The organism is Pseudomonas trivialis (assembly GCF_001439805.1).
GTDB lineage: Bacteria > Pseudomonadota > Gammaproteobacteria > Pseudomonadales > Pseudomonadaceae > Aquipseudomonas > Aquipseudomonas trivialis.
Window position 1 is genome coordinate 1 of the sequence record NZ_JYLK01000004.1, and the last position, 57,671, is coordinate 57,671.

The 57,671-nt window shown below is 63.3% G+C and carries 48 protein-coding genes and 4 pseudogenes (1 of these 52 running past the window's edge); 22 read left to right on the forward strand and 30 right to left on the reverse strand.

What is annotated here, in order from left to right:
• The 5 genes and pseudogenes from TU79_RS07260 to TU79_RS07280 form a co-directional block, all read right to left on the reverse strand.
• A pseudogene (locus TU79_RS07260) lies at positions 1-244 on the reverse strand (arabinose ABC transporter substrate-binding protein); the annotation flags it as partial.
• A 44-nt stretch (positions 245-288) separates the two neighbouring features.
• Positions 289-1,152 (reverse strand): SMP-30/gluconolactonase/LRE family protein, encoded by an 864-nt coding sequence (locus tag TU79_RS07265; protein WP_057007367.1) that lies wholly within the window; start codon positions 1,150-1,152, stop codon positions 289-291.
• Between the two features lie 22 nt (positions 1,153-1,174).
• Positions 1,175-2,755 (reverse strand): aldehyde dehydrogenase (NADP(+)), encoded by a 1,581-nt coding sequence (locus TU79_RS07270; protein ID WP_057007368.1) that lies wholly within the window; start codon positions 2,753-2,755, stop codon positions 1,175-1,177.
• A 13-nt stretch (positions 2,756-2,768) separates the two neighbouring features.
• Positions 2,769-3,761: an AraD1 family protein gene (gene araD1 / locus TU79_RS07275; RefSeq protein WP_057007369.1), complete on the reverse strand. Its 993-nt coding sequence runs from the start codon at positions 3,759-3,761 to the stop codon at positions 2,769-2,771.
• A 15-nt stretch (positions 3,762-3,776) separates the two neighbouring features.
• Positions 3,777-5,099 (reverse strand): MFS transporter, encoded by a 1,323-nt coding sequence (locus TU79_RS07280; protein WP_057007370.1) that lies wholly within the window; start codon positions 5,097-5,099, stop codon positions 3,777-3,779.
• Between the two features lie 192 nt (positions 5,100-5,291).
• On the opposite strand from TU79_RS07280, the gene TU79_RS07285 reads away from it, so the two are divergent.
• The gene (locus tag TU79_RS07285) at positions 5,292-7,028 is read left to right on the forward strand and encodes an IlvD/Edd family dehydratase (RefSeq protein ID WP_057007371.1); all 1,737 of its coding nucleotides are present in this window, start codon (positions 5,292-5,294) and stop codon (positions 7,026-7,028) included.
• 48 nt (positions 7,029-7,076) lie between these two features.
• Positions 7,077-7,799 carry a FadR/GntR family transcriptional regulator gene (locus TU79_RS07290; protein WP_003232002.1) on the forward strand — a complete coding sequence of 241 codons (723 nt, stop codon included), beginning with the start codon at positions 7,077-7,079 and terminating at the stop codon, positions 7,797-7,799.
• Between the two features lie 93 nt (positions 7,800-7,892).
• Here TU79_RS07290 and TU79_RS07295 read toward each other — a convergent pair whose 3' ends face one another.
• Both TU79_RS07295 and TU79_RS07300 read right to left on the reverse strand, forming a co-directional pair.
• On the reverse strand, positions 7,893-10,025 hold the full coding sequence (locus TU79_RS07295) for a TonB-dependent siderophore receptor (protein ID WP_057007372.1): 2,133 nt from the start codon (positions 10,023-10,025) through the stop codon (positions 7,893-7,895).
• Positions 10,026-10,229: 204 nt separating this feature from the next.
• Positions 10,230-11,321, reverse strand: a complete 1,092-nt coding sequence (locus TU79_RS07300) for an NADH:flavin oxidoreductase/NADH oxidase (protein ID WP_057007373.1) — start codon at positions 11,319-11,321, stop codon at positions 10,230-10,232.
• A gap of 93 nt (positions 11,322-11,414) precedes the next feature.
• Between TU79_RS07300 and TU79_RS07305 the strand changes: the two genes are divergently transcribed.
• Complete coding sequence (locus TU79_RS07305; RefSeq protein WP_015372315.1) at positions 11,415-11,714, forward strand: ArsR/SmtB family transcription factor; 300 nt, start codon at positions 11,415-11,417, stop codon at positions 11,712-11,714.
• 1 nt (position 11,715) lies between these two features.
• On the opposite strand, the gene TU79_RS07310 is transcribed toward TU79_RS07305, so the two are convergent.
• Positions 11,716-12,774, reverse strand: a complete 1,059-nt coding sequence (locus TU79_RS07310) for a GGDEF domain-containing protein (protein WP_057007374.1) — start codon at positions 12,772-12,774, stop codon at positions 11,716-11,718.
• A 26-nt stretch (positions 12,775-12,800) separates the two neighbouring features.
• Positions 12,801-13,637 carry a hypothetical protein gene (locus TU79_RS07315; RefSeq protein ID WP_057007375.1) on the reverse strand — a complete coding sequence of 279 codons (837 nt, stop codon included), beginning with the start codon at positions 13,635-13,637 and terminating at the stop codon, positions 12,801-12,803.
• 263 nt (positions 13,638-13,900) lie between these two features.
• Between TU79_RS07315 and TU79_RS07320 the strand changes: the two genes are divergently transcribed.
• From TU79_RS07320 to TU79_RS26850, 3 genes and pseudogenes are all read left to right on the forward strand, one after another.
• A complete protein-coding gene (locus TU79_RS07320) occupies positions 13,901-14,791 on the forward strand; it encodes a bestrophin family protein (RefSeq protein WP_057007376.1) in 891 nt (296 codons plus the stop codon).
• A gap of 132 nt (positions 14,792-14,923) precedes the next feature.
• A pseudogene (locus TU79_RS26845) lies at positions 14,924-16,006 on the forward strand (cache domain-containing protein); the annotation flags it as partial.
• A 345-nt stretch (positions 16,007-16,351) separates the two neighbouring features.
• Positions 16,352-16,867, forward strand: a pseudogene (locus TU79_RS26850) (methyl-accepting chemotaxis protein); the annotation flags it as partial.
• A 23-nt stretch (positions 16,868-16,890) separates the two neighbouring features.
• On the opposite strand, the gene TU79_RS07330 reads toward TU79_RS26850, so the two are convergent.
• Positions 16,891-18,123: an MFS transporter gene (locus TU79_RS07330; RefSeq protein ID WP_057007378.1), complete on the reverse strand. Its 1,233-nt coding sequence runs from the start codon at positions 18,121-18,123 to the stop codon at positions 16,891-16,893.
• Entirely contained in the window at positions 18,120-18,794 is a 675-nt protein-coding gene (locus TU79_RS07335) for an RraA family protein (RefSeq protein ID WP_057007379.1), read from the reverse strand. The genes TU79_RS07330 and TU79_RS07335 overlap by 4 nt, the downstream gene beginning before the upstream one ends.
• A 315-nt stretch (positions 18,795-19,109) precedes the next feature.
• On the opposite strand from TU79_RS07335, the gene TU79_RS07340 reads away from it, so the two are divergent.
• From TU79_RS07340 to TU79_RS07370, 8 genes and pseudogenes are all read left to right on the forward strand, one after another.
• Positions 19,110-20,087 (forward strand): hydroxyacid dehydrogenase, encoded by a 978-nt coding sequence (locus tag TU79_RS07340; protein WP_057007380.1) that lies wholly within the window; start codon positions 19,110-19,112, stop codon positions 20,085-20,087.
• Positions 20,088-20,169: 82 nt separating this feature from the next.
• Positions 20,170-21,495, forward strand: a complete 1,326-nt coding sequence (locus TU79_RS07345; RefSeq protein WP_057007381.1) for an MFS transporter — start codon at positions 20,170-20,172, stop codon at positions 21,493-21,495.
• A gap of 99 nt (positions 21,496-21,594) precedes the next feature.
• Positions 21,595-22,344, forward strand: a complete 750-nt coding sequence (locus TU79_RS07350; protein WP_057007382.1) for an IclR family transcriptional regulator — start codon at positions 21,595-21,597, stop codon at positions 22,342-22,344.
• Positions 22,345-22,647: 303 nt separating this feature from the next.
• Positions 22,648-25,056: pseudogene (locus tag TU79_RS07355) on the forward strand (glucose/quinate/shikimate family membrane-bound PQQ-dependent dehydrogenase).
• A gap of 109 nt (positions 25,057-25,165) precedes the next feature.
• The gene (locus TU79_RS07360; RefSeq protein ID WP_057007383.1) at positions 25,166-26,242 is read left to right on the forward strand and encodes an aldo/keto reductase; all 1,077 of its coding nucleotides are present in this window, start codon (positions 25,166-25,168) and stop codon (positions 26,240-26,242) included.
• A 138-nt stretch (positions 26,243-26,380) separates the two neighbouring features.
• On the forward strand, positions 26,381-26,512 hold the full coding sequence (locus tag TU79_RS26720) for a hypothetical protein (RefSeq protein ID WP_269457973.1): 132 nt from the start codon (positions 26,381-26,383) through the stop codon (positions 26,510-26,512).
• A 309-nt stretch (positions 26,513-26,821) separates the two neighbouring features.
• The gene (locus TU79_RS07365) at positions 26,822-27,211 is read left to right on the forward strand and encodes a helix-turn-helix domain-containing protein (protein ID WP_057007384.1); all 390 of its coding nucleotides are present in this window, start codon (positions 26,822-26,824) and stop codon (positions 27,209-27,211) included.
• 58 nt (positions 27,212-27,269) lie between these two features.
• Entirely contained in the window at positions 27,270-30,023 is a 2,754-nt protein-coding gene (locus tag TU79_RS07370; protein ID WP_057007385.1) for an ATP-binding protein, read from the forward strand.
• Here the strand turns inward: TU79_RS07370 and TU79_RS07375 are convergent.
• Together TU79_RS07375 and TU79_RS07380 are read right to left on the reverse strand one after the other, a co-directional pair.
• Complete coding sequence (locus TU79_RS07375; protein WP_057007635.1) at positions 29,970-31,415, reverse strand: ATP-binding protein; 1,446 nt, start codon at positions 31,413-31,415, stop codon at positions 29,970-29,972. The genes TU79_RS07370 and TU79_RS07375 overlap by 54 nt on opposite strands.
• 148 nt (positions 31,416-31,563) lie before the next feature.
• Positions 31,564-32,514, reverse strand: coding sequence for a GlxA family transcriptional regulator (locus TU79_RS07380; protein ID WP_057007636.1), 951 nt, complete (start codon positions 32,512-32,514; stop codon positions 31,564-31,566).
• A gap of 178 nt (positions 32,515-32,692) precedes the next feature.
• Between TU79_RS07380 and TU79_RS07385 the strand changes: the two genes are divergently transcribed.
• Positions 32,693-33,415 (forward strand): pirin family protein, encoded by a 723-nt coding sequence (locus TU79_RS07385; RefSeq protein WP_057007386.1) that lies wholly within the window; start codon positions 32,693-32,695, stop codon positions 33,413-33,415.
• 45 nt (positions 33,416-33,460) lie between these two features.
• Here the strand turns inward: TU79_RS07385 and TU79_RS07390 are convergent, their stop codons facing one another.
• Positions 33,461-34,636, reverse strand: a complete 1,176-nt coding sequence (locus tag TU79_RS07390; RefSeq protein ID WP_057007387.1) for a sugar transporter — start codon at positions 34,634-34,636, stop codon at positions 33,461-33,463.
• Between the two features lie 135 nt (positions 34,637-34,771).
• Complete coding sequence (locus TU79_RS07395) at positions 34,772-35,770, reverse strand: bile acid:sodium symporter family protein (protein WP_057007388.1); 999 nt, start codon at positions 35,768-35,770, stop codon at positions 34,772-34,774.
• Between the two features lie 85 nt (positions 35,771-35,855).
• On the opposite strand from TU79_RS07395, the gene TU79_RS07400 reads away from it, so the two are divergent.
• Positions 35,856-36,644, forward strand: coding sequence for an AraC family transcriptional regulator (locus tag TU79_RS07400; protein ID WP_057007389.1), 789 nt, complete (start codon positions 35,856-35,858; stop codon positions 36,642-36,644).
• Positions 36,645-37,392: 748 nt separating this feature from the next.
• Here the strand turns inward: TU79_RS07400 and TU79_RS07405 are convergent.
• On the reverse strand, positions 37,393-38,394 hold the full coding sequence (locus TU79_RS07405; RefSeq protein ID WP_057007390.1) for an ABC transporter substrate-binding protein: 1,002 nt from the start codon (positions 38,392-38,394) through the stop codon (positions 37,393-37,395).
• A 166-nt stretch (positions 38,395-38,560) separates the two neighbouring features.
• Between TU79_RS07405 and TU79_RS07410 the strand changes: the two genes are divergently transcribed.
• Positions 38,561-38,989, forward strand: a complete 429-nt coding sequence (locus TU79_RS07410) for a hypothetical protein (protein WP_057007391.1) — start codon at positions 38,561-38,563, stop codon at positions 38,987-38,989.
• 50 nt (positions 38,990-39,039) lie between these two features.
• Here TU79_RS07410 and TU79_RS07415 read toward each other — a convergent pair whose 3' ends face one another.
• The 9 genes from TU79_RS07415 to TU79_RS07455 all read right to left on the reverse strand — a co-directional run bounded on the left by TU79_RS07415 (position 39,040) and on the right by TU79_RS07455 (position 48,869).
• A complete protein-coding gene (locus tag TU79_RS07415) occupies positions 39,040-40,287 on the reverse strand; it encodes a zinc-dependent alcohol dehydrogenase (protein ID WP_057007392.1) in 1,248 nt (415 codons plus the stop codon).
• 44 nt (positions 40,288-40,331) lie between these two features.
• Positions 40,332-41,276 (reverse strand): methyltransferase, encoded by a 945-nt coding sequence (locus tag TU79_RS07420; RefSeq protein WP_057007393.1) that lies wholly within the window; start codon positions 41,274-41,276, stop codon positions 40,332-40,334.
• A 12-nt stretch (positions 41,277-41,288) separates the two neighbouring features.
• Positions 41,289-42,668, reverse strand: a complete 1,380-nt coding sequence (locus TU79_RS07425) for an iron-containing redox enzyme family protein (RefSeq protein WP_057007394.1) — start codon at positions 42,666-42,668, stop codon at positions 41,289-41,291.
• Positions 42,669-42,945: 277 nt separating this feature from the next.
• Positions 42,946-44,688, reverse strand: a complete 1,743-nt coding sequence (locus TU79_RS07430; protein WP_057007395.1) for an ABC transporter substrate-binding protein — start codon at positions 44,686-44,688, stop codon at positions 42,946-42,948.
• A 32-nt stretch (positions 44,689-44,720) separates the two neighbouring features.
• Entirely contained in the window at positions 44,721-44,993 is a 273-nt protein-coding gene (locus TU79_RS07435; protein ID WP_003232363.1) for a DUF2160 domain-containing protein, read from the reverse strand.
• A 10-nt stretch (positions 44,994-45,003) separates the two neighbouring features.
• A complete protein-coding gene (locus TU79_RS07440; protein ID WP_003174634.1) occupies positions 45,004-45,804 on the reverse strand; it encodes a carbohydrate ABC transporter permease in 801 nt (266 codons plus the stop codon).
• A gap of 10 nt (positions 45,805-45,814) precedes the next feature.
• Positions 45,815-46,681: a carbohydrate ABC transporter permease gene (locus TU79_RS07445; protein ID WP_017735078.1), complete on the reverse strand. Its 867-nt coding sequence runs from the start codon at positions 46,679-46,681 to the stop codon at positions 45,815-45,817.
• A complete protein-coding gene (locus TU79_RS07450; protein WP_057007396.1) occupies positions 46,678-47,775 on the reverse strand; it encodes an ABC transporter ATP-binding protein in 1,098 nt (365 codons plus the stop codon). The genes TU79_RS07445 and TU79_RS07450 overlap by 4 nt, the downstream gene beginning before the upstream one ends.
• Complete coding sequence (locus TU79_RS07455) at positions 47,775-48,869, reverse strand: ABC transporter ATP-binding protein (protein WP_057007397.1); 1,095 nt, start codon at positions 48,867-48,869, stop codon at positions 47,775-47,777. The genes TU79_RS07450 and TU79_RS07455 overlap by 1 nt, the downstream gene beginning before the upstream one ends.
• 289 nt (positions 48,870-49,158) lie before the next feature.
• Here TU79_RS07455 and TU79_RS07460 point away from each other — a divergent pair, with 289 nt between their 5' ends.
• Positions 49,159-50,973: a sigma-54-dependent Fis family transcriptional regulator gene (locus TU79_RS07460; RefSeq protein WP_057007398.1), complete on the forward strand. Its 1,815-nt coding sequence runs from the start codon at positions 49,159-49,161 to the stop codon at positions 50,971-50,973.
• Between the two features lie 4 nt (positions 50,974-50,977).
• Here the strand turns inward: TU79_RS07460 and TU79_RS07465 are convergent, their stop codons facing one another.
• The 3 genes from TU79_RS07465 to TU79_RS07475 form a co-directional block, all read right to left on the reverse strand.
• The gene (locus tag TU79_RS07465; protein WP_057007399.1) at positions 50,978-51,910 is read right to left on the reverse strand and encodes a FecR family protein; all 933 of its coding nucleotides are present in this window, start codon (positions 51,908-51,910) and stop codon (positions 50,978-50,980) included.
• Complete coding sequence (locus TU79_RS07470; RefSeq protein WP_057007400.1) at positions 51,907-52,449, reverse strand: sigma-70 family RNA polymerase sigma factor; 543 nt, start codon at positions 52,447-52,449, stop codon at positions 51,907-51,909. Before TU79_RS07470 ends, TU79_RS07465 begins: the two co-directional genes overlap by 4 nt.
• A 134-nt stretch (positions 52,450-52,583) precedes the next feature.
• Positions 52,584-54,185, reverse strand: a complete 1,602-nt coding sequence (locus TU79_RS07475; protein ID WP_057007401.1) for a L,D-transpeptidase family protein — start codon at positions 54,183-54,185, stop codon at positions 52,584-52,586.
• Positions 54,186-54,227: 42 nt separating this feature from the next.
• Here TU79_RS07475 and TU79_RS07480 point away from each other — a divergent pair, with 42 nt between their 5' ends.
• Together TU79_RS07480 and TU79_RS07485 are read left to right on the forward strand one after the other, a co-directional pair.
• Entirely contained in the window at positions 54,228-54,941 is a 714-nt protein-coding gene (locus TU79_RS07480) for a murein L,D-transpeptidase catalytic domain family protein (RefSeq protein ID WP_057007402.1), read from the forward strand.
• Between the two features lie 30 nt (positions 54,942-54,971).
• The gene (locus TU79_RS07485) at positions 54,972-55,718 is read left to right on the forward strand and encodes a creatininase family protein (RefSeq protein WP_057007403.1); all 747 of its coding nucleotides are present in this window, start codon (positions 54,972-54,974) and stop codon (positions 55,716-55,718) included.
• Between the two features lie 73 nt (positions 55,719-55,791).
• On the opposite strand, the gene TU79_RS07490 is transcribed toward TU79_RS07485, so the two are convergent.
• Positions 55,792-56,124 (reverse strand): hypothetical protein, encoded by a 333-nt coding sequence (locus TU79_RS07490; RefSeq protein ID WP_057007404.1) that lies wholly within the window; start codon positions 56,122-56,124, stop codon positions 55,792-55,794.
• A 223-nt stretch (positions 56,125-56,347) separates the two neighbouring features.
• On the opposite strand from TU79_RS07490, the gene TU79_RS07495 reads away from it, so the two are divergent.
• Complete coding sequence (locus tag TU79_RS07495; protein WP_057007405.1) at positions 56,348-56,620, forward strand: hypothetical protein; 273 nt, start codon at positions 56,348-56,350, stop codon at positions 56,618-56,620.
• Here the strand turns inward: TU79_RS07495 and yfcF are convergent.
• Entirely contained in the window at positions 56,583-57,227 is a 645-nt protein-coding gene (gene yfcF / locus TU79_RS07500; protein WP_057007406.1) for a glutathione transferase, read from the reverse strand. The genes TU79_RS07495 and yfcF overlap by 38 nt on opposite strands.
• A 160-nt stretch (positions 57,228-57,387) precedes the next feature.
• Here yfcF and TU79_RS07505 point away from each other — a divergent pair, with 160 nt between their 5' ends.
• A protein-coding gene (locus tag TU79_RS07505) for an acetyltransferase domain-containing protein (protein WP_057007407.1) crosses the window boundary here: on the forward strand, positions 57,388-57,671 show its beginning. Its footprint extends 871 nt past the window's final position; 284 of the gene's 1,155 nt are visible here — the first part of the coding sequence; it begins with the start codon at positions 57,388-57,390; its stop codon lies beyond the right edge, outside the window.

Below are 57,671 nucleotides of genomic sequence, written 5' to 3' on the forward strand. Positions count from 1 at the left end.
GGCTGTCGATGGCCGAAAGGGTTTTCTCGCCATCGGGCACGGCGATCTTGATCACGGTGAAACCGTGTTCCTTGCCGGCTTTTTCGGCGAAGGCCCATTCGGTCTGGAACCAGGGTTCTTCGGCCTGCTTGACCAGGAAGCCGATTTTGACTTCTTCAGCGGCCAGCAGCAGGCCGCTCAGGCTCATGGCCGACACCGCGACAGCGGCGCAGCACAGAGAACGCAAACCACGACGACGATTCATAGGGTGACTCCTTGTTGTTGTTTTTGAATGTTCGTTTTTAAGGTTTATCCGGCAAAGCGGTGACAGGGTTTGCCTGCCACGTCGACCTCCATGGCCAGCACCGCCCCATCCAGAGGATGACCCAAGGGGCTGGCGGCACTGGTGATGTACAGCGTGGTGAGGTCCGGCCCGCCGAACACGCAACTGGTGGGGCGGCTGACGGGCAGCTCGACGATACGGTCGACCTCCCCGGCAGGCGTCAGGCGCAGCAGGCAACTGCCGTCCCAACGGGCGTTCCAGATATAGCCCTCGGCGTCCATGGCCGAGCCGTCCGGCCCGCCGCGCGCGTGCGGGCCGAACCACCGCTGCGCCGGTTCAAGCTGACCGTCCGCCTGAATCCCGTGCAGATACAGCGTGGCGTCCATGCTGTCGCCAAAATGCACCTGGCGACCGTCATCGCTCCACAGCAAGGTGTTGGGAATACCCAGCCCGCTCAGCAGCGGCGTGACCGTTGCATCGGCATCGATGCGAAACAGCCCGCCGGAACGCCGGGTGATGGGCAGGTCTTCACCCTGCTCACCGATGTTGTTCTGCATGGTGCCCAGCCACAGCCGGCCCTGAGCGTCGCAGCGCGCTTCATTGCCACGGTTGCCCGCCTGGGGGTCGGCCACGCACAGCAGGGTCAGCGCTTCGGTGACCAGGTTCAGGCGATACACGCCACTGCTCAAGGTCACCAGCGCATCGCCGCTTTCGCACGGGATAAACGCCGAGACGTGTTCGGGCAATTGCCACACCTGCAGTTGCCCGCCCATCAGGCGCAGCGCCTGTTTGCCGGCGATATTCACCCAGTACAGCGCCTGGGTGGGCACGTCCCAGAACGGTCCCTCGCCCAATTGCGCACGGTGCGGGGTAACGGCGATAAACGACATGACGCCTCCTGATCCGGGTTGTTTACAGCGCCTCGCGCGACGGCGTGCCGTCCACCAGCCGCTGGATACGCAGCGGGTTGGCATTCTTCAGCGCGTCGGGCAGCAGGCTGTCAGGGTAGTTCTGGAAACACACCGGGCGCAGGAAGCGGTCAATGGCCAGGGTGCCGACCGAGGTGCCACGGGCATCGGACGTCGCCGGATACGGGCCGCCGTGCACCATCGAATCGCACACCTCCACGCCGGTCGGGTAGCCGTTGAGCAGGATGCGCCCGACTTTCTGTTCCAGCAGGGGCGTGAGCTCGGCGAACTGTTGCAGGTCGGCCGGCTCGCCGATCACCGTCGCGGTGAGTTGACCGTGCAGGCCGTGCAGGGCGGCGCTGAGTTGTGCCTGGTCGGCCACTTCGACGAACACTGTGGTGGGACCGAACACTTCTTCCTGCAGGACTTCATCGCCGTCGATCAGCAACTGCGCATCGGCCTTGAACAACTGCGGTTGGGCTTGATTGCCGGCCTGCGCAGTGCCTGCCAGATGCTGGATACCCGGGTGTGCCAGGAGTTTTTCCAGGCCCTTGCCGTAGCTGCCAAGGGTCCCGGCATTGAGCATGGTTTGCGCCGGTTGTTCACCGATCAACTGCGCCACCTGCTGAGTGAATGCAGTAAAGGCCGGCGACGCAATACCGATCACCAGGCCCGGGTTGGTGCAGAACTGGCCGCACCCCTGCACCACCGAGGCGGTCAGGTCGCGGGCGACGGTTTCGGCGCGGGCTGCGAGGGCCTGGGGCAGCACGATCACCGGGTTGATGCTCGACATCTCGGCAAACACCGGGATCGGTTGCGGGCGCGCCGCCGCCATGTCGCACAGTGCACGGCCACCCTTGAGCGAGCCGGTAAAGCCCACGGCCTGGATTGCCGGGTGCTTGACCAGGGCTTCGCCGACGCCGCCGCCGAAGATCATGTTGAACACACCGGCCGGCATCTCGGTGGCCTCGGCCGCACGGATGATCGCGTTGGCCACCTGCTCGGCCGTGGCCATGTGGCCGCTGTGGGCCTTGAACACCACCGGGCAACCGGCAGCCAGCGCCGCGGCAGTGTCGCCGCCGGCGGTGGAGAATGCCAGTGGGAAGTTGCTTGCCCCAAACACCGCGACCGGGCCGAGGCCGATGCGGTATTGGCGCAGGTCCGGGCGCGGCATGGGCTGGCGGTCCGGCAGTGCCTTGTCGATACGCGCACCGTAGAAATCACCTCGGCGCAACACGGTGGCGAACAGGCGCATCTGGCCGCTGGTACGCCCGCGCTCGCCCTTGATACGCGCGGCCGGCAGTGCGGTTTCGCGGCATACCAGTTCAATGAAGTTATCGCTCAACCCGTCCAGCTCATCGGCGATGGCATCGAGAAACTGCGCACGGCGCGCGGCGCTCAAGGCACGGTAAGCCGGGTAAGCCTGGGCGGCGGCCAGGGCGGCGGCGTCGACCTCTTCGGGGGTGGCCTGGTAGAAATCCTGGGGCAAGGCCTCGCCGGTGGTCGCGTCGACGCTGTGCAGCTTGACGCTGCCGTTGGCGCTGCGCTGGCCGCCGATGTAGTTGTGGCCGAGAAACTGGTTCATGGTGAGGTCTCCTTTAAAGGGTGATGACGTTGCCGGGTTCGAATGCCGCGGCACTGCTGCCGACACGGTTGACCAGCGGCGCGCCGAATTCGGCCTGGCTGATCTCGAACACATCGCCGGCCTGGGTACGTATACCGTCGGCGAATGACAGCGTGGCGGTGCCGAAGAAATGAATGTGCACGTCGCCGGGCTTGAGGAACTGACGGTACTTGAAGTGGTGGTATTCGAGATTTTCCAGGCTGTGGCACATATTGGCCTCACCGCTGAGGAATTCGTTCCGCCAGATTTCTTCGCCGTTGCGCAGGATGCGGCTGGTGCCGGCCAGGTGCTGGGGCAGCTCGCCCACGCGCAGCTCCGGGCCGTAGCTGCAACTGCGCAGTTTGGAATGGGCCAGGTAGAGGTAGTTTTTGCGCTCCATAATGTGATCGGAGAACTCGTTGCCCACCGCAAACCCCAGGCGATACGGCTTGCTGTCGGGGCCGATGACGTAAAGGCCGCCGATCTCCGGTTCTTCACCGGCGTCTTCGGCGAACGGCGGCACCGGGAAGGCCTCGCCCGGGCGCACCACGGTGCTGCCGTCGCCCTTGTAGAACCACTCTGGCTGCACGCCCGCCTGGCCGGCTGCGGGTTTGCCGCCCTCCACGCCCCATTTGAAGATGCGCATGGTGTCGGTCATCGCGCCTTCATCGCCCGCCTGCTGGTGCATCTTGTCGCGCGCCGAGGCACTGCCCAGGTGGGTCAGGCCGGTGCCACTGATCAGCATATGCGCCGGGTCCGGGTGGTCCAGCGGCGGCAGGATCTTCAGGTCGGCGAGCAGCGCCGGGTAATCATGACGGTCGCCCAGGCCCAGGCGCTCGACCTGCTGCGCCAGGCCCACGCCGGCATCGATGGCCGCCAGGGCCAGGTCGCGCACGCTGTGGGCGCCCTGCACTTCACGCAACGTGTCGCCATCGACAACACCGACGCGACGCTCACCGTTGGGCAATTCGAACTGGACTAAACGCATATCTGTTCTCCTGAGTTAAGTACGTGTGGCGCCACGGGCGCTGGCGGCAAACTGGTCGGCAGGCAGCACATGCCGGCGTTCGAGCAGACGATAGACCACCAGGGTCAGCACCAGCCCGAACAGCATCACCGCAGACAAAAAATACAGGCCCGACGCCAGATTACCGGTGTATTCCTTCAGTGCGCCGATCACGAACGGGCCGATATAGCCACCGAGGTTGCCCACCGAGTTGATCAGCGCAATGCCCGCCGCCGCACTGGCGCCGGCAAAGAAACGCCCCGGCAAGGTCCAGAAGACTGCCGTGCAGGAAAACATCGCGAACGCCGCCAGGCACAGCGCGGCCATCTGCAGCACCGGCGCATTCAGCCACGCGCTGAAGAACAGGCCGATGGCACCCAGCACATAAAGCACGGCGAGGTGGCCGTAGCGATCATTCAAACGGTCGGAACTGCGCGGTATGAGTAACAGGCCGATGATGCCGAACAGGTAGGGCACGGCGGAGATGAAGCCGGTGGTGAGGTCGCTGCCGCCGAACTGCTTGATCAGGGTCGGCAGCCACAGGCCCAGGCCGTAGATGCTCAGGGTCACCGGCAGATAGAACAGCGCCAGCAGCAACACGCGCGTGTCCTTGAGGGCGTGCAGCGGGTTGCCGTGCCGGGTCTGGCCGTAGGCTTGCAGGTCTTTGTGCAACTCGCCGCTGAGCCAGGCTTTTTCGTCCTCGCTCATCCACTTGACCTGGTGCGGGCCATCCGGCAGGTAGCGCAGCACCGGCCAGGTGAGCAGGATCGCCGGGGTGCCGATCACGATGAACAGCCATTGCCAACCGTGCAGGCCGAGAATGCCGTCCATGCCGAGCAGGCCGCCGGATACGGGGCCGGTGATCATCATCGCAATGGGCTGGGACAGGATGAACAGCCCGAGGATCTTGCCGCGATGGCGCACCGGGAACCACTGGGTAATGTAATAAAGCACACCAGGAAAAAACCCCGCCTCCGCCGCGCCGAGCAGAAAGCGCATCACATAGAAGCTGTGCGGACCTTGCACGAAGGCCATGCCGATGGTGATGACGCCCCAGGTGATCATGATGCGCGCGAACCAGCGCCGCGCGCCGAAGCGGTCGAGCATCAGGTTGCTGGGAATCTCGAACAGGAAGTAGCCAATGAAGAACAGCCCGGCGCCCAGGCCATAGGCCGCATCGCCAATGCCCACGTCGGCGCCCATGTGCAGCTTGGCAAAGCCCACGGCGGAACGGTCCACGTAGGCAATCAGGTACAGCAGGATCAGGAAGGGAATCAGTTTCAGCGTGATGCGCCGAACAAGCCGCAGTTCCTGGCTCATGGGGGTCGATCTCCGATTGTTGTTCTTATAGAAGCTCGGGGACGCCTCTGACGAAAAACCGCCAGGGTCATACCTCAGTTGAAGCTGACTATATAGTAGGACTATTTACAAAACAACACTTCCAAAGCTGCGAATTTGCGCTTATGTTTAGCCGCAGATAGAACATATAGTCATACAATAAGAGAATCGATCATGTCTGATAAAAAGCCCGGCCTACGCTCCGCCCAGTGGTTTGGTACCGCCGACAAGAACGGCTTCATGTACCGCAGCTGGATGAAGAATCAGGGCATTGCCGACCATCAGTTCCATGGCAAGCCGATCATCGGTATCTGCAATACCTGGTCGGAGCTGACCCCGTGCAACGCGCACTTCCGCCAGATTGCCGAGCATGTCAAACGCGGCGTGATCGAAGCCGGTGGCTTCCCGGTGGAGTTTCCGGTGTTCTCCAATGGCGAATCCAACCTGCGCCCCACCGCCATGCTCACGCGCAACCTGGCGAGCATGGACGTGGAGGAAGCCATTCGCGGCAACCCGATTGACGGCGTGGTGCTGCTGACCGGTTGCGACAAGACCACCCCGGCGCTGTTGATGGGCGCCGCCAGTTGTGACGTGCCAGCCATCGTGGTCACCGGCGGGCCGATGCTCAACGGCAAGCACAAGGGCCAGGACATCGGCTCGGGCACCGTGGTGTGGCAGCTCAGTGAACAGGTCAAGGCCGGTACCATTACCCTCGATGATTTCCTCGCGGCCGAAGCCGGCATGTCGCGCTCGGCGGGCACCTGCAACACCATGGGCACCGCCTCGACCATGGCCTGCATGGCCGAGGCGCTGGGCACTTCGCTGCCGCACAACGCGGCGATTCCGGCGGTGGATGCGCGACGTTATGTGCTGGCGCACATGTCCGGCATGCGCGCGGTGGAGATGGTGCGCGAAGACTTGCGGCTGTCGAAGATCCTCACCAAAGAGGCGTTTGAAAACGCGATCCGCGTGAACGCGGCCATCGGCGGTTCGACCAACGCGGTGATTCACTTGAAGGCCATTGCCGGGCGCATCGGTGTGGAGCTCGACCTGGACGACTGGACGCGCATCGGCCGGGGCATGCCGACGATTGTCGACCTGCAGCCGTCAGGCCGTTTCCTGATGGAAGAGTTCTACTACGCCGGCGGCCTGCCGGCAGTGCTGCGCCGTCTGGGTGAAGCCAATCTGATCCCGCACCCGAACGCTCTCACCGTCAACGGCAAGTCCCTGGGCGAAAACACCAAGGACTCGCCGATCTACGGCCAGGACGAAGTGATCCGTACCCTCGACAACCCGATCCGCGCCGACGGCGGCATTTGCGTGCTGCGCGGCAACCTGGCGCCGCTGGGTGCGGTGCTCAAGCCCTCGGCGGCGAGTGCCGAGTTGATGCAGCATCGCGGCCGCGCGGTGGTGTTCGAGAACTTCGACATGTACAAGGCGCGCATCAACGACCCGGAACTGGACGTGGATGCCAACTCGATCCTGGTGATGAAGAACTGCGGGCCCAAGGGTTATCCGGGCATGGCCGAAGTGGGCAACATGGGCTTGCCGGCCAAGTTGCTGGCCCAGGGCGTGACGGACATGGTGCGTATTTCCGATGCGCGCATGAGCGGCACCGCGTACGGCACCGTGGTGTTGCACGTGGCGCCTGAAGCTGCAGCGGGCGGGCCGCTGGCCACGGTGCAGGAAGGTGACTGGATCGAACTGGACTGCGCCAATGGTCGCCTGCACCTGGACATCTCCGACGCCGAGCTGGCGGCGCGCATGGCCGACCTCAAGCCTGCGCAGAACCTGATCGTCGGCGGCTATCGCCAGCTGTACATCGACCATGTGCTGCAGGCGGACCAGGGCTGCGACTTCGACTTTCTGGTGGGTTGCCGTGGCGCGGAAGTCCCCCGGCATTCCCATTAATCGGGATGCTATGATGCGCCGAATCTAAGCCAGAGCCTGCCTGTCGTTATGGATCACCAGCCGCCCAAGCCGCGCAAAAGCATGCATGCCCAGATCGTTCAGGACTTGGGCATGCACATCGTTTCCGGTCGCTTCAAGCCCGAAGAGCGGCTGCCCATGGAAGCCACGCTGTGCGAGGAATACAAGGTCAGCCGTTCGGTGTTGCGCGAGGCTACGCGGGTGCTGAGCGCCAAGGGTCTGGTGTATTCCAAACCAAGAGTGGGCGCGGTGGTGAGGCCACGGCTGAAGTGGCATCTGCTCGACCCGGACGTGTTGTCCTGGTTGATGCAGTCCACGCCCCACAGTGAGTTTTTCAACACACTGGCCGGCGTGCGACGCATCCTTGAACCGGAGATCGCCGCCATGGCCGCGACCACCGCCACCGACGAAGACATCGCCGGCATCGAGCAGGCCTACCAGGGCATGGAGACCGCGAAAACCCACGACGAACTGTTGCAGGCCGACCTGGATTTTCACCGCGCCATCGCCGACGCCACGCGCAACGATCTGCTCGCCTACATGTGCAACATGCTGTCGTTGCCATTGCGCGAATCGATCAACATCACCAACCGTCGCCCGGATATCCAGGGCCTGAGCCTGCCCCGGCACAAGGCGATCCTCACCGCGATCCAGAACCGGGACGCCCTCGGCGCGCGGCACGCCTCGCTGGTGCAATTGGATGACACCCGTGTGGCGCTGGATACGGTGATGAACGTGTTGACGCCGCTCTAAAGCGGCTTCCCCGAATCTTGTTGTGGCGAGCGGGCTTGCCACAGAAAGCCTACTTGCCACAGCAAGCCCGTTCGTCATAGGGATAGCTCAGGGTCAGAGGGTGTAGGAGATCCCCACCTGCACGGTGCGTGGTTCACCCGGATACGCATAGAAGTTCAGGAACGAGCCCTCTTCGTACTCACGGTTGAACAGGTTCTTCACGTCCAGATTCAGCCTGACCTTTTCATTGACCTTGTAGTAACCGAGCAGGTCGACCACGGTGTAGGACCCCATGGTGAACGTCGAGTTGCTGGTCTGCCCGGCGCGTTCGGCGACGTACTTGCCACCTGCGCCGAGCCCCAGCCCCTTGAGCGTGCCGTCCTGGAACTCATACACGTTGAGCAGGCTGAAGCTGTTGCGCGGGATGTTGGCCAGACGCGTGCCGGTGCTTACCGTGGTGTCCTTGGTAACGGCGGCATCCACGTAGGCATAGCCGCCAATCACCCGCCACTCCGGCGTCAGGTTGCCGGCCACGTTCAGGTCAAACCCGCGGCTGCGCACCTGGCCGGTCGCAACGTTGAACGCCGAGTTGACCGGGTCGGTGCCCTGCACGTTTTTCTTCTCGATCTGGTAGATCGCCGCGTCGACGCTCAACTGTTCCAGCGCCTCCCACTTGAGCCCCATCTCATAGGACTTGCCCTGCTCCGGATCGAACCCGCCACCCAGGCGGCTGGCCCCGGTGTTGGGTTTGAACGAACGCGCGGCATCGGCGTAAAGCGCTACGGTGTCGGTCAGGTCGTACATGATGCCGACCCGTGGGGTGACGGCATTGTCGGCCGCGTCCCAGGGTTTCACGCCCGGCACATAGGACGTGTACTGATGCTCGAAGCGCTCGAAGCGCGCGCCGGCCAGCACGCGCAGGCGTTCGGTCAACGCCACCTGGTCCTGGACGAACGCGGCGTAGGTCTTGAGGTTTTCCTTGTCGTGGGTGGGGGTGCGGGTCAGCGCCGGACGCGGCTGGCCATAGACCGGGTTGAAGATGTCGATGGGGAACGTGCCCATCGCCACGCTGGAACGCTGGATGATCGACTGGTAGTCGTAGTCTTCGTACTCGACACCGGTCAGCAGCGTGTGCTCGAAACCGCCGGTGGAGAAGTGCCCGGTCAGGTTGAGCTGGTAGTCCTGGTCGGTCCATTCCAGCTTGCGGTAGTTGAAGTTGCGCTGCAGGGTGCGGCCGTCGGCGCCCAGGCTCTTGGCATCGTTCGCCTCGACGCCGTCGCCCTTCATGGTGCCGTCCAGCCACTGGACACCGCCGCCGAGGGTCCAGTTGTCGTTGAGCATGTGCTCGAAACGCAGCTGGGCCATGTTGTTGTCGTTGTGCAGGTCACCGGCGTATTTTTCGCCCCAGAAGGTGTCGCGCGACGGCGTGCTGCGCTGGTTGGCGAAGCGCGTCAGGCCGCGATCCAGCGGGTGATTGTTGCGGATGAAGTCGCCTTCGAAGATCACCTTGGTGGCGTCGTTGGCCTGCCAGGTCAGCACCGGCGCCACACCGTAGCGTTCGGTGGATACGTGGTCGCGGAAAGTGTCGCCGCCCTCGCCCACTACGTTCAGGCGATAGGCCAGGCGACCTTCTTCATCCAGCGGGCCGGACGCATCGAGGGTGCCGCGCTTCATGCCCTGGTCATCAAGCTGGCTGCCCAGGGTGACGGTGCGCTCGGCCAGGGGTTGCTTGGAGACCACGTTGAAGGTACCGCCGGGATCGCCGCGGCCGTAGAGCATGGTCGCCGGCCCGCGCAGCACTTCCAGGCGTTCGATGGTGTTGGCGTCCGGCATGGCCGGGTAGCCACGGTTGATCGGGAAACCGTTGCGGTAGAACTCGGCGGTGCTAAAGCCGCGCACGGTGAAGCTGGTGAGGCCCTGGCCGCCAAAGTTGTTCGCCCGCCCCACACCGCCGGCATAGTCGAGGGCTTCCTGCAGGCGCGTGGCGCCGATGTCGTCGACCACATCCCTGGGCACCACGCTGATGGACTGCGGGGTTTCATGAATCGAGGTGTCGGTACGCGTCGCACTGGCCGAGCGGGTGGCGCGGTAGCCCCTGACCGGCCCCTGCGCGGTTTCGTAGTCGGCCGCGCCCGTCACGTTGGTGGCTTGCAGCTCGATACTGGACTTGTCGGCGGGAGCCTCCTCTGCCCAGCTGAATGGGGAAAACGCCTGAAGCACACAGAGGGAAATCAGGGTACGACGCATGGATAACGAACCTAGTAAAAGAGCCAGATGGGGCGGCATCCCTGCCAATTTCGAGGCGCATGGTATATCAATGCATTCTCGTTTGACATGCATTCTCATTTGTTGTTTTTCGAGTGTCCACTTTGTATCAACGGTTCTACCAAAGAAAATCCGCGCAAAAAAAAGCCACTCGATCGAGTGGCTCATGCAGCGGTACAGCGTGTCTCAGCGATAGCGTTCCAGCCAATGCGCGTAAGGCGCGGGCAAGGTCCACGAGGCGTTTTCCACACCCAGTTCCTTGGCGGCAAAGTACGCCCAGTGCGGGTCGGCCAGGTGCGCGCGGCCGACCGAGACGAGGTCCAGCTGACCATTTTGCAAGGCAGCTTCAGCCAGGTCCGGCGTACCGAAGCCCCAGGCCGAAGTCACCGGAATGCCGGCTTCGCGGCGTACGCGCTCGGCTACCGGCCCAAGGAAAGCCGGGCCCCACGGGATGTGGGTGTCAGGAATGGTGAAACCCACGCTGACGCTGAGCAAATCCAGGCCACCGGCCTTGAAGCGGCGGGCCAGCTCGATGGATTCGGTGAGGGTCTGCTCGTCGCGGCCGTCGTATTCGATCACGCCGAAACGCGCGGTCAGCGGCAGGTTTTCCGGCCAGACTTCACGCACGGCGGCCAGGGTTTCCAGAAGGAAACGGCTGCGATTGTCGAAGCTGCCGCCGTAGGCGTCGGTGCGCTGGTTGGAATGCTCGGAGAAGAAACTCTGGCCCAGGTAGCCGTGGGCGAAGTGCAACTCGATCCACTCAAAGCCGGCGTCACGGGCGCGGCGCGCGGCGTCGACAAAGTCCTGCCTGACCCGGGCAATATCGTCCAGGGTCATGGCGCGCGGCACGTTGGGCAGGTTGGCCCCGAAGGCAATCGCCGAGGGCGCGATGGTTTCCCAGCTGCGTGCATCGGAGGGCGGCATATGGTCATCGCCTTCCCATGGACGGTTGGCGCTGGCTTTGCGGCCGGCGTGAGCGATCTGGATGCCCGGCACGGCACCGGCGGCCTTGATCGCCTTGACCATCGGCACGAAGGCCTGGGCGTGGGCATCGCTCCAGATACCGGCGCAGCCCGGCGTGATGCGACCTTCCGGCGAGACTGCCGTGGCTTCGACCACCAGCAATCCGGCGCCGCCACGGGCCATGCTGGCCAGGTGCACGTGGTGCCAATCGTTAACCATGCCGTCATCGGCGCTGTATTGGCACATTGGAGGGATCGCAATGCGATTGCGCAGTGTCACATCCTTGAGCGTGAACGGTTCGAACAGTGCAGTCATCGGGAAACTCCAGACGTGAAGTGGGTAATTCGATAGTTCGATGGTAATCGAACTATGGTATTCAGCGCTACCCCCCTGTTATGATCCGCCGCCATGCGAGCCTTCAAACACCCTGCCGTGCAAGACCTCACACTCGAGCGCCTGTTGTATGCCCTGAGTGATCCCGTGCGCCTGGACATCGTGCGCTGCCTGGCCGGCGTGCCGGAAGCCTCGTGCGGCGAACTGGACGGCGGGCGACCCAAGTCGAGCATGTCCCATCATTTTCGCGTGCTGCGTGACGCCGGGCTGGTACACACCCGCAGCGTCGGCACCACTCACATGAACTCGTTGCGCCGCGATGAGCTGGAAACGCGCTTTCCCGGGCTGCTGGCGAGCATTCTGGCCCAGGGCTGAGTCAGGCCTGGGTAATGACGCGATTGTCCGCGTCGCTGCATTGCGCCTGCACCCGCGCGCCGTCCAGGTAGACACAGTCCTTGCCGTTACGCTTGGCCATGTACAGGTTGCGGTCGGCGCTCTTGAGCACCGTCGACATGTCCGCCCCCGCCGCGAAGCCAGTCATGCCCGCGCTGCAGGTGTAATGATGGGGCGGTGCAACGCTGCCGCGAATGTTGTGCAGCAGGCGCAACGCAAACGCGCTGGCCACTGAAGGGTCATCCCCCACCAGCAACACGCCGAATTCCTCACCGCCGATGCGGCCGAAACTATGGCTGCCGGGGGTGGCCTTGAGGCAATCGGCCATGGCGCACAAAATCCGGTCGCCGACATCGTGGCCGAACTGGTCGTTCTTGAGCTTGAAACTGTCAATGTCCAGCATCAGGAAATAGCCGCTCTCCCCTGCGGCTATCAACCTGGCGAAACTTTCCATGAGCGCGCGCCGGTTGAGAATGGAGGTGAGGTAGTCCGTCTGCGCCAGCACGCGAAACTCGCTTTCCACCAGCAGCACGGAACGCAGGTTCTTCAGGTAGGAAAAGCTCAGGATGAAACCAATCGACACTGACGCCGCGCAAAAAATGAGCAGATAAACCTGCGCGCCCTCGTAAAACGATTCGGAAAGGATCGGCCACATCACCGCCCACACCAGCGCCGCGCAGACCAAAAAGTCCTGTACCGAGATAAACAGCAGCGCACTGCTGACCACCAGGGTCACCGCCAGCGGCAAGGCAAATACGCGCAGCTCCAGGTTGGCGCCGATCACATGAAAGAAGCCGACGCACAACAACACCATGTACACCACGCCGAGCACACGCCAGACGACGAAATTGTTGACCGCGCGGTGGCATCCGCACACCACCAGCAGCCCCAGCGTGACCAGCCCTTCCGCCACGCCGGACGCCTTCAACGGCCCGGCCAGCAATACGCCCAGCCAAGCAATGATGCCGATCACTTCGGCCTGAGTCACCGCCGGCGACAGCAGACGCTGCATGCGCGGCCTGAGTTTCACGTTATTCGGCATCCCTTCACTCCCTGTGCGCTGGCGCTCTACGTGCGTTCGACATGACTTAGTTTAAGACTGTGCAAGCAGGTGGCAAATGAATACGCCATAAACCGTCGAACCCGATATATAAAAGGCGGCAGTACTTCCAGTTGGGTTTTCGAATGAACCTTGAAATACCCGCGGTCAGCGCCTTCCTGAACCAGGCGAATAACATGGGTCTTGGAGACCGACAGTTGCTCGGCGATAGACAAATACGAAGACACGCGAAAACTTGCGCCCGAACTATCCAGTGCACAGGCATCGTTATAAATCGCCAGCATCAACATATGCCCGCCATCGCGTTTGAGCAGCCAGTAACAGTCGGGCAGCAACAGATCAATCGACAGATCATTGTCGAGCAGGGTCGCATAGCCTTTGAAATAACGGGACAGGTAAGCGTGATCATCCAGGTGTTCCATTCCCGCGAAAACAGCCTGCCCGGCACACATCACCTGCGTCGGCTCCACCACCGACCGGAGCAGCGACCTGACCTCCTGACAGGCCTGGGACGAAGGGCCGAATACGCGCAGACGGCTGTCATCCGGATGCCCCGCCACCTTCATGAACCCCAATGCGCGAAACAGCAGGAATATCGACTCCAGACTGTTTCGGGAACAGAAGCCGCGCGCCACGCAAAACTCTTTAACCTCGGACAGTAACGGCACCGGTTTGGAAAAATAAGTACTGAATAACGTAAACGACACCATCAAACGGTTGAACTTCAAAGCCGTCTTATAAAAAAATGCTCTTTTTGAATAGGTCTCCAGCAACATCTTGTAATGAATACGCACACAAGCGTCAAACTCCCCATGCTGCTCAAACGCTTGCACCGACGCTTCCATCGCCAACTTCAACGAACTGCCACACATGAGAAAAAGCCCTGATCAAACAACCTTGAATGCACTGATCTCAATTGCAGTACCGATAATGGCGTTTTGCCTTGAGCGCAATCTATAGTGATTAAACAAGCGGACCGCGTCGTTACCAAAATTGTTCCGCAACAGCGAAGTGGCTTAACCGTTTCAGTCCCCGCGCCGAACCTTCCCGGCAAGCTGGCGTCCGAGCTAGAGCATAGTCGCTCACCGCCCCGCTGCGAGGTCCTCATTTGAAAGCCGCCATCCTCAAAAAATACCGCCTGATCATCAAGACCATGGGCTACGTCGGCTGGTCCCTGTTCTGGCTGTTGTTGTGGGATATCGCCGTGACGGTGGACTTCATGCTGTTCCTCAACGCCAAGGTCAACCTGCCGCTGATGCCGCTTACCCTGCTGGGCTCGGCGCTGATCGTGCTGATCAGCTTTCGCAACAGCAGCGCCTATAACCGCTGGTGGGAAGCCCGCACGCTGTGGGGGGCGATGGTCAACAATTCGCGCAGTTTCGCGCGCCAGGTATTGACCCTGCTGGACGACCCCGGCAGCGACGTCAACCCGATCAAGTCCACCTTGCTGCGCCGGCATGTGGCCTACGTCAACTGCCTGGCCGCTCACCTGAGGGGCGAGCCGTGCCCGGACGAGGTCCGGGCGTTTATTCCCGCCGAGGAATTCGCGCGCAATGGCGCCACCAACAACTTTGCCAATGACATTCTCACCGGCTCTGCGGCAATCCTGTCGCGCGAATACAAGGCCGGGCACCTGGACAGCATTCGCCTGGCGCGGATCGAATCGACCCTGGTCGACCTTTCCAACGCTCAGGGTGGCATGGAGCGCATCGCCAATACGCCACTGCCTTACCCCTACGTGTACTTTCCACGGCTGTTCATCTCGCTGTTCTGCCTGATCGTACCGGTGGGCCTGGTGGAATCCCTGGGCTGGTTCACGCCGCTGGCCTCCACCGTGGTGGGCTTCATGCTGCTGGCCATCGAGCGCATCGGCACCGACCTGCAGAGCCCGTTCCGCTCCAGCGAACACCAGATCCAGATGGAAGCCATCTGCGAAACCATCGAGAAAAACCTGCAATCGATGCGCCGTGACACCCTGGCCGACACCACCATCGGCTGATAACCCCTCCCCTCAAGTGAATGCGCCCTCGGTCGATAAACCGGGGGTACGCATGGCAATCTCCCCTCAAAACAACCCGTGCGGCATTAGCGTTTCTCCTTGCCAAAACTATAAATATCCGCGGGTGAAGTCATGAATATCAAGCAGAAGCTGACCTGGGCGTTCGCGGCTATCGCGTGCGTGCCGGTGATCCTCGTCGCGGTGTTGGTCGTGCTCAATGTGCGCGAGGGGGCCAAGGCCAATTTCCTCGACAGCAGCGGCCGCGAGATCCGTCAGATCGACAATGGCATGAAGCAGTTTTTCGACGGCATCAGTCAGAACGTCGACTACCTGGCCAAGGACCCACGCATGGTCGCGGCCAGGGATCTCAAGAGCTACGTGGGCGCCGACGCGGCGAAAATCCCGCTGACCCCGACCAATCAGGAACTGCTGGCGATTTTCGACCAGTTCGCCAAAAGCCATGCCAGCACCGCCTACCTGTCCCTGGGCTTGAGCGACGGCGGCTACGCCAGTTGGCCGGATGACCCCAAGATCAGCAACTACGACCCGCGCCTGCGCCCCTGGTACCAGGCCGCCGTCGCCGCGCCGGGCACCACCGTGCGCACGGGCGCCTATTACTGGGCGCCAGACGATGTGACGCTGATCGGCACCGTGCACACCGTCGCCGATGCCGCCGGCAAAGTGCTCGGCGTGGTCGGCCTGGACGTGTCGCTCAAGCAGCTCACCGAACTGGTGCGTAACATCAAGCTGGGTGACAGCGGCTACCTGATGCTGGTGGAGGCCAATGGCAACGTGTTGGTCGACCCCAGCGATGCCAAGCACAATTTCAAGCCCCTGGCCGAGCTGGGCCCCAACTATGCGCAGCTGTCCAGGCGCGGCGACGGCGTGACCCAGCTCGACATCGACGGCGTGCCCTACATGGCCAACGTGGTCAGTTCCAAAGACCTGGGCTGGCGCTTTATCGGCCTGATCAAACGTGACGAAGTGATGGCCGACGCCACCCGTCTCACTTGGTTGATTGCCGCCATTGCTGCCGCCCTCGCGATAGTCTTCGCCATTGTCGGCGCCAGTTTCGCCCGGGTGATCGTGCGTCCGATTCGCGGCGTGGCCGACGGCCTGCAGGAAATCGCCGAGGGTGAAGGCGACCTCACGCGCCAGCTCAAGGTGCAGGGCAAGGACGAAACCGCCAGCCTCGCCGGCTGGTTCAACCAGTTCCTGGGCATGATCGCGCAGTTGGTGCAGCGCATCGGCAATGCATCCGCCGACCTGCAAACCGCCGCCGCCGACACCAGCGATGTGGCCAACAACCTGAACCAGGCCGCCGGTCGCCAGCGTGAAGCGGTGGAATTGGTGAGCACGGCGTTCAACGAAATGGTGGCCACCGCCAACGAAGTGGCACGTTCCTGCAGCGCGGCCGCGTCGAGCGCCGACCAAGGCTACCGCGACGTGCACACCGGCGAGCAGCATATCGGCGAAGCCACCGGCAGCGTGCTCAAGCTCAGCGAAGACCTGCAGAAGTCGACCCAGACCATGCAACTGCTGGAGCAGGACAGCCAGAACATCAACACCATCCTCGACACCATCCGCTCGATTGCCGAGCAGACCAACCTGCTGGCGCTCAACGCCGCCATCGAAGCCGCGCGCGCCGGAGACCAGGGCCGTGGCTTTGCGGTGGTCGCCGATGAAGTCCGCGCACTGGCGCGCCGCACGGCCGACTCCACCGGCGAAATCGACAGCCTGCTCGGCAACCTCGCCCGCCGCACCCAGGAAGTGACCCAGCAGATGCAGGGCAGCCTGCAGGTGTCACACACCAGCGTGGAGCGCATCCAGCAGGCCCGCGACAGCTTCGACAAGATTCGTGGCTCGGTGGACTCAATCCGCGACCAGAACACCCAGATCGCCACCGCCGCCGAGGAACAGCACCAGGTGGCCGAGGAGATCAACCGGCATATCGCGCAGATTCATGCCGATGCGCAGTTGGTCGAAGGCTTTGCGCATTCGGCGCAAACCGGTTCGGGGCGCTTGACGGATATTTCCGCGCAGCTCAAGGGACTGGTGGGCCGCTTCAAGGTCTAGTCGACCAGGGCGGCGGCACGCGTTTAACGCCGCCCTTTCTCAGCCCTTCTGTGCAGCAGCCCGCTGCACACCTGGTAAGTCCCGAGCAACACCCCCGCCACCAGCAAGGTCCATTGCACGTTCAGGGCGGCAGCGAGCAAGCCGGCCAGCAGGCCGCCAATCGCTTCAAAGCCGAAACGCATGGCGATATAAAACGCAATGACCCTGCCCCGCAGCGCTTCCGGCGCGGCGCCTTGCAGGGTCATATTACTGCTGACATTGCTCACCGTGATGCCGAACCCCAGCCCGGCGAGTGCCATCAGGGTGAACCCCAGCGGCGGGTTGGCCGCCATCGCGCACAGCGACACCGCACACACCACCGTGCCCAGCACAATGATGCGGCTCAGTCGCGAGGCACCGCCGGCAAAGGCCAGGAAAATCGTCGCCACAAAAGCACCGGCACCGGCCGCGCCCCAGAGCCAGCCCAGGGTCTGGGCATCGCCGCTGAACGCGTGCCTGGCCAGAATCGGCAGCAGCACCGAGTAGCAGGACGCCAGCAGGTTGACCATCACCACGCTGATCAGCAGTCGCCGGATCGCCAGGGTGCACCACAGGTAACGCAAACCTTCACGGAAGATCTCCCCGGTGGAGCCCTGGGCCCTGATCTGCGCGCGACTCTGCACCTTGCCCAGGCCGATCAGCAACATGCCGAAGGCGATGGACGTCAGCAGAAAACAACCCGCCTCGCCGCTCCAGTTGATCAGCATTCCGGCCAGCGGCGGGCCGATAAAACGCGCGGCATTGATGAGCATCGCATTGAGCACGAGGGCATTGGGCAGGTCGTCCGGATCATCGACGAAGCTGGCGATCAAGGCTTGTCGCAATGGCGTTTCCAGGGCGTTGAGCAAGCCCAGCAGCAGCGCCATCGCAATGATCACCTCGCGCCCCATCCAGTGCTGCCAGGTGAGCAGCGCCAGGGCCACCGATTGCACGGCGAGCACCGCCTGCACCGCCATCAGCAGCCGGCGTTTGTCGTGGCGGTCGGACCAGGCACCCGCCAGCGGCCCGACCAGCAACTGGGGCAACAGCGTCAGAAACGCAATGGTCCCCAGCAGCACGGCCGAGCCCGTCAGATGATAGGCGAGCCAGGCAAGCGCGACCTGTTGCACCCACTTGCCCAGGGTGGAAAGGCCCTGGCCGACAAAGTAGATCTGGAAATTGCGATGGCGCAGCGCGCGTATCGGCGCGGGCCAGCGGGACGGGGAAGCAGGATTCAACTAAACGCGCAGCCCTTTTGTATGAGCGATTTCATGACCCAGGTGCGGTCGTTTTCGCCCAGTGCGATCTGTTCAAGCTGCTTCTGTTCAGCGGCATGCTTGGCGTGGGCGCGATCATACACCTCGCCGACCTGATCGAAAGGCACGCAGAGCAAACCGTCTTCGTCGCCGATCATCAGGTCGCCCGGTTCGATCACCATGCCACCCAGGGCAATCGGCACATTCACTTCGCCCGGTCCATCCTTGTACGGGCCGCGATGGGTGATACCGGCGGCGAACACCGGGAAATCGCCGGCACCAATGCTTGCCGCATCGCGAATGGCGCCATTGATCACAATGCCAGCCACGCCGCGCTTGATTGCGTACGCCACCATCATTTCGCCGATCAACGCGTTGCTCAGGTCGCCGCCGGCGTCCACCACGATCACATCGCCCGGCTGCGCGATATCCAGCGCGTGATGCAGCATCAGGTTGTCCCCCGGACGTGCCTTGACCGTCAGCGCCGGCCCCACCAGCACGCCCTTGTTGTGCATCGGCTGCAGGCTGGCGCCGCCGGCGGTCATGCGGTTCATCGAATCGCTGACGTTCGCCACGGGCACCGTGCGGTAGCGCTCCACCCACTCGACGGCAACTTTGCGTGGTTGCTGGAGCACTCTGAATCCGATGGACATGGGGTCTTCCTCGTGTTTGTGATTTTTATTGATGAAAACTGAGATAAACGAAACGACATTTCGAAATTATCACCAAGGATCCTAGGTAGCAATACTCGATTCAAGGCCACCCGCACCTTGCCAATTTTATAATCATGAATATTCACGAGAAATATCTTCGTCCTTAAAGACTTAGCGGCACGTCAGCGGGTAACAACGCAACACCGAGCAAATTTATTTATTGCAACGACGTTTCATTATGATAGCTTTCAAGCCAACGTTGAGCGCCGCCACGAGCGCCAACTGCACTCAGATAACAAAACCAAGGTGCGCAACATGACCCGAACCCTTCTGCTGACCGGCCCGCAACTGACCGTCGAGGCCATGGCTCACGCCGCCGCCCACGGGGTGCGCGTCATCCCCACCACGCCCTACCTGCCGGCCGATGAACTGACCGCCATCATTGCCCGCGAACAGCCGGACGCCATCATCGTGCGTCAGGGCAACCTGACCCGCGAGATGATCAACGCCTCTCGCGCACTGAAGATCATCGCCAAGCACGGTGTGGGCTACGACACCATCGACATCGCCGCCGCCGCCGAGCGCAATATCCCCGTGACCATTGCCCTGGGCGCCAACGCCCAATCGGTGGCCGAACACGCGCTGGCGCTGATGTTCAGCGTCGCGCGCCAGACCGCCCTGCTCGATGCCCGCCTGCGCGACGGGCACTGGGACAAGGCAACCTCCGTAGGCATCGAGCTCTCCGGCAAGACCCTGGGCCTGGTGGGACTGGGCGCCATCGGGCGCATTCTGATGGCGCTGGTGACCCCGCTGCGCATGACCGTCAAAGTGTATGACCCCTACCTTGCACACCTGCCCGACCTGCCCAACGTCGAGCGCGCCGAAGACTTCGACGCCCTGCTCGCCGACTGCGATGTCATCAGCCTGCATTGCCCGCTCAACGAGCAGAACCGCAACCTGTTTGGCGCAGCGCAGTTCGCGCAGATGCGCCCCGGCAGTCTGTTGATCAATACCGCGCGCGGCGAGCTGATCGATACCGGCGCGCTGGTCCACGCCTTGAGCACCGGCCAGATTGCCGGCGCCGGTCTCGACACCTTCAACCCCGAACCGCCACCGGCCGATTCCGCCTTGTGGGGCCTGCCGACGCTGGTCGCCACGCCCCATGTGGGCGCCAATACCCACGAAGCCCGCGACCGTGTGGGCATGCTGGCGCTGCAACAGATTCTCGACGTCTGGAATGGCGACCCGCTTGAGCCGCGTGCGGTGGTCAACCGCCACCTGTTCGCCGATTGATTTGCACGCACACCGCCCGTACTTCACTTGATGAAGAGCGGGCTCATACGCTTCTCCGACAAAAACAAAATGGGAGAGAGTCATGCCTGTCAGCTCTACTGAAATCAGCGCCCTCGAGCGCTCGACCATGCGCAAGGTGGCGTGGCGGCTGTTGCCGTTCCTGATCCTCTGCTACCTGCTCGCGATCATCGATCGGGGCAATATCGGCATGGCGTCCCTGCAGATGAACCAGGACCTGGGCCTTACCCCGGCGATCTTCGGTTTCGCCAGCAGCCTGTTCTTCGTCTCGTACTTTCTGGTGGAGGTGCCCAGCAACCTGGCGTTGCAACGCTTTGGCGCACGGGTGTGGATCGCCCGGATCATGGTCACCTGGGGGCTGATTTCCGCGGGTACCGCGTTCGTGCAGGGCGCCAATTCCCTGTACGTCATGCGCTTTCTGCTGGGTGCCGCCGAAGCGGGTTTCTTCCCCGGCGTGTTGCTGTACCTCACCTACTGGCTGCCGGCGGCCTACCGCGGGCGCATGGTTGCAATCTTCATGGTGGCCATTCCCGGCGCCAACTTCATTGGTTCGCCGCTTTCCGGCCTGCTGCTGAGCCTGGATGGCTGGTTCGGCATGCGCGGCTGGCACTGGCTGTTCATCATTGAGGGCATCCCTGCGGTGCTGCTCGGGATAGCCTGCCTGTTCGTGCTGACCGACCGCCCCGAGCAGGCCAAATGGTTGAGCCACGAACAGCGCCGCTGGCTGACCGGGCGCCTCGACGAAGAGCGCAGCCGCAAGACGGCAATCGGGCATATCTCGCTGTGGAAACTGCTGCGTCACAAACACATCTGGGTGCTGGCGCTGATCTACTCGGGCGCATCGGCCGCCGGCAGCACCATGAGCGTGTGGGCCCCGCAACTGCTCAGGACCTTTGGTCTGGACAACCTGCAGATCGGCCTGGTCAATGCCATTCCCTATGGGCTGGCGTCGATCCTGATGATTGTGTGGGGGCGCAGTTCCGACAAGACCGGTGAGCGCCGCTGGCACACCGCGACCACCTTGCTGCTGATCACCGCCGGGCTGTTGCTGGCACTGGTCACCTCGTCGCTGGTGGCCACGGTGGTGATGTTGTCGATGGTGCTGATCGGCGCCTACTCGATGAAGGGGCCGTTCTGGGCGCTGGTGTCCACCTGGCTGTCGTCCTCCACCGCCGCTGCCGGCCTGGCCGCCGTGGGCGCGATGGCCAACCTGATCGGCGGCGGCATCATGGTCAACGTGTACGGCACCCTCCATCACGCCACGGGCAGTTACGCCCTGGCGCTGCTGCCACTGGCGGCGCTGTGTGCTGCTGGTGCGGTGATGGTGTTGCTGATGGGGCGCAAGCAGATGCAGGCGCTCGAACTCGGCAAACAGGCGAACGCCCATTAGCCGCAGTTAAAACGCTGCAAGGTCAAGCACCTGAGCATTGCCCCTCGCGGGCAATGCCAGTATTTTGCAGCGTACCCGCCCATCCTCAAGGAGCACCCCATGGTAAAAACCCGCCCACGCCCGGCCGTTAACGGGGTTGCCTCGGCTGATCGGGTGCTCACCGTGCTGACTGCCTTCAGGATGGGCGACACCGCCCTTGAGCTGGCCGAGCTGGCAGCGCGCACCGGGCTGATCAAAAGCACGATCATGCGTCTGATGGTATCGCTGGAAACCCACGGTCTGATCACACGTCTGGCGGACGGTCGCTATCAACTGGCAACTGAAATCATGCGCCTGAACACGGTGTACCAGGACGGCCTCGACCTGGAACGTCACATCACCCCGCTGTTGCACAGGCTGACTCAGGAAAGTGGCGAAACCGCCTCGTTCTACGTGCGCCACGGCGCCTACAGAATGTGCCTCTATCGAGTCAACTCGCCCCACCACCTGCGCCTGCACCTGCAACCCGGCGACACCCGCCCGATGGACGGCGCGGCCGGTGCCGAGGCATTGCACACGCCCTATTCCCTGGCGGCGAGGATGATCAAGCCAATCTACTCCCACGGCGCGACCGACCCGCATGCCGCCTCCATGGCCCTGCCGATCTTCGGTCCTGGGGAAAACCTGATCGGCGCACTGGTGCTGTCCGGCCCGGCCAGCCGCCTCACCGCCGAGCAGGCGCAGACCCTTCACCCGCTGTTCCAGCAGGCCGCCGTAGAGCTGACGCGCAGCCTGGGCGGCGATGCGCTGGCAAACGATGAAAACCCACCGAAAAAGCGCCACGGCGAAATCCGGCCAAGTTTGATCTGACCTGTGTGGTGGCGACCGGCTTGCCCTGTGGCGAGCAGGCTTGCCCTGCGTTGGGCTGCGCAGCAGCCCCAAAACCAGCCTGCGCGCAGTATCAGGTCGGAATACCGAGGGTTCCCTGATTGAGGGGCGCTTCGCACCCCAACGCGGGGCAAGCCCGCTCGCCACAGTTACGGCCACGCCACAACCCTTTCAATTGACTGCGGCAGTCTCGGTAACAGTCTATTGCGCGGCCGCAATGTACTAACTGGTTACTTATGTTGCTAAAATCCCCGCTTTGCCCTCTCTCACTCGAGTCCTTTCGACATGAAACGAGCATCGCGCGCCGCTGGCGTCTCTAGATTTTTCCTGCTGGGCCTGGGCGTGATCATCGCCCTGCTCGGCCTTGCGCTTGCTGTCGGCGGCGCCAAACTGGTCAGCCTGGGGGGGTCCTGGTACTTCCTGATCGGCGGTGTGGCCATGGCCATTTCCGGGCTGCTGATTGCCAAACGCAAAGCGGCGGGCGCGTGGCTGTTCGGCGCGTTCCTCGTCGGCACGGCCCTCTGGGCGGTGGCGGACGTGGGCCTGGTGTTCTGGCCACTGTTCTCGCGGCTGTTCATGTTTGCGGCCATTGGCCTGGTGGTGGCGCTGGTGTATCCGTTGCTGGTCGGCCGGCCTGCGCGCGGCGCGTATGGCGTGGCGGCCGTGTTGGCGGTGGGCGTGGCGGTGGCGGCTGGCAATATGTTTGTCGCCCACCCAAGCGTCGCCCCCACCGGCGCGGGACCTGGCATGACACCTGTGACGGCGGCCGAGGCGCAGAAAGACTGGGCCCACTATGGCAACACCGAAGGCGGCAGCCGCTTCGCCGCGCTGGACCAGATCAACCGCGACAGCGTCGACAAGCTCAAGGTCGCCTGGACCTACCGCACCGGTGACGTGGCCATCAGCGACGGCAACGGCGCCGAAGACCAACTCACGCCGCTGCAGATCGGCAGCAAGGTGTTCATCTGCACGCCGCACAACAACCTGATCGCGCTGGATGCCGACACCGGCAAGGAACTGTGGAAGAACCAGGTCAACGCCCAATCGGCGGTGTGGCAGCGTTGCCGTGGCATGGCGTATTTCGACGCCACCGCGCCGCTCAATCAGCCCACCCAACCGGGCAGCTCGCCGATCATCGCCGCCAGCGTACCCGCCGGTGCGCAGTGCCAGCGCCGTCTGCTGACCAACACCATCGACGCACGCCTGATCGCCGTGGACGCCGACACCGGCCAGTTCTGCGAAGACTTCGGCGCCCATGGCCAGGTCGACCTCAAGGCGGGCCTGGGCAATGTGCCGGACAGCTACTACCAGTTGTCTTCGGCGCCATTGATCGCCGGCACCACCGTGGTGGTGGGCGGCCGCGTGGCGGACAACGTGCAGACCGACATGCCAGGCGGCGTGATCCGTGGTTTTGATGTGATCAGCGGTCAGATGCGCTGGGCCTTCGACCCGGGCAACCCCGAAGACAGGCAGGCGCCGGCCGCCGGCAGCACCTACGTGCGCAGCACGCCCAACAGCTGGGCACCGATGTCCTACGACCCGCTGATGAACACGGTCTTCCTGCCCATGGGCAGCTCGTCCACCGACATCTACGGCGTGGAACGTACCGCGCTCAATCACAAGTACGGCGCCTCGGTGCTGGCGCTGGACGCCTCCACCGGCGCGGAAAAATGGGTGTACCAGACCGTCCACAACGACCTGTGGGACTTCGACCTGCCGATGCAGCCGAGCCTGATCGACTTCACCCCGCCGGGCAGCGACAAGGCCGTGCCGGCGGTCGTGATCGGCACCAAGGCCGGGCAGATCTACGTGCTTGACCGCGCCACCGGCAAACCGCTCACCGATGTGCAGGAAGTGCCGGTCAAGGCCGCGAACATTCCCAATGAGCCCTACGCGAAAACCCAGCCCAAATCCGTCGGCATGCCGCAGATCGGCGCGCAAACCCTCAGCGAATCGGACATGTGGGGCGCCACGCCGTACGACCAGTTGCTGTGCCGCATCGACTTCAAGGGCATGCGCTACGACGGCCTCTACACCGCGCCGGGTACCGATAAATCCCTGAGCTTTCCGGGTTCGCTCGGCGGCATGAACTGGGGCAGCCTTTCCACCGACCCGGTGCACGGCTTTATCTTCGTCAATGACATGCGCCTGGGCCTGTGGATCCAGATGGTGCCGTCGCAGAACAAGGCCCTGGCCGCCTCCGGTGGCGAAGCGCTGAACACCGGCATGGGCGCCGTGCCGCTCAAGGGCACGCCGTATGCAGTGAACAAGAACCGCTTCCTCTCGGTGGCCGGCATTCCGTGCTAGGCACCGCCGTTCGGCACTCTTACCGCCATCGACATGAAGACGCAAAAAATCGCCTGGCAAGTGCCGGTCGGCACCGTGGAAGACACCGGCCCCCTGGGCATCCGCATGCACCTGCCGATCAACATCGGCCTGCCCACCCTGGGCGGCACCCTGTCGACCCAGGGCGGCCTGATCTTCATCGCCGGCACCCAGGACTTCTACCTGCGCGCCTTCAACAGCGGCAACGGTGACGAAGTGTGGAAAGCCCGCCTGCCCGTGGGTAGCCAGGGCGGCCCGATGACCTACGTCTCGCCCAAAACCGGCAAGCAGTACATCGTGGTCACCGCCGGTGGCGCACGCCAGTCCACCGACCGTGGCGACTACGTGATCGCCTACGCCCTGCCCTGATCGTCTCTGCGCGCGATGCCCCTGCGGCATCGCGTCTCAGGTAAAAAATTCAAACTATCGCGCCCTGTGTCGTTCACAACCCTACGTTCAATGTGAAACAGGAGGCGACATGCAGTATCGACAACTGGGCCATTCGGGCTTGCTGGTATCCGAAATCGTCCTGGGCACCGTGCCCTTCGGCGGGCGCGCCGAGTTCGAAAAATGCGGCGCCGTCGATGTGCCCCAGGCCAGGCGCATGTTTGATATCGCGTTCGAAGCGGGCGTGAACATGGTCGACACCGCCGACCTGTACTCCCACGGCCTGGCCGAGCAAGTGGTCGGCAAGGCCCTGGGCGACAAGCGCCACGACATCCTGCTGGCCACCAAGGGCCGCAGCCCCGTGGACGACAACCCGAACAACTCCGGTTCCTCGCGCTACCACCTGATTCGCGCCTGCGAAGCCAGCCTCAAGCGCCTGGGCACCGACCACATCGACCTGTATCAACTGCACAACTGGGACGGCCTGACGCCGATCGAGGAAACCCTCGAAGCCCTGCGCCTGCTGGTGGGTTCGGGCAAGATCCGCTACTTCGGCACCAGCAACTTCACCGCCTGGCAAATGATGAAAGCCCTGGGCAAGGCCGAGCTGCACGGCATGCTCAAGCCCATCACCCAGCAGATCTACTACACCCCCGAATCCCGCGAGGCCGAGTACGAACTGCTGCCCCTGGCGCTGGACCAGAACATCGGCACCCTGGTGTGGGGCCCGATGGGCGAAGGCCTGCTGACCGGTTCCACCCGACGCGGGCAAAAACCGCCTGCCAACACCCGCCAGGGCAGCGACTGGCCGGAACCCTACGTGCATGACCAGGAGCGCGCGCTGGACATCATCGAAACCCTCGCCGCCGTCGGCGACGAGCACGGTGTATCAGTGGCGCGCACTTGCCTGGCCTGGCTCAAGGACCGTCCGGGGATCACCTCGCTGATCATCGGCGCGCGCACCGAAGAGCACCTGCGCGACAACCTCGCCGCCACCGAGCTCAAACTCACCGAGGAACAGTCATCGCGCATCGAGGCCGTGACGCGGCGCCAGCCGCTGTACCCGTACTGGCATCGCTTCACCGCCGGGATCGATCGCTTTGACCCGGCCGAGCAGCCGTTCCTGGCCGAGCATCGCAAGACCATGGAGGCGCGCAAGGACAAGTAGTCACGGTGAACAGCATGGACTCCATGCTTCGCCAGTTTTCGGCCGAAGGCGCCACCGATCTCTACTCCAGTCCGCCCTCAGTATTGACGCCCGCCGATCACGCCAGGGGATCGCGACGCCATCGAACAAGTGCGGGAGATGGCGCATACCCATCTGGCGCAGTTCCCGCTCACCACCCCGCAGGAGCGCGAGACGTTCATGCATGGCATGGTGTGGCTGGGGCAGACGCAGCGGGAGCGGATATGGCCGATGCAGGGCAAGGCACAATAGCGCACCGGTCCCCGACCGGTACGTGAATGTGAGTGCGATCCGCCGCGGGAGGCCCCACTCCCCCCCCGACGTTGGAGCCTCCGTGGCGAGCGCGCTCGCCACAGGGATACGACCACCTGAAATTTTTGGCTTAAAAATCAAAAAGTTATTTTGTTTTTGCAGTGCACATCCGTGCTGTCCTTTACAGCCATGCACCTGGCGAAATTAACAACGATTAACTCGCCAGCCAGACGGCCGGGCACCATCATCAAGCGCGTCTACACTGCATCCATTCACCGGGAACGCTCCCATCGAAAACGGATATTCGTCATGGCCCGACTTGAGTATTGCGCCCCCCGTGCGCCCAACCCCGGCGGCTTGTGCCCGCGACGTGAACGTATCGCCAAACAGCTCATTCTCGCCCGCCTCGGCGAAAGCCTGGCGATTGCCGACCTGGCCCAGGCCTGCGCGTTGTCGCGCAGCCATTTTTCCCGCGCGTTCAAATGCACCACCGGGCTGTCGCCCCAGGAATGGATCCGCCGGCAACGCATCCAGCGCGCCAAGGAGCTGATCAGCGAGTCGTCCTTGAGCCTCACGCAAATCAGCCTCGAATGCGGGTTTTGCGATCAGGCGCACTTCAGCCACATCTTCACCCGCAGCGAAGGCGTCAACCCCATGACCTGGCGAAATCACCACTCGCGCCCGGTCATCGCCGCCTAGTGGTCGGTGCCGGCCTGGACTATGCTGGGCACCTCCGTCTCTCCGAGCAGGGCCGTCCATGAACGACCTCAGCGACCCGGCCGTGCACTTTGGCCCCTATCAGGTTCACCCGCGCCAGCGCCGGGTGCTGGAGGCCGGACGCCCGTTGCGCCTGGGCCGGCGTGCGGTGGAGATCCTGCTGGTGCTGCTGGAAAACGCAGGCGATGTGGTGAGCAAGCAGGCACTGATCGCGCGGGTCTGGCCCACCAGTGTGGTGGAGGACGGCAACCTGCGCGTGCACATGGCGGCGCTGCGCAAGGCCCTGGGCGACGGCCAGGCCGGGCAGCGCTATATCGTGACGGTGGCCCAGCGCGGCTACAGTTTTGTCGCGCCCCTGAGCATCGAGCCCATGACCCTGACCCATGACGGTCCACGCCCCTGCCACAACCTGCCGCTGCGCCGCACCCGCATGATCGGGCGCCAGGCGCTGATCGACACGTTGGTGCAGCAACTGCCCCGACAGCGCTTTATCACCCTGACCGGCGCCGGCGGCATCGGCAAGACCACCGTGGCCCTGCGCGTGGCGGAGTTGCTGATCGGGCATTACCGCGACGGTATTCGGCTGCTGGACCTCGCGCCGCTCAGCGCGCCGTCGATGATCCTGCCCAACCTCGCCACCCTGCTCGACCTCACGCCCAGCGCCGATGAGCCGCTGCCGAGCATTGCCCGCAGCCTGCACGAACGCCAGTTGCTGCTAGTGATCGACAACTGCGAGCACCTGCTCGATGACATCGCCCTGATCAGCGAAACCCTGCTGCGTCAGGCGCCTGGGCTGCACATCCTCGCCACCAGCCGCGAAGCCCTGCGCGCCGACGGCGAGCACGTGCAACGCCTTGAGCCCCTGGCCTGTCCGCCCACCACCGGCAACCGCGCCCAGGCCCTCGGCTACCCGGCCCTGCAACTGCTGATCGAGCGCGCCAGGTCCCATCAGGACCGCTTCGTCTTGAGCGATGCCGAACTGCCGCTGGCGATTGAGATCTGCCAGCGCCTGGACGGCATCCCCCTGGCGATCGAACTGGTCGCGGCGCAGGTCGAGCGCTTCGGCCTGCCGGGCCTGCTGGTGCAGATGCAAGACACCTTCCGCCTGCTGACCGGTGGCCGACGCAGCGCCCTGCCCCGCCAGCAAACCCTGCGGGCCACGCTGGACTGGAGCTTCGACCTGCTCAGCGGCGGCGAACAGAGCTGCCTGCGCCGCCTGGCCGTGTTTCGCGCAGGTTTCAGCCTGGCCAGTGCGGTGGCGGTGATCGCCGGCGCGCAGCAGGCGCCGGCCGACGTGCTCGGTTCAATCACGCAACTGGTCGCCAAGTCCCTGCTGAACGTGGAGCCCGGCGACGACGAAGTGGTGTACCGCCTGCTGGACATCACCCGCACCTACGCGCTGGAAAAACTCACCCTGGCGGCTGAACTTGATGCCACCCACGAACGCCATGCCACGCGCTGCCTGGTGCTGATGGAACAGGCCCGCGACGACTGGGAGCTGACCGCAACCCAGGCCTGGATCGACCGCTACGCGCCGCTGCGCGAGGACATCCGCGCCGCCCTCGATTGGGGCCTGGGCAATGCCGGCGCGCACGTGCTGGGGATTCGCCTGACGGTCAGCGCGATGCCACTGTGGCAGGAGCTGTCACTGCTGCGCGAACACGCACTGTACGTGGGCAAGGCACTGGCCCTGCTGCAGCGGGCCAAGGTGCCGTGCACGCAACTGGCGATGCAACTGCAACTGGCGCTGGGCAGCCTGTCCTACCACGCCATGGGCGGCGCGCCGCAGACCATCGACGCTTTCGTCAGCGCCCGGCGGCTGGCCGAAACCCGCGCAGACATTGCCGGCCAGTTGCGCGCGGTGTCCGGGCATATGGCGGTGAGCCTGTGCGCCGGTCGTTACCGTGAAGCCTTGAGCATGAGCACTCAGTTTGATCGCCTCGACCCGCGCACCGACCCGCTGCTGGACTTGAGCGCCCAGCGCCTGCGCGTGCTGGCGCAGCATTACGCAGGCAACCAGACGCTGGCCCGACACAACGCCGAGCAGGTGATCCAGCGCATGGCCCAGAGCGGCCATCTCAATCGTTTTACCCACGCTTTTGGCGTGCAATACGACCAGAGCGTCGCCGCGCTCACGGTGCTCGCGCGGATTTTGTGGCTGCAAGGCTTGCCCGAGCAGGCGTGGCGCACCGCCAGCCAGGCCCTGGAACTGGCGCTGCAGATCAACCATGGCACCACCCTCTGCTACACCCTGGCGCTGGCCGGCGTGGTAATTGCCCGCTACAACGGCGATGAAGCCTCAGCGCAGTCCTTGCAGGCGCTGCTGGTGCAGCAGGCGCACAAGCATTCGGCACAGTTGTTCCAGACCTGGGCGCAGCTGTATGCGCAGCACCTGTCGATCGACGCCGTGCAGGGCCTGGACCTGGTCAAGGACACCCTGATCACCCTGGGCGTGGGGCACGTGGATGATGCCGGGTTCGAACGGGTGCGCAACGGCGATGGTGGCTGGTGTGCGCCGGAGATTTTGCGCGTGCGCGCCGAGGCGTTGCCCGACAGCGCCGCCGAGTCATTGCTGCTCGACGCCCTGGGCCTGGCCCACCAGCAAGGCGCTCTGGCCTGGGAGTTGCGCTGCGCAACTTCACTGGCGCGGCTGTGGCAGCGCCAGGGCCGGCGGCACGCCGCGCACCAGTTATTGAGTTCGGTCCACGCGCGCTTCACCGAAGGCTTCGCCACCCGCGACCTAATGAGCGTAAGCCGCCTGCTCAACGAGTTGCAGGACAAAAGGCTGGCCTGAAAACGGCCCCAGGTAGTGCCCATAGTGCTGCTGCAGACGCGCCACCTGCCGCGGGTCGCGCAGCTGTGCCAGGGCGTAGCTGCGCACGCAGTTGAGCAAGCGATAACGCGACGGGCCAGGGCCCGGTTCCACCCGCAACAGCGAGGTAAGGACCAGCCGCGCGAGCAGGTAAGGCAGGTCGGCGTGAGCAAGCTCGGTGCCGGCGATTCGCTCGGTCAATGCGGGCAAGGTCAGCGCCACCCGGAACAACCCCAGTTGCAGGAACAACCAGCGTTCGGGCACGCTCAAGCGCTCGTAGCTCCACTCCAGCGCGGCGGTCAGGGACTGATGCCGTGCGACCGCCGTGCGGCGGCCACGGGCCAGCAGTTGCAGGCCATGACGCAACTGCGCCTGCACGCCCTGCACACCCAGCGCATGGACCTGGGCGGCCGCCAGCTCCAGGGCCAGGGGCATCCCGTCCAGCCGCCGGCAGATATCGTGCAGCGCCGGCAAGTCCTGCGCACGCAAGACAAAGCCCTGCTGGGCGGCCTGCACCCGGGCGACAAACAGCTGCACCGCCGGGCACGCCATGGCCTGTTCAACAGAGACGCAGGCTGAGGGCAGCGCCAGGGCCGGCACGCGCTGCAGCCATTCGTCCGGCAACTGCAAGGCTTCGCGGCTGCTCAACAGCACCGTTACCTGGGGCGCCTGTTCCAGCAGGCAGCGCACCAGGTGGCGGCAGGCACCGAGCAGCAGGTCAGCCCCATCGAGCACCAGCAACAGCTGGCGCGGGGCCAATTGGCGGCACAGTTCACCGACGGTGTCGCAGGGCGCCAGCTGCAACGTGCTGCACAACTGGCGCAGCATCGACGGCGGCGCCGCGACCGTGGCCAGGTCCACCCACCACACGCCATCGCGGTAACGCGGCAGCACACGTTCGGCCAGCGCCAGCGCCAGGGTGCTTTTGCCGATGCCGGGGCAACCGGTGAGGGTCATCAGGCGTTGCCCGCACAGACGTCGCCCCAGGGCACCCAACAGCTCGGCGCGACCGATCACCGGGCTGAGCCGGGCCGCGAGGTTATGACGCGCGACTGTGGGGCCATCGACGATGTGCAGCGGCGCGACAAAGCAGTAGCCGCGCTGCGGGTGATTGACGATGCAGCGCTGCCCGTCCAGCGCCCGGCGCAGTGCTGCAATGTGCACGCGCAGGTTGTTTTCCTCCACCACGCTGCTCGGCCACACGCGGGCAATCAGCGTGTCCTTGCCGACAAACTGGCCGGGCGCCTCCAGCAGCACCGTCAGGATATCCAGCGCCCGACCGCCCAACGGCACCGGCCAGCCGGCTTTGCTGACCAGGCGCTGTTGCCGGTGAAAGCTGTAGGGGCCGAAACTCAGCGTCGGGGCATTGTTCATCTGTGCACAGCGCTGGAACACCCGACCTTGGGCGTCTGCGCATCCTTTTCCAGGGCCCTGGCGTTATCTTGCCAGTTGCCCGTCACGGGGCAATCCCGGCACGGGGAACCAGACGGACATTGGTGTGCCTGAGACGGACAATCGCGCCTTAACTGAACTGCTGACGGTACTGGGTGGGGTTCAGACCGAGTTTTTCGCTGAACAGAAAGCGCATATGCCGCACGCTGCCAAACCCTGCGTGGAAGGCCACGGTCTTGAGCGGCAGGTCGGTGGTTTCCAGCAGGTGCCGGGCGCGGTCGATGCGCGCGCCCTGCAGGAACGCCATGGGTGTCATCTGCACTTCCCTGGCAAACAGCCGCGCAAAATGCCGCGCGCTCATGCCGGCCAGCGCCGCCATCGAGTCGATGCTGAACGGCTGGTCCAACTGCGCCAGCACCTGGTTCTGCACGCGGGTAATCGCGGTTTCGTGGGGGGCCACTGCAGCGGTCATCGGGCTGAACTGGGCCTGACCGCCCTGGCGTTTCATCACCACCAGCAGCACCTTGGCCACGTCCACCGCCACCTGCTTGCCGTGGTCCTGGGCCACCACCGACAGCGCCAGGTCGATGCCGGCGGTGACCCCGCCCGAGGTGATCAGGCGGCCGTCCTGCAGGTAAATGTGGTCGGTCTCGACAGTGGCCTTGGGAAAGCCCTTGATCAGCCGCTCGGTGTAGTGCCAGTGGGTGGTAACGCGACGGCCGTCGAGCAGCCCGGCGTGCCCCAGCACAAAGGCGCCGGTGCAGATCGAGCCATAGCGCCCGGCCCGTGGTGCCGCAGCCTTGAGCCAGGGCAGCAGCGCGGGATGGCATTCGTTGTAGGCACCGGGGCCGCCGGGCACCAGCAACAGGTCATAGGCGGCGTCGGCCTGGTGCAGCAGCACGTCGGGCTGCACCTTCACACCATTGGAGGCGATCACCTGGCCCGCATCGATGCCGAGGGTGACGATCCGGTAATGGTCCGCCGTCGGCAGGTAGCGGTTGGCAATCGAAAACACTTCGAGCGGGCCGGCCATGTCGAGCAGCAGGAAGTCCGGAAACAGCACCATGGCCACGGTTTTCATCACATCAATATCCATCACGAGGAAAGCGGCGGCCATTATGGCATGGCTTTTACTGTCAACTTCTGAGAGACAGTTATTCAGCTTTCATCTTCTTAATGAATATCTGCGTAACCATTAACCTTGCTCTCAACGCCAGCGCCCTGCCTGTTGCAGCCCGCGCTCACTTGAGGACACCACCATGCTGACCCTTCGCAACGCTTCCGAACGCGGCGCCGCCAATCACGGTTGGTTGAAGTCGTTCCACACTTTCTCCTTCGCCAGCTACTGGAACCCTGCCGAACAGGGCTTTTCCGACCTGCTGGTGATCAACGATGACCGCGTCGCCGCCGGCAAGGGCTTCGGCCAGCACCCGCACCGCGACATGGAGATTTTCTCCTACGTGCTCGAAGGTGCTCTGGAACACAAGGACACCCTGGGCACCGGCTCGGTGATCCGCCCCGGCGATGTGCAACTGATGAGCGCCGGCAGCGGCGTGGCCCACAGCGAGTTCAACCACAGCCAGCGCCAGGGCGTGCACTTCCTGCAAATCTGGATCGTGCCGAACGTGTCCGGCGCCGAACCGCGCTACCAGCAGGAGCACTTCAGCGAAGCGCAGAAACGCGGGCGTTTGCAGTTGATCATCTCGCCGGACGGCGCCGACGGCTCGCTGCACGTACGCCAGGATGCACGGGTGTATGCCGGCCTGTTCAACGGCGACGAAACCGCGACCCTGGACGTGGCGGCCAACCGTCACCTGTATATCCATGTGGCACGCGGCAGCGTCGAGGTCAACGGCCAACGCTTGCACGAAGGCGACGGCGCCCGGGTGCGTGACGAGCGGCAGATCCATCTGAGCCAGGGCGAGGACGCCGAAGTGCTGGTGTTCGACCTGCGCCCCCATGAACTGCCGCAGATGCCCTGACCCGCCCTGGCATCAGGCGTCCCCTCTGTGGCGGTCGCCTGAAGGTCAGATACCTTGCCCGAACCGCCGAATGGCCAGGCAGTACCCCACCAATGCCACGGCCGCCAGCAAGCCGCCCGCCGCGCCAATCCAGGCGAAGCCGAAGTGGCTGCCGACCCAGCTGCCCATCAGCGCGCCGCCGCCGATGCCGATGTTGTAGATACCGGAGAACATCGCCATGGCCACGTCAGTGGCGTCGGGGGCAAGCACCAGCACCTTGGATTGCATGGCCAGGCCGAAGCCCATGATCGCCAGGCCCCAGAAAATGCTCAGCACCACCAGGTAGGACTCGGCGCCGCTCAGCGGCAGCATCAGGGCCAGACACGCGGCAAGAATGAACACCGCGCCGACCACGAACAGATGGGGATTGAAGCGATGCACCAGGCTGAACAGCAGCGAGCCGATGATGCCCGCGCCGCCGAACACCAGCAGGATCAGGGTGACCGCGCTGCCACTCATGCCGGCCACGCCTTCGACGAAGGGTTCGATGTAGCTGTAGGCGGTGAATTGCGCCGTCACCGTCAGCGCGGTGAGCACGTAAAGCGCCACCAGCGCCGGGCGCTTGAACAGCAGCGGCAGGCTGCGCAGCGAACCGGAGTTCTGGCTCGGCAGCAACGGCAAGGTGCGCGCCAGCCAGAACACCAGCGCGGCGGCAAAGGCGCCGATCACCAGGAAGGTGGTGCGCCAGCCCATGGCTTCGCCGAGCAGGCGGCCCAGCGGAATGCCCAATACCATCGCCAGTGATGTACCGGTGGCGAGCAGGCCGAGGGCCTGCACCTGCTTGCCCTCCGGCGCCAGGCGCACCGCCAGCGAGGCGGTGATCGACCAGAACAGGGCATGGGACAACGCAATGCCGACGCGACTGACCATCAACAGGCCAAAGCTGGTGGCGACGCTGGAAAGAATGTGGCTGGCGATAAACATGGCGAACAACACGATCAGCAATTGGCGCCGCTCAATGTTGCGCGTCAGCAGCATCACCGGCAACGAGGTCAAGGAAACGATCCAGGCATAGATGGTGAGCATCAGGCCGACGTTGGCAATCGGCATGTCGAAGCTGGCACCGATGGCGCTGAGCAGGCCGACCGGCACGAATTCGGTGGTATTGAACACAAAAGCGGCCAGCGCGAGGGCGATGACCGGCTGCCAGTTGCGCTGGGGTGTTGCAGCTGAAAGGCTCATGGAACGGCGAGGTACTCTGAAGAGGGTCAAAACGGTCACGCAGCGCCTGCGTGACCGCCGAACATTCTATAGGTTTCTCGCCGGCGCTGTCGGCGCCGAGCCTGCCCGGTTGTCGGGCCAGGCCTCAGACCCGGATCAAGGATCCACCTGCGCCATCAGCTCCGGAACGCTCTCCGGACGATTCGCATAGCGCTGCGCCAAGGCCGCGCACACCATCAGCTGGATCTGGTGAAACAGCATCAGCGGCAGGATCAGCACGCCCATGCTCGCCCCGGCGAACAGCACCTGCGCCATCGGCACGCCGGTGGCGAGGCTTTTCTTCGAACCGCAGAACAAAATGGTGATGCGGTCCTCCTGATTGAAGCCCAACAGCTTGCCCAACAGCGTCGACGCCACCAGCACCAGGGCGAGCAGTACGCAGCAGGCCAGCACCAGCCCGCCCAGTTCCCACAGCGGAATCTGATACCAGATACCTTCGTTGACCGCCTCGCTGAACGCGCCATACACCACCAGCAGGATCGAACCCTGGTCGACAAACTTGAGCCAGGATTTATTGCGCCCGACCCAGTCGCCGATCCAGCGGCGGGCAATCTGCCCGGCAATAAACGGCAGCAACAGTTGCACGCTGATTTTCAGGATCGCATCCACCGTGGAGCCGCCGTCTCCGTGCACGTTGAGCAGCAGCGTCACCAGCAGCGGCGTGAGGAAGATGCCGAACAGGCTGGACGCCGCCGCGCTGCAGATCGCCGCCGGGATGTTGCCGCGAGCCAGGGAGGTGAAGGCAATCGCCGACTGCACCGTGGCCGGCAGCGCGCAGAGGTAGAGCATGCCCATGTACAGGTCTTTACCGATCAGCGGCGACAACACTGGCTTGAGCGCCAGGCCCAGCAGTGGAAACAGCACGAAGGTCAGGCTGAACACCAGCAGGTGCAGGCGCCAATGGCCGGCACCGGCGACGATGGCGGTGCGCGACAGCTTGGCGCCATGCAGGAAAAACAGCAGCGCAATCGCCAGGTTGGTCACCCAGCCAAAGGCTACCGCCGCCTGGCCGTTGACCGGCAGCAGGGAGGCGAGGATCACCGTGGCGATCAGAGTCAGGGTGAAATTGTCGGGGAGAAAACGTGGACGGGTCATAAGCAAATCTTCCAGGGGTTGCCAAGCGCACCGTGGCGACTCTAACGTAACGGCCTGTTACCGACTAACGCCAATGAGCCAGTAAATGCCGCCTAAAGGACATGACAAGACCGTTCGGCGCAGCGTGCCCGGGCTTTCCAGCCTGCCGCGTCCGGTGTATGGGCGCACTGAATCCCTGCCCAACCGCGCCCTGACACGCCGGCACAGCCACCCATGGGTGCAATTGTCATACGCGATTTCCGGAGTATTGGAGATTCAGACCAGCGCAGGACGCTTCGTCGCCCCGCCGCAGCGCGCAGTGTGGATCCCGGCGGGCATCCCGCACCGGGTCTACAGCGCGCCGCACACCGAGATGCGCAGCCTGTACCTGGACTGCAGCGTGACCACCTGGGCGGTCGAGCGCTGCCATGTGCTGGAGGTGAGCCATTTGTTGCGTGAGTTGATTCGCAGCTTCAGTGTGTTACCGGTGGAGTACGACGAGGACGGACCCCAGGGGCGACTGGCCCAGGTGCTGCTGGATCAGTTGGCGGCAGCGCCGCAGGTGGACTTGATGCTGCCCCTGCCCCACGACCCGCGCTTGCGCCAGATCTACCGCAGCCTGAGCTTGCGTCCTGAACAGCAGACGACCCTGGGTGAGTGGAGCCGCAAACTGGCGGTGAGTGAGAAGACGCTCAGCCGGTTGTTTTTGGGGGATACCGGGTTGACCTTTCGCGCGTGGCGTCAGCGCTTGCGGCTGCTCAGTGCACTGCCCGCGCTGGAACAGGGTGAGCGGGTGACGGATGTGGCGTTGGGGTGTGGGTATGAATCGACGTCGGCGTTTATTAATGCGTTTCGGCAGCAGTTTGGGGGGACGCCTGGGGAGTTTTTTCGCTAGCTGACTGGGTACATATCCGTTATTTGGGTAACGGCGGGTATTGGTTCCGCCCTTACGGCGGGTCACTTTTGGAAAAGAGCCCCAAAAGTAACCAAAAGGGCTCTTGCCCCACCACTCGGCACCTCGCTTAGGCTCGGTGTGCCCGCACACAGACTTGAATCCGTGGGCCGCCGCAATGGGCCATCCATGGCCCAGTGCGGCTAACCCGGCGTCCTGCCGGGTTACCCACGGATTCAAGCCTGCGTGCGGCCAGCGTGGTTGACGGGGCGCTTGAGATCAAGATCAAAAGCCAAAGCCAAAGTAAAGCAGATCAAAAGCAGTGTGATATCCAACAGACAAATGGAGATCCAAATGTGGGAGGGGGCTTGCTCCCGATGGCAGTGGGTCAGCTACACATAAGCTGACTGACACTCAGCCATCGGGAGCAAGCCCCCTCCCACATTTTACGGCGTACGGCAGACAATTCCGGTCGGCTCTAAGGCCGCCGCGCTTTTGCTGTTGATCTGAAGCGCCCCGTCAAACACGCTGGCCGAACGCAGGCTTTGGAGCGTGGGTAACCCGGCAGGACGCCGGGTTACCCACGCTCCAAAGCCGGAGTGAGGGCATGCCGAGCCTAGGCGAGGCACCGAGTGTTGGGGCAAGAGCCCTTTGGTTACTTTGGGGCTTTTCCAAAGTGACCCGCCGTAAGGGCGGAACCCATATCAGCCATCCCCTAAATAACGGATATGCCCCCCCAACCCCAGGATTTTCAACCCCCCTCCCCCCCATAAGCCTCTTCAAAAAAGTAATCCTTCCAACTCCCCGCCTTGTGCTTCAACACCCCCAACGCCTGCAATTTCTCGGCATAGATATAGGTCCGCTGCGGCACGATGGTGAAATCAATCTCCGGGTCCTGCACGATTTTCTCCACCCGTTCCAGCGGCAACTTCGACTGCTCTATACGGAGATAAGCCTTGGCCGCCGCCGGTTTGTCCGCCTTGATAATCTGCTCGGCCTCAACCAGCGCTGCATAAAACGCCTTGTAGGTGCGGGGATTCTCATCGTGAAATTTCTGCGTGGTATAGAGCACGTTGAACGTGGCCGGCCCGCCCAGAATGTCGTACGAACTGAGCACCTTGTGCACCTTCGGATTCAACAACTCCTGATACTGGAACGGCGGGCTGGAGAAGTGCGCATTGATCTCCGATCCCCCGGCAATCAGCGCCGCCGTGGCGTCGGGGTGGGCCAGGCTGATGGAGATGTCATCGAACTTCTTGTAGTTGGCATCACCGAACTGCCGGGCCGTCTCGATCTGCAGGGTGCGCGACTGGAAACCCACGCCGGCGGCGGGCACGGCGATGCGGTCTTTCTCGGTAAAGTCCTTGAGTGTCTTCACGTCGGGGTTGTTGGTGAGCAGGTAGTTGGGCATTGAGCCCAGCGAAGCAATGGCTTTGACGTTCTGCTTGCCTTTGGTACGGTCCCACAGGGTGAGCATCGGCGGTACACCCGCCGAGACCACGTCCAGCGCGCCAGCGAGCAGCGATTCGTTCATGGCGGTGGCGCCGGAAATGCTGTTCCATTGCACCTGGATATCCAGGCCCTGTTCCTTGCCGTGCTTTTCGATCAGGTGCTGATCGCGCACGACGTCGAGGATCAGGTAGCCAATGCCAAATTGCTGGGCGATGCTGATTTTGCCTTCGGCTTGCGCGCCCACGCTGAGCAAGGCGCTCGCGACGGCCAGCAGGGTCAGGGAAGAACGCTTGAAAGTCATGAAAGATCTGCCGCGTCGTCGTAAAGATGACTGAGCCTAACCACGATTTTTAAGACTGGAAAAGAATATCGGGGTCTATTGTTATGCAAATAATCCCCAAACCAACGCTCGGCTGTTATTGTGCCGCGCTTTGAAATACTGCCGCCGACCTGCGAGGAAATCGACGTTGAACACTGACGAAAAAATGACTGGGGACCTGTTCGAGGTGGATAAGCGTCTGTCACTCAAGAACGTGGTGGACTTCAACGCCTACCTGCGCAGCGCGTTCGGCGATGGCCCGTGCACCTGCGTGCGCTGCATTGCCGGTGGCGGTGACGAGAGCAGCTACGGGTTCCAGCACACCTTCACTTTTGACGCGAAACCCACCCACCGCCGCTTCGCCTCGACGGCGGGCAGTGATGTGCTGATGGCGTTGAAGAAGGCATGGTTGTCCTACACCAAGGCCGAATTGCCGCTCAGCGGCGTGCTGGCCCTGGACACGGTAAAAGCGTTTGTCGAACCGCAACTGCACAAGCGCGTGGCACCGCTGTTCCTGGCCAGCGGGTTGGTCAAGGATGTGGAAGGCGAGCTGCACCTCCAGCCTCAAGCGGCCTGAAGCCAGCCTCTAAAAATGAGGGAGGGCGCAATCCCCCTCCCCCATTCAGACTAAAAACCCGGCACGCCCTGCACACGAAACTCCGGCGTCAACTCTTCTTCCAGCGGCTCCACCAGCGGCCGATCATCGATCCCCGGCATCAGGATCACCTTGCGGCAATCCTCTTCGCCCTTGTCAAACAACTCGTACCCGCGCGCGGCCTGCTCCAGCGACAGTCGGTGGGTAACGATCGCCTCGGGATTCAGGTGCCCCAGCTCAATGTGTTCAAGCAGCTCAGGCAAAAAGCGCTGCACATGGGTCTGGCCCATCTTGAACGTGAGGCCCTTGTCGAACGCATCGCCAAACATGAAGCCATGGATAAACCCGGCATACACCCCCGCCACGCTGACCACGCCACCACGGCGCACGGCCGCGATGCATTCGCGCAACGCCTTGCCGCTGCTGCCTTCGATCTTGAGCGTGGTGAGGATGGTTTCGGTGGTACTGCCCTTGGCCTCGAACCCCACCGCGTCCACCACGCCGTCGACGCCGCGCATGCCGGCGGTCTGACGGATGATGGTGTCGGCAGGATCGTCGTCCTCCTCGAAGTTGATCGGGATCACGCCGTACATTTTCTGCGCGTAGGCCAGTCGGTATGGGTGGTCATCGACCATGAAGATCTGCTCGGCGCCCAGCATCTGCGCGCACGCCGCACTGAGCAGGCCCACCGGGCCCGCGCCGTAGATCGCCACGCTGGAGCCCTTGCCGATGCCCGCATTGGTCACGGCCTGCCAGGCGGTGGGCAGGATGTCCGAGAGAAACAGCACCTTCTCGTCCGACAGGGTGCCGGGCACCTTGAACGGTCCGGTGTTGGCCTTGGGCACCCGCACCAGTTCGGCCTGCCCGCCCGGCACACCGCCATACAGGCGGCTGTAGCCGAACAACGCGGCGCCCGGTGGAATCGCCTTTTTATTGAGGATCGCTCCACGGCCATCATTGGTGGTTTCGCAGGCGGCAAATTGCTGCAACTGGCAGAAGAAGCAATCACCACAGGCAATCACGAAGGGGATCACCACCCGGTCGCCGCGTTGCACTGCCGTCACTGCCGGGCCGGTTTCTTCGACGATGCCCATGAACTCATGGCCGAAAATATCGCCGTGTTCCACCGTGGGGATCTTGCCTCGGTACAGGTGAAGGTCCGAACCGCAGATCGCGGTGGCCGTGACCCGCAGGATGATGTCGTCGGGTTGTTCAATGATGGGATCGGGGACGGTGTCCACCTGCACCTTATGGGCGCCTTGATAGGTCATGGCTCGCATGGGTTGCTCTCCTTTGAGTTGACTGCCTCTGAATTAACAGCCCGTCACCGCAAACGGGTCACGGTGAGGGTGACCACGGCGATCCGCTCCACGCGTTCATAGCCCGGTTTATCGAGTTCTTCGCCGAACACGTCGGGGTCCAGTTCGCGGTAGGTCCAGCCGAACGCATCGTTGCCCAGCAATGGCCGCGCGGCCTCCAGGAACGGGTCGGTGCCGGCCACCATCGCCACGCCGGTGTAGAGCACCAGGCTGCCGCCCAGGGACAGGCGTTGCAGCGCCTGCTCAAGGATGCGCAGCGACAACTGTTCGCCCAGCGCACCGCCGCCGTGGCGATAGGCGCGCTGGCCGTCGTCGTTCATATAGGGCGGGTTGGCGACGATCAGGTCGAAGGTGCCCTCCACGCTTGCCAGGATGTCGCTCTGGTACACGCTGACATTATTCAGCCCGGCCAACTCGGCATTCACCGCCGTCATGCGCAGGGCCTGGGGATTGATATCCACTGCCAGCACCTCGGCGTCATGCCGTGCCTGGGCGACCACCAACGCACCGACACCGGCGCCACAGCCAATGTCCACCGCCCGCCGCAACGGTTCGAAGCGCTGTTGCAGATGAGCGTCGATCACTTGGGCGAAGCGATAGCTGTCGGGGCCAAAAAACACCGCGTCAGCCTGGGTGGTGGGGTACGGCGAATGGGCAAACAGCAGCTCACCCAAGCTCGACCAGCGCACCGTGCTGCGCCACATTGCGTCGTGTTTTTCGATCACACCGGCCTGGCACAACTCGTCGCGAAAGGCGTCCGGCATCAGGTCGCTGTCGAACGGCATCGACCAGCCGAACACATCGCGCAGGTTCATCGCCAGCGGCGTGGCCAGGCGTTTGAACACACGCTCGTGGGTCAGAGGCGTCGGTGTAATGAAGCGATAGCCGCTTTCCTTCAGGCCCCGCCCCAGGTTGAGCAAGGCGCGATCGGCCAGTTGTTGTGCAGACATAAGCAGGCTTCCTCAGCGCAGGCGCGCGCGTAACTGGATAAAACGGCGAGTGGCATACAGGCCCACCGGCAGGCAATGGCGCCGCGCGGTCATCCATGGGATCAGGGTGTTGATCTGCTGCTCGTCGGGCAGTTGCCACAGCGATTCCACCAGGGCCTGGGTGTCCGGGTCAGCCGGACGGTGCTGCTCGCGGGACACGGGGCTGCCGCGCCCCGGCCGCACCGGTGGCACCCGTTGCGGGCTGACCCAACTGCCGGCAATCCAATCGTGCAGCACTTGTTTTTCATAGCCGCTGAAAGCCCCGAACATCGCCGCGCCAGCGCCTTCGATCAGTTGCCAGAAGCGGCTTTCAGACGGGTCCTGATTGCGCTTGATCCAGCCTTTGTCCTCCAATGCGGTGAGGAAGTCGCCGATCTGACCCGGCTTGGCCAGCCACTGATTAACGGTCTTGCCCTCGAAGCGGCAGTAATCCGAATGCATGTGCTGGCCGAAGCTGCGCTTGCGCTCCAGCATGGCCACCACCTCATCCTGCAGGTTGAAGCCTTCGATCACGGCGGTGGTGCCCGCGCCGAGGTCGTTGAGGCGATAGCCCTGAGCCACGCGTCGATAGAATTCGTCCCTGCCCTCGCCCAGCGGCAACAGGCTCAACACCGACTGCGCCGCCTTGCAGGCATGGCCGCTGCCGGCGTTGTCGATGGTGACGTGCAGGGTGAAGTAATACGGGTCGATGCCCAGTTCGCTCAGCTCATAGGAGGTGATCAACAAGTGCAGAGGCAACTGCTCGTAGCCGAGGTTATAGCCGATGATTTCCGGTAGAAACTGCTCGGCACTCAGGCCCAGGGCCAATTGCAGGGCACCTTGCAGGTAATGCTCGTCCTCGACCCCGGCCTCGCTGTCGGCATCGTGGTCGCTGAGCAACTTGCGGTAGATCACCACATGGTTCTGCGCGGCTTCGCCGTCGCCCAATTCTTCCAGGTAGGTGGTGAGCAGGCCGTCGAAGCGCTGATCCTGCCAGTAGCGCAGCAGCCCGTAGAGCCAGGCGCCGTCCACGTATTTGGTCGGCGCCACGCGCTGCAGTACGTAGAGCGCGTGGGCCTTGTTCTGAAAGTAACGACGTGGCCGGCCCTGCTGGCGCTGTTCAAGGTACTCGGCGTATTGCCCGGCCACGGCGGTGCAGCGTTGCTCGACCCAGGCGGGCAGTTGCTCAGGGGTATCGGGCAATTCGCTGGCGGCGTGTTGCACCTGCGCCAGCTGGTTTTGCAAAAATTCATGGGCCAGCTCGCGGGCATTGGGCGCCTCGTTGTAGAGCTGTTGGTAAACCCGCTGATAGTGGCCGTGGTTTGAGTGATGTACAGAGGCCGGCTGGCCCGACAGCGCCGTTAACAGGGTCATGATGGCAGTTCCCGCAAAGTCCGATGCAATCTGGCCTTCAACCGTGAAGACCCCAAACGGGCGCGCGTTAGCAGGCGCCTCTACAGTGCAGAGCGTCGGGCGGTGCGGAAAATTCAATCGGGGTTGGGACGCTGGGGATCAGCGGTCGATGGGCGCAATAGCAAGGGGCACCCAGATACCTGTGGCAAGCCTGCTCGCCACAACAGACCTGCTTTACAACAGACCTGCTTTACAACAGGTCTGCTTTACAACAGGTCTGCTTGCCGGTTCGGCATCTTTATTTGCGCGCCGCCTCCCACTGCTTGAGCAGGTCGTTGTAGTTCACGGTTTCGCCTTTGGGTTTTTCGTTGGCCAGTTTCGGCTTCGGGGCGCCCGGTTGGTCGAACCAGTATTGCGCGTCGCGCTCAGGGTTCATTTTCGGGCCGCACACCGGTTGCACCTTGGAGCGCTCCAGACGCGTCATGATCGCATCCTGCTCCCTGGCCAGGTTGTCCAGCGCCTGTTGCGGGGTTTTCTCGCCGCTGGCAGCGGCGGCGATGTTGCTCCACCACAACTGCGCCAAGCGTGGGTAGTCGGGCACGTTGGTGCCGGTCGGCGACCACTCGGTGCGCGCCGGGCTGCGGTAGAACTCCACCAGCCCACCCAGTTTCGGCGCCATGTCGGTCATGGCCTGGGAGTTGATGTCGGACTCACGAATCGGCGTCAGGCCGACGATGGTTTTCTTCAGCGACATGGTTTTCGAGGTCACGAACTGCGCGTACAGCCAGGCCGCAAGTTTCTGTTTCTCCGGGGTGGATTTGAGGAAGGTCCAGGAGCCCACGTCCTGATAGCCCTTCTTCATGCCCTTTTCCCAGTACGGTCCGACCGGCGACGGCGCCATGCGCCATTTCGGTGTGCCGTCGGCATTCACCACCGGCAGGCCCGGCTTGACCATGTCGGCGGTAAACGCGGTGTACCAGAAGATCTGCTGGGCGATATTGCCCTGGGACGGCACCGGACCGGATTCGGAGAAGGTCATGCCCGCCGCTTCCGGTGGCGCATAGGCTTTCATCCAGTCCACGTATTTCTGCGTGGCGAAGACGGCGGCCGGGCCATTGGTGTCGCCGCCACGGGTGACGCTGGAGCCCACCGGGTGGCAGTCCTCCACGCGAATGCCCCACTCGTCCACCGGGAGGCCGTTGGGCAGTCCCTTGTCGCCGCCGCCGGCCATGGAGAACCAGGCATCGGTGAAGCGCCAGCCCAGGGACGGGTCTTTCTTGCCGTAGTCCATGTGCCCGTAGACGCGCTTGCCGTCGATTTCCTTGACGTCTTCGCTGAAGAACTTGGCAATGTCTTCATAGGCCGACCAGTTCACCGGCACGCCGAGGTCGTAGCCGTATTTTTCCTTGAACTTGGCTTTCAGCTCAGGCCGCTCGAACCAGTCGGCGCGGAACCAGTAGAGGTTGGCGAACTGCTGGTCGGGCAACTGGTAAATCTTGCCGTCCGGTGCGGTGGTGAAGGACAGGCCGATGAAGTCCTTGAGGTCCAGCGTCGGCGAGGTGAAATCCTTGCCTTCGTTGGCCATCAGGTCGGTGATCGATTCGGTCTTGCCATAGCGAAAGTGCGTACCGATCAAGTCGGAATCGTTGACCCAGCCGTCATAGATGTTCTTGTCGGACTGCATCTGGGTTTGCAGTTTTTCCACCACGTCGCCTTCCTGCAGCAGGTCGTGGGTCAGCTTGATGCCGGTGATTTCGCTGAAGGCCTTGGCCAGTACCTTGGATTCATACTCGTGGGTGGTGAGGGTTTCCGACACCACGTTGATCTTCATCCCACGGAACGGTTCGGCGGCCTTGATAAACCACTTCAATTCCTCCAACTGCTGTTCGGCCGTGAGGGTGGAGGGTTTGAACTCGCTGCCGATCCATTTTTTCGCGGCATCTTCGTACGCATCGGCCCAGGCCGACGCGCTCAAACCGCTGAGGGCCAGTACGGCAGCCAATGAAATGCTATGTCGCAGCTTATTGTTGTTATTCAACATAGAGACCTCCTGGTTGTTTTTTCACAAGGGCACTAGCCCCAACGCATCACACTCAACAGCCATACCAGGGAGAGCGCGGACGCCACCCAGATGCTCCAGTCGGTAACGCCGATCACCAGCAAATGCAGGTAGGCGCTGCCGAGAAGACCGATAAACAAACGATCACCACGGGTGGTGCTGATCGGCAGAAACCCGCGCCGGGGGATGCTCGGCGAGCGCAGTTCCCAGGTGGTCATGCCCGCCAGAATCAGCGCGATGCCGCCAAAGAACAGTGCAGTAGGGGTGGTCCAGGCCATCCATTCCATCATCGACTCCTCAGACCCGGCCCAGGGCAAAGCCCTTGGCCACGTGGTTGCGAACAAACCAGATCACCAGCATGCCAGGCAGGATGGTCAACACCCCCGCCGCCGCCAGCACGCCCCAGTCGATGCCCGACGCCGACACCGTGCGCGTCATCACCGCCGCAATCGGCTTGGCATTGACCGAGGTGAGCGTGCGCGCCAGCAGCAGTTCGACCCAGGAAAACATGAAGCAGAAAAACGCCGTGACGCCGATGCCGGAGCCGATCAGCGGGATAAAGATCTTCACGAAGAACTTGGGGAACGAGTAGCCGTCGATGTAGGCGGTTTCGTCGATTTCCTTGGGCACCCCGGACATGAAGCCCTCCAGGATCCACACCGCCAGCGGCACGTTGAACAGGCAGTGCGCCAGGGCCACGGCGATATGCGTATCGAACAGGCCAATGGAGGAATACAACTGGAAAAACGGCAGCAGAAACACCGCCGGTGGCGCCATGCGGTTGGTCAGCAGCCAGAAGAACAGGTGCTTGTCGCCAAGGAACCGGTAGCGTGAAAACGCGTACGCCGCCGGCAGCGCCACGCTGAGGGAGATCACCGTGTTCAGGCTCACGTAGTACAGCGAGTTGAGGTAACCGGTGTACCAGCTCGGGTCGGTGAAGATCACCTTGTAGTTGGCCAGGGTGAAATCCTGCGGAAACAACGTCAGCCCGCCGAGGATTTCGGTGTTGCTCTTGAAGGACATGTTCAGCAGCCAGTAGATCGGCACCAGCAGGAACAGGATGTAGATCAGCAGCGGTATGACCTTGCGTTTGCTCATGTTGGCGGCCTCAGCGGTTGGCGTCGGAGTGGGTCATGGCGGTGTAGAACAGCCAGGACACCAACAGGATGATCAGGAAGTACACCAGGGAAAACGCCGCCGCCGGGCCCAGGTCGAATTGGCCGACGGCCATCTGGGTCAGGGTCTGACTGAGGAAGGTGGTGGCGTTACCCGGCCCGCCGCCCGTCAACACGAAGGGCTCGGTGTAGATCATGAAGCTGTCCATGAAGCGCAGCATCACCGCGATCAGCAGCACGCTTTTCATCTTGGGCAGTTGGATGTGCCGGAACACCGCCCACGCCGACGCACGATCGATCCGCGCCGCCTGGTAATACACATCCGGAATCGCGCGCAGGCCGGAGTAGCACAGCAGCGCCACCAGCGAGGTCCAGTGCCACACGTCCATCACCAGCACGGTGACCCAGGCGTCCGCGGTATTCGCCGCATAGTTGTAGCTGATGCCCAGGGCGTTGAGGCTGTAGCCGAGCAGGCCGATATCGGCGCGGCCGAAGATCTGCCAGATGGTGCCCACCACGTTCCACGGGATCAGCAAGGGAATCGCCAGGATGATCAGCACCAGCGACGACCAGCGCCCCTTGGTCGGCATGGTCAGGGCGATGGCGATGCCCAGCGGGATTTCGATCAGCAGCACGCAGGCCGAGTAGATGAACTGGCGCAGCAGCGAGTCGTGCAGGCGCGGGTCGAGCAGCACCTGCTTGTACCAGTCGGCACCGACGAAGTAGCGGCTGGACTGGTCGAAAATATCCTGCACCGAGTAATTGACCACGGTCATCATCGGGATCACCGCGCTGAACGCCACCAGCAGGAACACCGGCAACACCAGCCACCAGGCCTTGTTGTTCTGCACCTTGTTCATGGCAGCACCTCCAGCAGGTAATCGTCGGCGTACAGCATCAGCCACTGCGCGGGAAAACTGATCGACACCGTACCCTCGGGCACCGGTTTGTCTTCGGCCAGGCGTACCTTGAGCACCGCGCCGTCCAGCTTGAGGGTGATGATCTTGTAGGTGCCCAGGTCTTCCAGATGTGTGACATCGGCCTGCAGGGCGTCAGGGTTGTACTCGTCCCATACGTGGATGAATTCCGGACGAATGCCCACCTGCAGCTTTTTATAGTCCGCAGTGGCGAGGCGCTGTTGCAGTGCCTCGGACAATGGCAGGTGCGTACCGGCAAAGCGCACGCCGCCTGGTTCGGCCTGCACCTCGATGAGGTTCATGCCGGGGCTGCCGATGAAATAGCCGACAAAGGTGTGGCTGGGCCGCTCGAACAAGTCCCGTGGCGTACCAAACTGCACGATCTGCCCGCCGTACATCACCGCGATCTTGTCGGCAAACGTCGAGGCCTCCAGTTGGTCATGGGTGACGTAAACCATGGTGATGTTGAACTGCTCATGAATCTGCTTGAGCTTGCGCCGCAGTTTCCACTTCAGGTGCGGGTCGATCACCGTCAGCGGCTCGTCGAACAGGATCGCCGACACGTCGTCGCGCACCAGGCCACGGCCCATGGACACTTTCTGTTTTTCGTCGGCGGTGAGGTTGCGTGCCTTCTTGCTCAGCAGGTTTTGCAGGTCAAGGACTTCGGCAATTTCCGCCACCTTGCTGTGAATGTTCGCCTCGGCCATGCCCTGGTTGCGCAGGGGAAAGGCCAGGTTATCGAACACCGTCATGGTGTCGTACACCACCGGGAACTGGAACACCTGGGCGATGTTGCGTTTCTCCGGGGTGAGGTCGTTGACCACCTTGCCGTCGAACAGCACCTGGCCTTCGGACGGGCTGAGCAAACCGGAGATGATATTGAGCAGGGTCGACTTGCCGCAGCCCGATGGCCCGAGCAAGGCGTAGGCGCCGCCCTGCTCCCAGACGTGGTTCATGGCGCGAATCGCGTAGTCCTCGGGACCGGCCGGCGCTGCGCTGTAGCTGTGCGCCAGGTTCTGCAAATGGATCTCGGCCATCAGGCAACCCTCGCGACACGGCGCCCGGGCGCCTGGACCAGGCGACCCTCGGTATCGAACACAAACAGTTTATGGGTGGGGATATACACGCGGATCGGCGCGTCGACGTCGTATTCGTGCACCCCCGGCAAATGCAGCACCAGCAGGAAGTGTTCGCTGCGCACATGCAGGAAGGTTTCCGAGCCGCTGATCTCGGCGACTTCCACGGTGACCGCCAGCTCCAGGTCGTCGTCGTTGCTCGGCACCAGGCTGATATGGCTGGGGCGCACGCCGAAGCGAAATTCGCCTTCGCCAATGGGGCGCAGGTCGACGTTGAGCGGGAAATGCACGAAGTTGGCGAAGCTCACTTCATTGCCGCTGATACGTCCCGGCATCAGGTTGATCGGCGGTTCGGAGAACAGTTCGGCGGCAAGTACGCTGTGCGGCTGGTGATAGACCTCGGCGGCCTTGCCGCTCTGGATCACCCGGCCTTCGTGCAGGATGGTGGTGGTGCCGCCCAGGGCCAGGGCCTCGTTGGGTTCGGTGGTGGCATAAATCGCGATGGTGTGGCGCGCCGCGAACAGCTCGCGCATTTCCTGACGCAGCTCTTCGCGCAGCTTGTAGTCCAGGTTCACCAGTGGCTCGTCGAACAGAATCAGTTCGGCGTCTTTCACCAGCGCCCGGGCCATGGCGGTGCGCTGCTGCTGGCCCCCGGACAGCTCCAGCGGGTGGCGCTGGAGGAATTTTTCGATGCGCAGCATCCTCGCGGTCTCCAGCACCTTGGCCTGGATTACCTCATTGGACACACCGGCCTGGCGCAACGGCGAGGCGATATTTTCGAACACGGTCATGGTCGGGTAGTTGATGAACTGCTGGTACACCATTGACACGTTGCGCAGGCGTACCGGCGTGTTCGTGACCTCCACGCCGTGCATCAGGATGCGGCCGCTGTCGGGCTTGTCCAACCCGGCCATCAGGCGCATCAGGCTGGTCTTGCCGGACAGGGTGCGGCCGAGCAGTACGTTGAAGGAACCGGCTTCGAAACGCAGGGTGGCGTCGTCGATCCAGGTTTGGCCGTCGACAACGCGGGAGACATGTTCCAGGCTCAATGACATGACACGACCTTTTTATTATTGGAATGAATCTGGCCAGTCGACAGAGCGAGTTTCGTGCCAATAACGGCAGGTGATTGATCCGTAAGGAAATGGGGGAAACGCGGCGTTCAGGCATGAACAATCGGGCTGAACAACTGAACAGTTCGGGGGTTGACAATGAACAGTGCTGAACAACACTTTATGGGCAATGAAGCTCAAAGGTGGGAGGGAGCAAGCCCCCTCCCACATTGGCCTGATTACGCCATTAGCTCGTGCAAGCCCAATAACAATAAAAACAGCAGGTCGCCCCATGGCCGAACCCTTGTCCCACGACACCCTCATCCAGGAATCCTGGCGCCGTTGCCGCGCCTTTGGCCTGGACCACCAGAGCACGCCCAGCTTTGATCAACTGCCCGCCGAGGGCATCAGCCAATTGCTGGAAAGCCAGCATTCCCTGGTGCAGACCACCCATCAGGAAGTGCTGCCCTACTACGAGAACATCCTCAGCAATTCCAACTGCCTGATCATGCTGGCCGACAATCAGGGCCAGGTGCTGACGTCGTGGGGCACCCAGCGCTTCATCGAACCCACACTGGCTCGCGGCTTCAGCGCCGGCGCCAGCTGGATGGAGCGTTCCAGCGGCACCAACGCCATCGGCACCGCGCTGGCCTGTGCCCAGGCGGTGCACATCGAACACGATGAACACTTTCTCAAGGCCAACCGCTTCATGACCGGCTCCGCGGCGCCGATCTTCGACGCCCAGCGCGAGATCATCGCGGTGCTGGACGTGTCGAGCGACAGCTACCTGCCGCCCTCCCACACCCTGGGCATGGTCAAGATGATGAGCCAGACCGTGGAAAACCGACTGATCCTCAACCTGTTTCGCGGCGAGCACTTTCAGCTGACCTTCAACACCGGCCTGAGCAACCTCGACAGCCAATGGGCCGGCCTGCTGATCTTCGATGAAAGCGGCCAGGTGCTCTCGGCCAACCGCCGCGCCGATAACCTGCTGGGCATCAGCCTGTCGCGGGTGATGATCGACAGCCTGTTCAAGGTGTCGCTGCTGGAGTTGCTCAATCAGCCCGAAGGCCTGCCGTTTTCGATACAGGCCGCAGGACGCAACCGCTTCCAGTGTTTACTGAAGCGCCCCAAACAGATACCGGTGCAAGCCCGTGTGTTCACCCAGCCGGCCGCGCCAAAGCCCGCTCCAATTGGCCTCAATACCCTGCATTTTGGCGATGTACGCGTGGAAAAGGCCGTACGCCAGGCCGAGCGCCTGCTGGAGAAGGACATCCCGCTGCTGATTCACGGCGAGACCGGGGTGGGCAAGGAAGTGTTCGTCAAGGCCCTGCACCAGGCCAGTTCCCGCAGCCGGCAGGCGTTTATCGCGGTGAACTGTGCGGCGATTCCCGCTGAGCTGGTGGAGTCGGAGCTGTTTGGCTATGAGAAAGGTGCGTTCACCGGCGCCAGCCAGAAAGGCAGCATCGGCCTGATTCGCAAGGCCGACAAAGGCACGTTGTTTCTCGACGAAATCGGCGACATGCCGCTGCCGACCCAGGCCCGCCTGCTGCGTGTGTTGCAGGAGCGCTGCGTGCAGCCGGTGGGCAGCAGCGAGCTGTTTCCGGTGGACCTGCGCATTATCTCGGCGACCAACCGTGCACTGCGCGAGCGGGTACAGGCTGGACGTTTTCGTGAGGATTTGTACTACCGCATCGGCGGCCTGACCCTGGAGCTGCCGGCGCTGCGCGAACGTACCGACAAGCGCGCGTTGTTCCAGCAACTGTGGCAGCAGCATCGCGAGCCGGGCCAATCGGCCGGGCTGAGCGCCGAGGTGCTGGCGCTGTTCGAGCGCCACCCGTGGCCGGGCAACCTGCGTCAGGTGAGCAGCGTGTTGCAGGTGGCGTTGGCCATGGCCGAGGAACAACCGATTCGCCCCGAGCACCTGCCGGATGATTTTTTTGTGGATTTGCACAGGGAGGCGCCGCAGCCCTTTACCGAGCGCATGGGCGACGACGCGGACCTGAACCAGCGCCTGAAGGCCGCCGGCGGCAATATTTCCCACCTGGCGCGGGAGCTGGGGGTGAGCCGCAACACCCTCTACAAACGCCTGCGCCGTAACGGGTGATGAGCTAGCGCGGCGTCACCACCACCAGCAGGTCGGTGAACGTCTGCACCTGGATCGGCAGGTTGTCCGCCAACGCTGCGAGCGCGGCAGTGGTGTCATCGAGCTTGAACACGCCGGAGACGCGCAGATCCCCCAGGGCCTGGGGATCGAACCGCAGCAGGCCATGGCGATAGCTGGCCAGGGTTTGCAGCACGTCGCTCAGCGGCTGGTCATTGACCTTGAGCAGGCCACGGGTCCAGGCGTCCGGGTCACTGCCAGGGGTGGCCTGTGCGGGCGTGGCGTGGCCGTGGTCGAGGATGGCCCGCTGGCCGGCCATGACCTTGACGCCCTCCTCGGCCGCGCCTTTGACCGCCACGCTGGATTCGATCACTGTCACCACCGTGGTGCCGTCCGCCGCCCGCTTGACCAGGTAGCGAGTGCCCAAAGCGGTGGCGCTGCCCTGGTCGGTGCGCACCACGAACGGCCGTTGCGCATCCTTGGCCACGTCCACCCACAGCTCGCCTTGCAGCAGTTCGAGCACCCGTTGATGGCCGTCAAATTTCACGTCCACCGCCGAGTTGCTGTTGAGCTGCAACTGGCTGCCGTCTTCCAGCACGATCTGGCGGCGCTCGCCGACGGCGGTGCGCTGGTCGGCCATCCACACCGGCGCGCGCTCCACGCCCAGCCAGCCGCACAGCAACATCCCCAGCAGGCCCACCACCTGGGCGCCGCGAGCGCGCCGGGGGGCAAAGGCGCGATTAAGGGCGACACGCGCCGGCCGCGCAGGCAAGGGTTCGAAGCTGCCCCACAACGAACGCATGCGTTCGATGGCCACCGCGTGGCGTGGATCGGCCTGGCACCAACGGTTGAACGCCTGGCGCTCGGCGTCGGTGACGTCTTCGTCGTGCAGACGCGTCAGCCAGTTGGCCGCTTGCTGGATGATCTGCTCGGAACTCACGACAGCGGCTCCGCCCCATGCAGGCTGTGGTAGCAGTGCACCAGCGCGGTGGAGATGTAGTTTTTCACGGTGCTGGCGGACACGTGCAGGCGTTCGGCGATCTCGTGGTAGGTCAGCCCGTCGAGACGGCTCAGCAAAAAGGCTTCGCGGGCCTTGGCAGGCAGCCCGGCGAGCATCTCGGCAATCCGCTCGAGGGCTTGCAGGGCCACATGAATCGCTGCGGGGTCAGGCATGCCGGCGTCTTCGCACTGAATGACCAGCGCCTCCATATAGGCTCGTTCAATACGCCGACGCCGCGCGCCATCGATCAACAGCCGACCCGCCGTGGTCGCGAGAAAGGCGCGGGGCTCCTTGATCGCCTGCGGCTCGGCCAGCATCAGGACGCGGATGAACGCATCGTGAGCCAGGTCCGCCGCATGCTGCGAACAGCCCAGTTTGCGGCGCAACCAGCCGTGCAACCAGCCATGATGCTCGCGGTACAGTGCCGTGAGTGTCTGCTGGCGGACAGAGTCGCCCAACGCGGCCGGAATCTCATGCATGCGCAAAAATTTCTCAAATGGGAAATGTTACCAATTGCGCGAACAATGCCAGCAAAACGGTGTGGGAGCAAGGCTCTCGACGGGCCATTCGCGCAGATCCCCCCTCCCACATTTAGTACCGGGTACCTATGCCCTTACAACACACGCCCCATCGCCTTCATCAACAGCAGATCCCGCCCATAAATATCCGGCGCATACACCACCCCACCCTGACGATCCACCTCCACCGTCCAGTACCCCAGCAACACCGGCACCGGTGTCGCCAGTCTGAACTCATGGGTCACCCCCGTCGCCAACAGCTCATCGGTGCGCGCACGCTCGGCCGGACTCACCAGCCAATCGCGCAGCAGCAGCGGCTGCTCGACCCGCACACACCCCGAGCTGAACGCACGCGGGCCCTTGGTGAAGAGCGGCTGGCTCGGCGTGTCGTGCAGGTACACCGAATACGGGTTGGGAAAACGCATCACGATCTTGCCCAGCGGGTTATGCGGCCCGGCCTGCTGACGCAGCAGGATGTTGCCGGGCCGCGCCCAGTCGATCTGCTCGGGCGCCAGCGGGCGGCCTTCCGGGTCGAGCACTTGCAGGTTCTGCTGACGCAGGTATTCGGGGTTCAGGCGGATGGCCGGGAGTTTGTCCTCGCGCATGATCGTGGGTGGAATGGTCCAGGTGGGGTTGAGGGTGAGCCGCGTGATACGTGACTTGAGCAGCGGCGTCTGGCGTTCGGCGCGGCCGACCTGCAGGCGGGTCTGCCACACCGGGATGCCGCTCTGGTACACGCTCAACTGCGCCGCTGCAACGTTGACCAGCACCCCTTCGGGCTCCAGGTCCTGGGCCAGCCAGCGAAAACGCTCAAGGTTGATGCGTAACTGTTCACGGCGCATCGCCGGGCTGATGTTCAACTCGGCCACGGTGCCGGCGCCGATCACGCCATCGGACTGCAGCGAATGGCTGAGCTGGAATGCCTTGACCGCATTGACCAGTTCCGGACGGTATTGCTTGGCGCTGCCCTTGGGTTCGCTGGCCAGGTAGCCACCGTGGAACAAGCGCCGCGCCAGTTCGGGCACGCGTGGGTCTTCCATGCCGGGGCGCAGCAGAGCGCCACTGGCGATCGCGTCCCACTGCGGCAATGGCTGCTGGCGCACGCGGGCATAGACATTGCGCAAGCTGCGGTAGAGATCGGCGCTGGGCCGCGCCTGGTCGAACGCCTGCGCCATGTCCCGCAGACCGGTGGCGGCAAACGCCAGCACCTCGAGCGTGGGATCGACGCTCGGCGGCTGGGAATGCCACAGCGGTTCGAAACGCGATTGCTGCAGACGCCCGTAATGCAGGTCCTGCAGGGCTTGCAGGTAGTGACGGCTGGTGTCGATATCGCTGCACAGCACATTGCTCGTGGCATCGGCAGTGGGCAGGCGGTAGTGGTCGGGGTCCAGGCCGTCATCGGCCAGCAGCTGCAACTGGGTGTTCAAGCCCTGCCGACGTTCATCGGCGGTCCACAGTGGCGTATCACCTTGCTGCTGGTAAAACGCTTGCAGGCGCGTCAGGGCGGCGGCGTCCACTTGCGCGGCGAAGCCTGGGCAGACGCCCGGCAACTGCGCGAGGACTTGTTGCACGGGGGCCAGCGCGACCGGGGCAGGCGCGACAACCGGTAATGCCTCCAGCGGCAGCTCGTCGGCTGCCGCGACCAGTGGTGCAACGATCAGGCAAAGGCTCAAGTAACATGCGTGTTTTTTGAACAATGACTTTGCTCCAATCCTACAGCGGGGGGGTATGTACTGTAGATGCTGACTTTTATATGTCGCCTCGGTTTCATGACGGTGACCATGGCCACGCTGAGCACTGTTGCGCTCGCCGCCAATGGCAACCCTCCCACGTTGTATAGCAGCCTGGCGCGCTCGGCTCCAGAACTCAATCCCACGGTATTGAAAAGCGCCCTGAGCGCGGTGCAATGCGCGGTCAACAACGGCGAGGAGCGCTCCGAACGCCTGGCCGTGATTGACTACTCCCAGCCTTCTACCGCCCGTCGGCTGTGGATTTTCGACCTGCGCAAGCAGAAGCTGTTGCTGCGCGACCTGGTGGCCCACGGCGCCAACTCCGGAGAAAATTTCGCCACGCAGTTTTCCAACCTCGAAGGCAGCCACCAATCCAGCCTGGGCCTGTTCCGCACCCAGGAAAGCTACCTGGGCACCCACGGCTACTCGCTGCGCATGGATGGCCTGGAGCCGGGCTTCAATGACCTGGCCCGCGACCGCGCTCTGGTGATCCACGCCGCCGACTACGTCAGCCCGCTGTGGAGCAAGCGCGAAGGCCGCATCGGCCGCAGCCAGGGCTGCCCGGCGGTGCGTCCGCAGGTGGCGCGCCAGGTGGTCGACAAACTCAAGGATGGGCAGTTCATGTTCTCCTGGTATCCCGACCAGCGCTGGTTGAAGTCCTCGACGTACCTCAATTGCAAGCCCCAACAGGTGGCAACCAGTCGTACAATCCGTGGCGGTTAGCCTGTCCCCACCGAGATAAGAGAGCGTCCCATGCTTCTACACACGTCCACCTGGATCGAGATCGGCCAGTTCCTTGAACGCAGCCGCACGGTGGTCATCCCCATCGGTTCCAACGAGCAGCACGGCCCCACCGGCCTCCTGGGTACTGACTGGATGTGCCCGGAAATCATTGCCCATGAAGCACAAAAGCACGCCGATATGCTGATCGGTCCCACGTTCAATATCGGCATGGCCCAGCATCACCTGGGGTTCCCCGGCACTATCTCACTGCGCCCTTCCACTTTTATCGCCGCCATCGGCGACTGGGTGCGCTCACTGGCCGGGCATGGTTTCGAGAAGATCCTGTTCCTCAACGGCCACGGCGGCAACATCGCGACGATTGAAGCGGCGTTTTCCGAACTGTATGCCGAGGCCAGCTTCGCCCGTCGCCCGGCCGGGTTCGCCCTCAAACTGGTGAACTGGTGGGACCTGGAAGGCGTTACCGAGCTGGCTCAGCGTCAATTTCCAGTGGGCCACGGCAGCCATGCAACGCCTTCGGAGATTGCCGTGACGCAGTGGGCGTATCCGGAGTCGATCAAGTCAGCCGATTATTCGCCGCAGATCGCCAACACCGGCCCGATCCGCGAAGCACTGGACTTCCGCGCCCGCTTCCCCGACGGTCGCATGGGCTCGGACCCGGCCCTGGCGACGGTGGAGAAAGGCGGTGAGCTGGTGGCGTTGGCGGCCCGGGGGCTGGTCAAGACCGTCATCAGTTTCAGCAACGAAGCACGCATTTAAAACGGGAGCCCTTGTGGCGAGCGGGCTTGCCACAGGATGCGTTCGCCTATGGCAGTAGGGGCAAATCAGAACGTTATTGGCACGCCTTCGCCGCCAGCTCAAGCCGCGACGGCTTGATCGCCGAAACCACTGGCTTGCGCTCATACAACGAGACCTTGGTGCCGTCCTGGGACTTGTACGCCTCCAGCACATCGTCGGCGGCAATCTTGCTGCTCAACAACACCGTGGCGTGACGCGAGTTCTGCGTCACGGTGGCGGTGATGCCGTGTTTCTCAAGTTCAGGCAACAGGCACTGCACGTAGGCTTGTGGGGACTTGGCCGTTTGCAGCGTCAGCGACGGAGCGTTCGGGGCGGTAACACATCCGCCCAGCGCCAACGCCATGACCGGTACGAAAAAAGAGCGCATACACCTTCCTGCCTTGATAAAAGAAAAATCCACTTCAGTCCGCGCGCAGAGTCTACGCCAGCGGCGCGTGCCAGCAAATGGCCCGTATGCTGATCACCGGCAGTCGCCAAGGCGGGTCAGGCGCTGATTCTCCCTGTTCCCTGAAAAAACAGAACTTGCGAGGCGTGATGGTGACTATTATCTGAACCGATAATGCACCGCCTATAACGATAAGGACCACGCCATGAAGCCCCACCAGAAGACCTTCGACCGCATCCGCGAAGCCGTATTGCCGGAGTTTCGCGAGCGGATCGCCGACTACCTGGTCGAGTATGAAAACGTGCTTCAGAACGCCGCCGCCGATGCCCAACACGTGCACGACAGCGCCCAGCAGCTACGTGGCTACCTGCGCGGCCTCAACACCACGCGGGTGCTGGGCATGGCGGACTGGGAAGACCTCGACCGGCGGATCGTGCACATCATTGAGCGCCCTGCGGCCCAGGGCGTTGCAGATTGACCCACGCCTGCACCGAGGGCCGCTGCCACTGACGCTGCGCATACGCCACCAGCTCGCCGGGCACGGGGTCACCCTTGAGGATCAGCCGGTTGAGCATCAGGGCAAGGTCCACATCGGCAATCGACCAGTCACCAAACAGGTTCTCCGGGTGCCCCGCCAGCAGCCCCTGCGCCGCGCTGATCAGTTTGCGTGCGGCCGCTTCGGCCACCGGCGACAACGGCGGCATGGTCTGCCCGCAAAACACCACCAGCGTCGAGCGTTCCTGGCGAATGGGCAGCAAGTCACTGCGTAACCAGGCCTGCACCTGCCGCGCCCTCGCCCGCTGCTGCAGGTTGGACGGGTAGACGGCGATTGCAGGATAAGCCGCGTCCAGGTATTCACAGATGGCCGACGATTCAGACAGTGCAAAGTCGCCCTCAACCAGCGTCGGCACACGCTGGGTCAAGGACAGTCGGGCAAAGTCCGCCGCCTGGTGTTGCGCCGCGTCCAGGTCCAGGGTGACGGTGTCGAAGGCCAGGCCTTTTTCCCGCAGGGTGACGAACACCGACATGGCGTAAGGGCTGGCGAACAACGAGTCGACATACAGACGCAGCGGAGCTTGGTGCATGGGTGTTCTCCTTAAGGTGAGTCGCTACGCTACGAGATGTGCCGCGATAAAGACAATGCAGGGTTTTTATGGGGGCATTCCAGGCGGGAATAGCACGCCAACGCTCAGCCTAATGTTATAGGATAACGCCCTCTTCCTGCCCTGCCCTGCGATCCTGCCCATGACTGACGCTGTTCCCCTCCGCCAACGCCTCTTCTCCATCGACGCCCTGCGCGGCCTGGTGATTCTGTTCATGTTGCTCGACCATGTGCGCGAGACGTTCCTGATGCAGCGTCAGGTCGGCGACCCCATGAGCATTGACAGCACCGAACCTGCGCTGTTTGTCAGCCGCACCCTGGCCCATTTGTGCGCGCCGGTGTTTGTATTGCTCACCGGTTTATCGGCCTGGCTTTACGGCCAGAAATACCAGGGCACTCGCGATGTGTCGGCGTTTCTGTTCAAGCG

Excerpts from the sequence above, each read along its gene's own strand:
- TU79_RS07265 (WP_057007367.1), bottom strand. The coding sequence starts at position 1,152 with ATGTCGTTTATCGCCGTTACCCCGCACCGTGCGCAATTGGGCGAGGGA.
- TU79_RS07270 (WP_057007368.1), bottom strand. The coding sequence starts at position 2,755 with ATGAACCAGTTTCTCGGCCACAACTACATCGGCGGCCAGCGCAGCGCC.
- araD1 (WP_057007369.1), bottom strand. The coding sequence starts at position 3,761 with ATGCGTTTAGTCCAGTTCGAATTGCCCAACGGTGAGCGTCGCGTCGGT.
- TU79_RS07280 (WP_057007370.1), bottom strand. The coding sequence starts at position 5,099 with ATGAGCCAGGAACTGCGGCTTGTTCGGCGCATCACGCTGAAACTGATT.
- TU79_RS07285 (WP_057007371.1), top strand. The coding sequence starts at position 5,292 with ATGTCTGATAAAAAGCCCGGCCTACGCTCCGCCCAGTGGTTTGGTACC.
- TU79_RS07290 (WP_003232002.1), top strand. The coding sequence starts at position 7,077 with ATGGATCACCAGCCGCCCAAGCCGCGCAAAAGCATGCATGCCCAGATC.
- TU79_RS07295 (WP_057007372.1), bottom strand. The coding sequence starts at position 10,025 with ATGCGTCGTACCCTGATTTCCCTCTGTGTGCTTCAGGCGTTTTCCCCA.
- TU79_RS07300 (WP_057007373.1), bottom strand. The coding sequence starts at position 11,321 with ATGACTGCACTGTTCGAACCGTTCACGCTCAAGGATGTGACACTGCGC.
- TU79_RS07305 (WP_015372315.1), top strand. The coding sequence starts at position 11,415 with ATGCGAGCCTTCAAACACCCTGCCGTGCAAGACCTCACACTCGAGCGC.
- TU79_RS07310 (WP_057007374.1), bottom strand. The coding sequence starts at position 12,774 with ATGCCGAATAACGTGAAACTCAGGCCGCGCATGCAGCGTCTGCTGTCG.
- TU79_RS07315 (WP_057007375.1), bottom strand. The coding sequence starts at position 13,637 with ATGGAAGCGTCGGTGCAAGCGTTTGAGCAGCATGGGGAGTTTGACGCT.
- TU79_RS07335 (WP_057007379.1), bottom strand. The coding sequence starts at position 18,794 with ATGTCCATCGGATTCAGAGTGCTCCAGCAACCACGCAAAGTTGCCGTC.
- TU79_RS07340 (WP_057007380.1), top strand. The coding sequence starts at position 19,110 with ATGACCCGAACCCTTCTGCTGACCGGCCCGCAACTGACCGTCGAGGCC.
- TU79_RS07345 (WP_057007381.1), top strand. The coding sequence starts at position 20,170 with ATGCCTGTCAGCTCTACTGAAATCAGCGCCCTCGAGCGCTCGACCATG.
- TU79_RS07350 (WP_057007382.1), top strand. The coding sequence starts at position 21,595 with ATGGTAAAAACCCGCCCACGCCCGGCCGTTAACGGGGTTGCCTCGGCT.
- TU79_RS07360 (WP_057007383.1), top strand. The coding sequence starts at position 25,166 with ATGCAGTATCGACAACTGGGCCATTCGGGCTTGCTGGTATCCGAAATC.
- TU79_RS26720 (WP_269457973.1), top strand. The coding sequence starts at position 26,381 with ATGGCGCATACCCATCTGGCGCAGTTCCCGCTCACCACCCCGCAGGAG.
- TU79_RS07365 (WP_057007384.1), top strand. The coding sequence starts at position 26,822 with ATGGCCCGACTTGAGTATTGCGCCCCCCGTGCGCCCAACCCCGGCGGC.
- TU79_RS07370 (WP_057007385.1), top strand. The coding sequence starts at position 27,270 with ATGAACGACCTCAGCGACCCGGCCGTGCACTTTGGCCCCTATCAGGTT.
- TU79_RS07375 (WP_057007635.1), bottom strand. The coding sequence starts at position 31,415 with ATGAACAATGCCCCGACGCTGAGTTTCGGCCCCTACAGCTTTCACCGG.
- TU79_RS07380 (WP_057007636.1), bottom strand. The coding sequence starts at position 32,514 with ATGAAAACCGTGGCCATGGTGCTGTTTCCGGACTTCCTGCTGCTCGAC.
- TU79_RS07385 (WP_057007386.1), top strand. The coding sequence starts at position 32,693 with ATGCTGACCCTTCGCAACGCTTCCGAACGCGGCGCCGCCAATCACGGT.
- TU79_RS07390 (WP_057007387.1), bottom strand. The coding sequence starts at position 34,636 with ATGAGCCTTTCAGCTGCAACACCCCAGCGCAACTGGCAGCCGGTCATC.
- TU79_RS07395 (WP_057007388.1), bottom strand. The coding sequence starts at position 35,770 with ATGACCCGTCCACGTTTTCTCCCCGACAATTTCACCCTGACTCTGATC.
- TU79_RS07400 (WP_057007389.1), top strand. The coding sequence starts at position 35,856 with ATGCCGCCTAAAGGACATGACAAGACCGTTCGGCGCAGCGTGCCCGGG.
- TU79_RS07405 (WP_057007390.1), bottom strand. The coding sequence starts at position 38,394 with ATGACTTTCAAGCGTTCTTCCCTGACCCTGCTGGCCGTCGCGAGCGCC.
- TU79_RS07415 (WP_057007392.1), bottom strand. The coding sequence starts at position 40,287 with ATGCGAGCCATGACCTATCAAGGCGCCCATAAGGTGCAGGTGGACACC.
- TU79_RS07420 (WP_057007393.1), bottom strand. The coding sequence starts at position 41,276 with ATGTCTGCACAACAACTGGCCGATCGCGCCTTGCTCAACCTGGGGCGG.
- TU79_RS07425 (WP_057007394.1), bottom strand. The coding sequence starts at position 42,668 with ATGACCCTGTTAACGGCGCTGTCGGGCCAGCCGGCCTCTGTACATCAC.
- TU79_RS07430 (WP_057007395.1), bottom strand. The coding sequence starts at position 44,688 with ATGTTGAATAACAACAATAAGCTGCGACATAGCATTTCATTGGCTGCC.
- TU79_RS07435 (WP_003232363.1), bottom strand. The coding sequence starts at position 44,993 with ATGGAATGGATGGCCTGGACCACCCCTACTGCACTGTTCTTTGGCGGC.
- TU79_RS07440 (WP_003174634.1), bottom strand. The coding sequence starts at position 45,804 with ATGAGCAAACGCAAGGTCATACCGCTGCTGATCTACATCCTGTTCCTG.
- TU79_RS07445 (WP_017735078.1), bottom strand. The coding sequence starts at position 46,681 with ATGAACAAGGTGCAGAACAACAAGGCCTGGTGGCTGGTGTTGCCGGTG.
- TU79_RS07450 (WP_057007396.1), bottom strand. The coding sequence starts at position 47,775 with ATGGCCGAGATCCATTTGCAGAACCTGGCGCACAGCTACAGCGCAGCG.
- TU79_RS07455 (WP_057007397.1), bottom strand. The coding sequence starts at position 48,869 with ATGTCATTGAGCCTGGAACATGTCTCCCGCGTTGTCGACGGCCAAACC.
- TU79_RS07460 (WP_057007398.1), top strand. The coding sequence starts at position 49,159 with ATGGCCGAACCCTTGTCCCACGACACCCTCATCCAGGAATCCTGGCGC.
- TU79_RS07470 (WP_057007400.1), bottom strand. The coding sequence starts at position 52,449 with ATGCATGAGATTCCGGCCGCGTTGGGCGACTCTGTCCGCCAGCAGACA.
- TU79_RS07480 (WP_057007402.1), top strand. The coding sequence starts at position 54,228 with ATGCTGACTTTTATATGTCGCCTCGGTTTCATGACGGTGACCATGGCC.
- TU79_RS07485 (WP_057007403.1), top strand. The coding sequence starts at position 54,972 with ATGCTTCTACACACGTCCACCTGGATCGAGATCGGCCAGTTCCTTGAA.
- TU79_RS07490 (WP_057007404.1), bottom strand. The coding sequence starts at position 56,124 with ATGCGCTCTTTTTTCGTACCGGTCATGGCGTTGGCGCTGGGCGGATGT.
- TU79_RS07495 (WP_057007405.1), top strand. The coding sequence starts at position 56,348 with ATGAAGCCCCACCAGAAGACCTTCGACCGCATCCGCGAAGCCGTATTG.
- yfcF (WP_057007406.1), bottom strand. The coding sequence starts at position 57,227 with ATGCACCAAGCTCCGCTGCGTCTGTATGTCGACTCGTTGTTCGCCAGC.